This is a genomic window from Bradyrhizobium sp. WSM1253, assembly GCF_000244935.1.
Lineage (GTDB): Bacteria > Pseudomonadota > Alphaproteobacteria > Rhizobiales > Xanthobacteraceae > Bradyrhizobium > Bradyrhizobium canariense.
Genome location: NZ_JH600073.1, coordinates 2167307 through 2223931, shown reverse-complemented (window position 1 = coordinate 2223931; position 56625 = coordinate 2167307). Strand labels below are relative to the sequence as shown.

Genomic DNA, 56625 nt, shown 5'->3' with positions numbered 1-56625 from the left:
CCAAAGGTCTCGCCGATCTGCACCACCAGCTTGCGGCCGCGGCGCAGCGCTGCATCGGCGTCGGGCGCAGCCTCGGCGCCGGCCTTGAGCCAGGGTTCGCTCGGGTGGCGGCGGCCCCGTGGATCGGATCCCATGTTGGGGGCACCGCCGAATCCGGCGATGCGGCTGGTCGTGACCGTCGAGCTGTGGCCCTCAAGGTCGATCTGGAGCGTCGATCCGATGAACATGTCGCAAGCATAGAGGCCCGCGGTCTGGCAGAAGGCGCGATTGGATCGCAGCGACCCGTCAGGTCCCGTGAAGAAGATATCCGATCGCGCGGCGACATAGTCCTCCATGCCGACTTCCGATCCGAAGCAATGGATCTGCTCGACCCAGCCGGATTCGATCGCCGGAATCAGCGTTGGATGCGGATTGAGCGCGAAGTGGGTGCAGATCTTGCCCTTGAGACCGAGTTTCTCGCCATAGGTCGGGAGCAGCAGCTCGATCGCGGCGGTGTTGAAGCCGATACCGTGATTGAGTCGGCGCACGCCATAGGGGGCGTAGATGCCCTTGATGGCCAGCATCGCCGTCAGGATTTGGGTCTCGGTGATGGCGGCGGGATCGCGGGTGAAGAGCGGTTCGACATAGAAGGGGCGCCCGGCTTCGACCACGAAATGCACGAGGCCGCCGGGAATGTCGACGCGGGGCACCTGGTCGACGATCTCGGTGACCTGCGCCACGACGAGGCCGTTCTTGTAGCTCGTCGCTTCCACGACAGTCGGCGTGTCTTCGGTGTTCGGTCCGGTATAGAGGTTGCCGTCCTTGTCGGCGCTCACCGCGGCGATCAGCGCAACGTTCGGCGTGAGATCGATGAAATAGCGGGCGAACAGCTCCAGGTAGGTATGGACGGCACCGAGCTCGATCTTGCGGCCGAACAGCATCTTCGCGATGCGCGCCGCCTGCGGGCCGGAATAGGAGAAGTCGAGCCGGCGAGCGATGCCCTTCTCGAAGATGTCGAGATGCGCGGGCAGCACCACACCGGACTGGACCATGTGCAGGTCATGAACCTCGGCAGGGTCGAGGTTTGCGAGCGCCGAGGCGAGGATGTCCGCCTGCTTCTGATTGTCGCCCTCGAGGCACACCCGGTCGCCTGACCTAACCACGGTTTTGAGAAAAGCTGGCAGGCTCGAGAGAGGAACGACCTTCCCCTCGGCGTAGCGTCGGCCCGCCGCGAGGCGCTCGCCCAAAGCGGCCTTTTGCATACCCCAATCGTTCATCTCGGCTCTCCGGCATGCGCAGCTCGTTTCGAGCAGGTTCAATGTATGCATGTTGCGTTACAATGTCAATTAGTGTATGCACAATTCGATAAGCGAGTGATATTCGCATACACAGGAGGGAATTTGCGATGGGATTGCATGCATGGCGTCCATATCCGGGGGTCGGATCCTCGCTCATTGAGGGGAGGCGCCCGTGACCATTTCCGGTGTTGCACTGCTCGCAATCTGCACGCTGCTCGGCGGCCTGCTGGGGGACCTGCTTGGCGTCGCCCTCGGCGTAAAGGCCAATGTCGGCGGCGTCGGGATCGCGATGATGTTCCTGATCGCGGGCCGGCTCTGGCTGCTCCGGCATGGCCAGCTCAGTCCCGGGCTCAAGACCGGCGTCGAGTTTTGGGGCAGCTTCTACATCCCGATCGTGGTCGCCATGGCCGCGCAGCAAAACGTGGTCGCTGCGGTCAAAGGCGGACCGGTCGTCGTCGTCGCGGGAATTGGCGCGGTCGCGGTGTGTTTCGCGATGGTAGCCCTGATCGGCCGACTGAGCGGCCGTGTCGAGACCATGGACGAGATCGAAGCGCGAGAGTTGATTGAGGCCAACGTGCCCCACTTCAAGTCCGGGAGGATCGGATGAACATGATGTCTCACGTACTCGCCGCCAATGCGCTGATCACCGCTTTCGCGGCTGTGGGGATCCTGATGTGGATATCGGGAGCGATCTCGAAATACCTCACCTTCGGGCGGATCCACGCCTCCGCAATCGCGATCATGCTCGGTCTTGCGCTGGCCTTTTTCGGGGGGCTTGCCACCGGCGGCGAAAAGGGTGTGGCCGACCTGCCAGCGCTGACCGGGATCGGCTTGATGGGAGGCGCGATGCTGCGGGATTTTGCCATCGTCGCCACGGCCTTCGAGGTCGATGTCGTTCATGCGCGCAAGGCCGGCGCGATCGGAGCGATCGCGCTTGGACTGGGAACGGTCGTTCCCTTCATTCTCGGCGTGTTCGTTGCCGCCGCATTTGGCTATACCGATGCGGTGTCGATGACGACGATTGGTGCCGGCGCGGTGACCTATATCGTGGGGCCTGTCACCGGAGCCGCGATTGGAGCATCGTCACCGGTCATTGCGCTCTCGATTGCGACCGGTGTATTCAAGGCAGTGATCGTCATGATCGGTACCCCCTTCGTGGCGAAGATGATCGGTCTGGACAATCCGCGCAGCGCAATGGTCTTTGGCGGCTTGATGGGAACGGTCAGCGGCGTTTCCGGAGGGCTTGCGGCGACCGACCGGCGCCTGGTGCCTTATGGTGCGTTGACGGCGACATTTCACACCGGATTGGGTTGTCTGGTCGCGCCGTCAATCCTTTATTTCGCGGTGCGCGCGATCGTAGGAGAGTGAATGGCGGGTTTGTTTAAGGTCGCGGCCGAAGCGGAAGATGATGGCGGGCTGCTATCCGATCGCATTCGGAACGCGCTCACCGACGAGATCGCATCCGGTGCGCTCGTCGCAGGCTCCGCGCTTGAAGAGCAGCAGCTCGCCGATCGCTTCGGCGCCTCCCGCACGCCGGTCCGGGAGGCGCTTCGACAGCTTGTTGTCAGTGGCCTCGTCGAGGTGCGCGGACGTCGTGGCCTCGTCGTTGCGCGGATGACGCCGGAACGCATCATGGACATGTTCGAGACCAGCGCCGAGGTCGAGGCGATGTGCGTCAGGCTCGCGACCTATCGCATGACCCCGCTCGAGCGCAGTGACCTGATCGAGCTTCACGACGGCTCGCTGGCGATGGTCGAGGCCAACGACGTCGATGCCTATGACGCGTTCAACCGTCTGTTCCACGAAGGCATCTACAGCGCAACGCACAACGCGTTTATGGCGGAGCAGGCGCAGGAGGTCCGCGCGCGCCTCAGCGCCTTCCGCCGCACGCAATTGCGCCAGGGTGATCGCATCCGCAAGTCCCGCGACGAGCATGATGCCATCATGCAGGCGATCGCTGAGGGGGATGGCGATACGGCTTCGCGCAGAATGCGCGCCCACATGTTAAACGCTGCCGCGGCGCTTCGGCGCTACATCGATGATCGCCTCAGGCCTGTAGACGGCCCCCAACCCGACAAGGTCTGACCATCGCGGCTGTCGATGCAAACCAAGCCGGTAGGCGCGGCAAAACGTCCGCTGCACAATACAATCTTATGCAGTGAATCAGCAGGACCCATCGTGGGCAGCTAGGAGCCGAACCATTGGCCTCCGAGCACGGCAGCAACGCAGGCGTACCGCCGAATATCATGACAATGTCGACATAGTTCAGCCAGAACGGCGTCGGCTTGCGGCAAGATAACCTTGAACAGTCGTCCCTTTCTGAATTCGGCTGTGGGATGTGGGATGTTACGACGCAGCCGTAGTGAAGCCCACCCGTACACTGGAGTTTGCGTGCCGGTCGTTTGATGAAGTCTCGATGTTTCAGAATCACGGGAATTGCAAATGAATGACGTCGTTTTGCTCGTTGATAACGAACCGCGCAGTCTATCAACCCATAAGTTGCGTTCGGCGGTCTTGGGAGAGTTGCATGCTCGTCCATTCACGCCAATCTCTGTTTCCAGCCGCATCCTCCACTTCGCTTTCGATACATCAGAGGGGCGTGCACAGACTGATCGCGTGAACCTTGCAGAGCTCTGCAACAAATATGGTGTGGTGGTGCCATCGCCTGACGAAAGATACCATCGCGTGCAACTCGGCCCGATGGCTCTGCGCTGGGAGCACCATTCCGAGTTCACGACTTATACTTGGGAAATTCCATCAGACGTCGACGTAGAGCCATTCAGCCCAGAAGCCGCGTCGCTGGCAGCTGTAATGGGGCTCGTTCCCCAGCCAGGTCCATTGTTAGTTGCTCTCGATGTGCATCTGCTCCCTGAACAGCAAGATCGGCCAGCACCGCAGCTTCTGTTCGATCGCGCAAGTCTGGCAATGGCGGAGAACTCGGATGGGAGAGCCGTTTATGCTACCGATTTCCAGCCGGATTCCCGCGGATTTGTTCGCATTCTCGTTGTTGACCGAGGACTAGACCGAGAGCGCGCGGGAGCACTCGTCCAGCGAGTCATTGAGGTCGAGACCTATCGCACATTCGCCCTTCTTGGCTTGCCCGAAGCTCATCGGCTCGCGCCCACCGTAGGTCTTATCGAAAAGCGGTTAGCCGAAGTAATGGACGAAATGCGCAGGGCGAACGACATTGCCAGCAACAGGCAGTTGTTGAATGAACTAACGGAGATGGCGGCGGAGGTCGAGGCGGGCGCAGCCGCCAGCGGTTTTCGCTTTGGCGCCAGTCGTGCTTACGAAGAGATAGTTGCGCAGCGGCTGCAGACGATCGGTGAGAGGAAGCTGAGCGGGTTCCCGACTTGGTCATCCTTCCTGGCACGCCGAATGGCACCTGCTATGCGCACTTGCATTACCCTCGATGCGAGGCAAGGCAATCTTTCCGTCAAACTTTCGCGCGCTGCAGACCTCCTGCGAACGCGTGTCGATGTTGAGCTCGAGCAACAGAACCAGGAGCTCCTGCAATCAATGAACGCCCGGACTCGCCTGCAATTGCGTTTGCAGACAACGGTCGAGGGGTTATCCGTCGCGGCCATAACTTATTACGTCGTGGGGCTATTTGCATATGTTGTCAAAGCTGCTCATGACAGTGGACGGGTACCCATTGAGCCGAACTACATGATTGCGGGATTTGTTCCGGTTGCCGCAATCATGATTTGGTCAATCGTTCGGAGAATCCGCCGAAAGCACGTCAGCGACGAGCGATGATAACTCAAGAAGCGCCTCCGACTATGCAGCAGCAGGCCTCATTATACTTCGTGGGCCGTATGTAAGTCGGTGCGTACGACTATGTGTGATTGCTGCGCGTGCGGTTCGACTCGCTGCCGATCGTTTGTGGTCAGTTGCGAGACAATGACGCCGCCACCTCTAAACGTTAGCATCCAGGGCGGAGGGTTCTTCAGAAGCAGCCGCGCTTGAGTGAGGCTGTACGAGCTGGTTATCCGACGTTCAACATGATTCATCGCGGCCGTTTGTCTCATCGCAATCTGTGAAGGCCGCACTCTCCGCCTTCAGCGGCAAGCAGTGTCGGCCAGTCTTATTTAAGCACTCAAAGCCCCCTGGAATGCCCATTGAAGGTTCCGCTCCCTGCTGCTAAGAAGGTTTTCAATTAGCCAAGAAGCATTGCATGGAAACGCAGGGAACAGTCCTCATCATTGCCCGAGGCGGACCGCAATGGTCGGCGGCCGAGGTGGTTTTATCCGAAGAATATGGCTATCGCGTCCTGGTCGTCCGCTCGGCGGAAGAGGCGACGAGCGCGTTGTCGGACGCTCACGTAGATCTCGTTCTGGCAGAACACGGGTCAGGCGGAGAAGGTTTGACATTCCTCGTCGGCTTGCGTGTCAGCCATCCGGACATCGTTCGTGTCCTCGCGCTTGAGGCTAAAACGGAGCTGAGCCAACAAGCGATTTCACCGGCGGCGATCTATCAATTTGTGCGAAAACCGTTGGATGCAAAGCAAATCGGCTTGGTTGTCGAGCGCGGGCTGGAGTCGCGGGAGCTTTCACGCCGGCATCGCATGCTGTCGCGCGAGTTCAAAATTCGAGGCGATACGGTAGGAGTTCATCAACGAAATGGCGCTTCGTTGCATGTCGAGAGCCAGCGTTTCGAAAAATTGGTCTATGTGAGTGAAAAGCTCAGCGAGCTGTGCGATCTTGCGAGGAAGGCGGCGCGAACAGAATTACCTATTCTGATCCAAGGAGAGACCGGCACAGGCAAGGAATTGTTGGCTCGCGCAATTCACTACAATTCGGCCCGTAAGACCAGTCCGTTGATGGTCCAGAATTGCGGCGGCATGTCTGATGAGTTGCTTCATTCGGAGTTGTTTGGCCATAAGCGCGGTGCTTTTACGGGCGCCATCTCCGATCGCCTCGGTTTGTTTCGGGCCGGCGACGGCGGAACGGTTTTCCTGGACGAAATATCGGAAGTGTCGCCATCCTTTCAGGTGAGCCTGCTACGGTTTCTTCAGGAGGGCGAAGTCAAACCACTTGGTTCCGACAAAACGCAGACCTGCAACGTTCGCATCATCGCTGCGTCAAATCGGCCATTGCAGGCGCTCGTTGCCGCGGGAAAATATCGGCAGGACCTCTATTTTCGTCTCAAGGGTTTCGAACTCGAGGTGCCCCCGCTTCGTGAACGCCCTGTCGATATTCCGGCCCTTGCGGAATTTTTCGCAGCCAAACATGCGGATGCGATGGGGCGCAAAATTCTTGGTATTTCCGCTGGGACCCTCGAAAAGCTGGCGGCGTTCGACTTTCCGGGAAACGTTCGCGAGCTCGAAAATGAAATCCGCAGGATGGTCTCCTTGGCCGAAGATGGCGAGTATTTGACGACAAAGTATATGTCGCCGTCTATTTTCGCGGCGCCACCACGTCCGCGATCGAACACAGCGCTAGCATTTGTGCCGCAGGGAACGACATTGAAGGATAAGGTCGAAAGCCTTGAGAAGCAGGTTCTAAACGAAGCGCTGGGCCGCCATCGCTGGAACCAAAGCCGGGCTGCGAACGAACTTGGTCTGTCGCGCGTTGGCCTAGCCAACAAGATCAAGCGATATGGTCTCGACGAAGCTAAGTGAGAGTTTGCGATGCCCGACGACAAGAATGCAATCGGCAGCGATCCCTCAGCGCAGATTGTCCGCTTCCCGCAATCGCGTGTAAACCCGGCGGGAAGCTCCGAACCTTTTAGGGAGCTTGGCACTAGCCAGCTTTCGAAAGCTCTTGGCTTGCCCGAGCGTCAGGCTACCGGCCATTGGTGCAGCCGGTGTCGCGGCATCTGGTATGGATACTTGCTGGAGGTAGCTTGCCCGGCATGTGGCAACCGTCACGGATAGCCGCAAGCCGCTGTGCGCTGCGCCTTCCGGTCTGATCGAGGTTCGCTGGCGTGCAACGCGCGGAGCTCAACAGGCAATTGGCTACGCGGCACCCAAACGCAGCATTTTCGAGAACATCCGGTGCGTTGAAGCGAACCAGGCGCGCGGCAAATTCTGAAGAGGTCAAAGGTGTGCGCAGCGAGCCCTCCGCGTTGCCCGCCTGCAAGATGTTCTTCCTGGAGCGTCATTCCCTCGTGAGCGCCGGCTCGTTGACGCGCATTATCGCGTTACGTCGGTCAGCGAATTTGAAAACTAACTTTGCATAGCCAACTTTCTTTGCAGCCAAGGCGCGTGAAGAAACACCTCGGCGTCTTGGGCGACTTCACATTAAGCCTCTGTCTTTACAAGGTCTTTTCAGGGTCGCCCAATCCGGCACAGGTCTTGCTGTACTATTGTTCAAGCGCCGTATTGGTTGGCGATAGAACATAGTGGAGGAAATTGATGGCTAATCTTCTTTGGCTCCAAGGCGGCGCATGTTCGGGAAATACGATGTCGTTCCTCAATGCGGAGGAGCCGAGCGCCTGCGACTTGGTCACTGATTTTGGCATCAATGTTCTCTGGCACCCCTCGCTCGGTATGGAGCTCGGTGAGAATCTCAAAAAAATGCTGAATGCGCTTGTGTCTGGTACCATGCCACTGGATATTTTCGTGTTCGAAGGCTCTGTGGTCAACGCACCGAACGGCACAGGCGAATGGAATCGGTTTGCGGGCCGTCCGATGAAGGATTGGGTCGCCGATCTTGCGAAGGTGGCGGGCTATACCGTCGCAATCGGCGACTGCGCGACTTGGGGCGGGATTCCTGCAACGGCACCCAACCCGTCGGAGAGCGAAGGGCTACAATTCCTGAAGCGCAAGCACGGCGGATTTCTCGGGCCCGCCTATAAATCCAAGGCCGGGCTGCCCGTCATCAATGTCCCCGGCTGCCCCGCGCATCCGGATTGGATAACCCAAATCGTTGTTGCGGTCGCTACGGGACGCGGCGGCGACCTGACGCTAGACGAATTCCAGCGTCCGAAAACGTTTTTTACGAGTTTCACGCAAACGGGCTGCACCCGCAACATGCACTTCGCCTACAAGGTGTCCGCGACCGAATACGGGCAGCGCAAGGGCTGCCTGTTCTATGACCTTGGATGTCGCGGTCCGATGACACACTCGCCTTGCAATCGTATCCTGTGGAATCGCCAGTCGTCGAAGACGCGAGCCGGCATGCCCTGCATGGGGTGCACGGAGCCGGAATTTCCATTCTTCGATTTGATGCCGGGCACGGTTTTCAAGACGCAAACGATGATGGGTGTTCCAAAGGACATGCCGCTCGGCGTCGACAAGGCCGGGTACATCAAGCTCACGGCAGCAGCCAAGGCGGCGTCTCCCGCCTGGGCCGAGGAAGACATCTTCGTCGTTTGAGCTGCGAGCTCACCCAACAACCGCGCAGACATTTCACCTTGTAAAATCAGGATGCATTCCTATGCCCTCAGCCGTTCAAACACTTGATATTTCTCCCGTCGGGCGCGTCGAAGGCGACCTTGATGTCCGCGTCAACATTCAGGATGGAGTCGTCGTCGACGCCTGGACCCAGGCGGAGTTGTTCCGCGGCTTCGAGGTGATCCTACGTGACAAGGACCCCCAGGCGGGCCTTGTCGTTACGCCTCGGGCCTGTGGAATTTGCGGTGCTTCGCATCTGACGTGCGCGGCCTGGGCGCTCGATACTGCGTGGCAAACGGAAGTGCCCCGCAATGCGATTCTGGCACGGAATCTCGGTCAGCTCGTCGAGAGCCTTCAGAGCTTGCCGCGCCACCACTACGGTCTGTTCATGATCGACTACACGCACAAGAACTACTCGAAATCGAAATACTACGAGGAAGCCGTCAAACGGTGGGCTCCGTTTACCGGAAGCAACTACGAAATCGGCGTCACGATCTCTGGCAAGCCAGTGGAAATTTACGCGCTTTTGGGCGGCCAGTGGCCGCACTCGAGCTACATGGTGCCGGGCGGCGTGATGTGCGCACCGACCCTGACCGACGTCACCAGAGCGTGGTCGATCCTGGAGTATTTCCGCCGTGACTGGATGGAGAAAATCTGGCTCGGTTGTTCATTAGAGCGTTACGAAGAGATCAAATCTTATGACGACTTCATGGCCTGGCTCGACGAGAAGCCCGAGCACGCAAATTCCGATCTAGGAATGTTCTGGCGGATGAGCGTTGACTGTGGGATGGACAAGTTCGGGAAGGGCCACGAAAAGTTCGTCTCGTGGGGCTACTTGCCGCACGAAGACAAATATCAGAAGCCGACGATCGATGGGCGTAACGCGGCTTTGATCATGAAGAGCGGTGTTTATGACGGCAACGCCAACAGCTTTAAGCTGATGGATCAGAAGCACACGCGCGAAGATACGATGCGGTCCTGGTACGATGAGCCGGGTGGGGTGCATCCGTTCGATCGCAAGACGGTGCCTACGCAAAAGAACACCATCAATATGGACGGCCAATATTCCTGGTCGACGGCTGTGCGCCACGACGAATCAGGACGCCTGGAAGCTGGCCCGCTGTCTCGTCAGCTCATCGCCGGCGGCACGCATGGGGAAGCCTGGCAGCACTTCGATCCACTGGTACTCGACATGTACAGGAAGTTGGGTGGGGCAAACGTCATGTTGCGGCACTTCGCCCGCATGCATGAAGGGGTTAAGCTTTATCGCCAGGCCGAACGCGCGTTGCGTGAATTTCGGCTCAACGACCCATGGTATATCAAGCCCACCGAACGGGATGGACGCGGCTGGGGAGCTACAGAGGCCATTCGTGGCGCACTCTGCCACTGGATCGAGGTCAAGGACGGCAAGATCAAGAATTACCAGATCATTGCGCCGACGACTTGGAATGTTGGTCCAAGGTCCGCCGACGGCGTTCGGGGCCCGATGGAGCAGGCCTTGATCGGTTCTCCGATCAGGGACCCGCACGACCCGGTCGAGGTCGGTCACGTTTGCCGCTCCTACGATTCGTGCTTGGTTTGCACCGTCCACGCACATGACGCAAAGACGGGCGAGGAATTGGCGCGCTTCCGAACGGCCTGACGTTCGCTCATCGGGCACGCTGTGGGTATCGGAGCGCTGGTGCTTAAATTGCCAGTAGCAACGTCATATACTGAATCTTTAGAGCGAAAGGCGGTCGCGCATGGCGTCTGACAAAGAGGTTGTGCTCAAGGCGATCGCCGACATGCTCGAGAATGGGCTCAAAACGGAAGTCGAGCCCTTTCCCGAAACCGACAAGGAGTTTGGCGACATTTTGCTCCAGCTTCGCCGGCTCGATCCGAAGGATCTTGAAGGCAAGCTTGTGGTCGGAGGCTTTGTAAACCATCCGTACGGCCCGGATAACCAGCGATGCCTGGAGTGCATGTACTATCTGGTGCATCGAAGATGGTGCGACCTGCCTGAACTCGCGGTCCCGGTCGAGCCAGAGTGGTGGTGCCGATTGTGGCGAATCTGATGTCTTGACTGACAGCCGCGAGAGCGAACCTCAGGAGAGATGACGCCGTGTGCGACGGGAAGATCCGGGACGAGATTCGCGCTCTTCTGGCGGGTGGCCTCAAAACGGAGGTCCTGCCGCGGGCAGATTCTCATGAAGAAGTTCAGACGATCGTTTCTCGATTGAAAGCCGCGGGTAATGAGCTGAAAACGAAGCTCGTCCTCGGAGGGTTTACCCTCGAGCCGGTTGAACACGAGGGTCTCGAGCAACTGTGTGAAACGTGCATGTATTACAAGGTTCACCGCCGCTATTGCGAGCTGCCCGAGCTTGATCTGCCGGTTGAGCCGCAATGGTCCTGTCGCCTCTGGCGCATTTAGCTCTCAATGTTGCGGGCCCAGGCCACCGATACCGGATCTATGCGCCGCGTGGTTATCAGCGCATCATGTCACGATGAGGTATTGCCGCCTGGTGCGGGATCGCAGATGGTGACGCATTGCGTAGCGGGCTCCCCATGATCGTGGTCATAGGATGTGGAAATCCAAATCGGCTCGATGACGGTGCTGGTCTTGAAGTCCTGCGCCTGCTGGAGGCGCGCGGTGTTGGAGCGGGCCTACCAAACGTCCGTCTGCTGGCTGCAGGAACTGACGGCATGGCGACCATGTTTGCGGCGCGTGGGTGCCGGACGCTGATTGTTGTGGATGCGTGTCGCTCGGGCTCTCCGCCAGGGGCGGTTTTCGAAGTGCCAGGGAGCGAGCTGGAGCAGCGCTACGAGCCATCGCTTAACCTGCACGATTTCCGTTGGGATCACGCACTTTTCGCAGGCCGGAAGATCTTTCGCGACGACTTTCCCTCGGACGTCGTCGTGCTTTTGATTGAAGCGCAGACAGTCGAATTGGGGATTGGCCTATCTGATGCCGCATCAGCCGCTGTTGCGAAAGTGACCGACCGCATTGCCACGCTGATCGATGCACGCCTTGGCCGAGAGGGATCGTCGTGACCGCTGTCTTTTTTGTCAGAATAGCGCGCGGGGCACTGTATCTGAGCCGCGAAACATACGACCGCTATTTTGCAGGGTTGGAGGCGGTCATCCTGTTACGCCGCGCGGATGACCTCTGGATCATGCCAGTCCGTCACGCCGCCGCCGGGGGCTATCTCCTCAAGCTCCGCAACAGCCGAGGAGACCGAGTGGTGCATGCGCCAGATTTCCTGCGCGAGCACGCGGTCGATGAATACGTCGCCTCGCAGCTGCCGGTCGCGTGGTCGCCGGAAGCTGGTGCGCTCATCGCCGCTGGCGCTTTCCTGCAAACTAAGTTTACATAACGCATAATAGATAGACAGTTCGGATTTCGTGCTGCTAGAGTAGCTCTCGTACCAAGCGTGCAGCCAAAAATGCGCTGGTCGGAGGAAGCAGTGATTACAGGACTTCTCGGCGATGAAGTGCGTGCGGCCCTCGCGGCTGCTGATGACGCCGAGGCGAGCCCCTCCGAGCGGGCCGAGATGCTGATGGAGATTGCGATGGGTCTGCAGCGGCAGCCCAAATCGCCGGATCAGCTTCATGCTGCGGTTGCCCTCTATGACAAGGCGCTGGCGATTTGTCCTGAGGACATGCGGCTTCTGTCGGCTCGAATTCTGGCGCGTAAGGGCACTGCGCTACAGGCCATACCGGAGGAAGGCGCAGCGGCGCTTGAGCAGGCACGCGCGGCGTTCGAACAGGCAATGCCGACGATGACCGAGCTCGGCAGACCTGAGGAGCTTGCCGAAGTCGAGATGAATTTCGGCCTGGTATTGCAGAATCTTGCAGGGGTGAACAAGGCCCGCATCACAGACGCCATTTCCGCTTATCAACGTGCGCTGCGGACTTTCACGCGATCTGAGTTTCCGCAGGAGTTCGTGATCCTGCAGAACAACCTTGCCACGGCATTTCTTTCGATCCCCATGACGGACGAACGCGGAAAAATGCGTGAAGCACTTGCAGTGCAGGCTTTCGAAGAAGGTCTCAAAGTCATCACGCTGATCGACAATCCGGCCGAATATGCGATGCTGCAGAACAATCTCGGCAACGCTCTGCAATATGTGTCTTCGAGCCACACGATCGCGAACAACATACGCGCACTTGAAGCCTACGACGAAGCGCTAAAAGTGCGGACGCGCGAGACGACCCCGCTCGAATACGCCAATACCATTTGCAACAAAGCCAACTGTCTGTGGAATCTCCCAGATAATCCTAGCGATCCAGACAGTGGCAATCGATCCAACCTTCTGCAAGCGCGCGACTACTACGGCGAAGCGCGCGAGATCTTCATGGCGCATGGCGACTTGCAGAAGGGGAAGGTCGTGGCCGAAGCGATCGACCAGATTCAGCGCGAGTTGCTGGCGTCGAATCCGGTCGACGGCCAAGCCGTGCGCTCTCATCCAAGCAATCGTCAATCGAACGAAACCGGAGCTTCCGATCTATGACCCTACCGTCTTCTCCAGAAATGTTGGTTGTTTCGTTTATCCTGGGCGTCGTTGCCTCGATTGGCGGCGGGGTCATCGGAGGCGTATTCGTCGGCGGCAAGGTGTTGGGGAATGAACTGGCTGCGCTACTGGGGGGCTTCTATGGGCCCCTGGCTGGCGTGGCCGGTGTCTTTCTGGGACTCGCCATTCTTACGATTGTCGGCTGAGGAGACGATATCATGTGGGCAATGGCTCAGAATTCAATCGTTCTGTTCTTCCGCGGCAAGTTGTTTGCCGAACCGCGCAAAGCACTCCTCATGATCTTTGTAGGCGTGCTTGTGACTGCATCGTTGCTGGTCATGATCGCAAAGCTGGGTGCCCCGTTGTGGATGGCGGCGCCCGTCGCGGCCTTCGTCGGTGGTGGGTTGCAGCCCTATCTCTTTCGGAACCTCCGCTATCGGTGATGCTGCGGGAATCCGCATGTGAGAACGATATGAACGCCCACGATATGATCTCGACGACGCGCGACGATCTTGCCGGCTTGGTCGGCGACATCGAGCGACTGGAGGCCATATTTGCAACATGGGACGATACCCAGCAGGCGGCCGTCGGTGCCTACAAACTGGCCATCGAGGCGCTGGATGGAGAGGCGTTGCGCCGGTTGATCCGGGCGCTCAAGACTGATCCGGCCGCGCTTGCGGCGATGAAGAATGCGGTCGCCGATGAGGTCGTCTACGCGGTCTTGCGCCGGCATCAGATCGTCAAACCCAGTCTCAACGAACGAGTCGAAGCGGCGCTTGAGGCGGTCCGCCCCATGTTGGGCTCGCATGGCGGCAACGTGGAGCTCGTCAAGGTGAACCCGCCCAAGGTGGAGGTGCGTTTCATCGGGGCGTGCGACGGCTGTCCGGCATCCGCATTGACGTTCCACGCCGGCGTGAAAAAGGCCGTTCAGGAGGCATGTCCAGAGATTACGGAGATTGTACAGGTGAAGGGGCTGGGCAGTTCTGCCGATAACGGCGTTCGCTTCGTCAGCCCGTTCGCGCTTGACGCAAAAGGGGACTGGCTTTCGGCTGGACTATTGGCCGACATTCCCGAAGGTGCGGTTCGCGCGACCACCATTGGAGGAGAGAAGGTATTGTTGTCGCGAGCCGGCGCAAGCGTCACTTGCTTCCAGAATGCTTGTGCCCATCTCGGTTTTCCGATTCACGACGGCGAGGTGGAAAGCGGCATTATCACCTGTCCGCATCATGGCTTTCAGTATGACCTTTCAAGCGGCGAATGCCTCACCGCGCCGGAGGTGGCGCTCCAATCCCATGCTGTTCGCGTTATCGGTGCTCGGGTTGAGGTTAGGATTTCGGTGTAGCCATGCAGGTTTCCTTTGCCCCTCGCCGATTGGATAGGGCTCTTGCGCGGGCCGGAGACAATCACGTCGCGCGGCCGCTCTTGGCTCATGACGGCGCGCGCACTGTCCTTGGGGGCGAGGCGCTGCCGAATGGTCTGGCGCAATCAATCGTGCCAGGCCCGACAACCCTGTTCGGCCCGCGTGGGGCATGCCTTGCCAGCGCTCACGGACCGCTGTTTGTCTGTGACACAGGCCATCATCGGCTCATGATCTGGCGATCTTTGCCAATGGCCGATCAGACACCAGCGGATCTGATAATTGGTCAACCAGACTTTTCGCGAGAAGGACGCAACGCCAAGAGCGACGTGGGGCCGACGACGCTCAACATGCCGACTGGAATCGCAGCGTCCAATGGCGTCCTTGCTGTAGCCGATGCATGGAATCATCGCATTCTGATCTGGCATACCTATCCTGAAACATCCAACCAGCCTGCCGATGTAGTGCTTGGGCAGACAGATTTTTCCAGCGGTCTCGCCAATCGCGGCGCGAACGCGCCCCGACCGGACACATTGAATTGGTGCTACGGCGTGGCCATCGTGGACGGGAAACTGATTGTCTGCGACACCGGGAATCGTCGTGTCCTGGTCTGGGATCGTATTCCGAACTCGAACGGCACACCAGCCGATCTGGTCTTGGGGCAGCTCGACTTTGTGACCCGCGATGACAATGCTGGGCAGGCCGGCGGCGCGGTCGGCATGCGCTGGCCCCACGGCATCGTGGCCTGCAGCGGCATGCTATTCGTGTCTGACGCTGGCAATAATCGTGTCATGGCGTGGCGAACGTTTCCGCGTTCCATCGGACAAGCCTGCGATTTCGTGCTCGGCCAGTGCGATTTCACGCACCTCGATCACAACCGCGCCTCCTATCATCCGACATCTGGCGCGATGAACATGCCGTACGGGCTGACCGTGCAAGGCGGAATGCTGATCGTGACCGATACCGCAAATTCGCGATTGCTTGGATTCGAACTGGACGGCCTATCAATGGATTCTCCTGCCATAGCGCTGGCTGGGCAGCCCATGTTCTCGGCCAAAGGAGACAATCGGTGGCGTTCTGCCACGCGCGACAGCCTTTGCTGGCCCTACGCTGCTTCAGCGTGCGATGATCTGCTGGTCGTGGCAGACGCCGGCAATAACCGCGTACTCCTTTGGGAGGCGGTTTCGTGACCGATTGTAGCAGCATCGCGCAACCAGACGCTAATGTCGGAGCGGAGATTCGCGTGCGCGGCCGCGTGCAAGGGGTTGGCTTTCGGCCGGCGATCTGGCGTTTCGCGCGTGAGCTTGGTTTGTCAGGCGACGTTCGAAATGACGCGGACGGCGTGCTGATCCGCCTTTACGGCAGCGAGCGCACCATAGCTGCGCTCATCGCCCGCATCCACACTGACTCGCCACCACTGGCCCGTATCGATGCAGTCGAGACAGGGCCGGGTCGTGGCGGTCTGCCAGGGCAGTTCGTCATTGCAGGGAGCCTTACCGGCGGCGCAAATACCCAAGTTGCACCCGACGCTGCAATTTGCGCGGAATGTGCCGAGGAGATCACCAGCCCGTTCGGCCGCCGCTATCGCTATCCCTTCACAAACTGCACCAATTGCGGACCACGGCTTAGCATCGTCAACGCTATCCCCTATGACCGCGCCACTACCACAATGGCGCCATTTGTGATGTGCGCAGCTTGCCGGGCCGAGTACGAAGATCCTGCCGATCGCCGCTTCCATGCTGAAGCAATCGCCTGTCATGCCTGCGGGCCGAGGGCGAAGTTGGTTCGTTTCGACGGCCACGCGTTCACCTTCGACCAGTTCTCGATGATGGATGATGTTGATGCCGCGTGTGGCTTGATAAAGAACGGCGAGATCGTCGCGATCAAGGGTCTCGGAGGCTATCAATTGGCCTGCGACGCCACCAAGACCGACGTCGTAGCAAGGCTACGCCGAACGAAGCATCGTGATGCCAAGCCGTTCGCACTGATGGCGCGCGATCTCGATGTGATTCGTCGCTATTGCAGCGTGAGCGCCGAGGAAGAAGCACTGTTGACGGCTCCCTCGGCGCCGATCGTCCTGCTCGAGGCCAATGGCCCGGAAAGATTACCGGACACAATTGCGCCGGGCCTTGCCACGCTGGGCTTCATGCTGCCGACGACCCCGATGCATCTTCTCATGTTGCGAAGGATGGCGCGGCCGGTGGTGATGACCAGCGGAAACCTCTCGGACGAGCCGCAGGTCGTACTAGACGCGGAAGCGGGCGAACGGCTTGGCGGGATCGCCTCTTATGCGCTGATCCACGATCGTGAAATCGCGAACCGAATTGACGATTCTGTCGTGCGCGTTGTTGGCGGCCGCGTGAGGCTACTGCGCCGAGCCCGCGGCTACGCACCGGAGTGGATGGTCCTGCCCAGGGGATTCGAGGCAGCGCCAGATGTGCTGGCGATGGGCGGCGAGTTGAAGTCGACCTTCTGCCTCCTCAATAATGGTGCCGCTATCCTGTCGCAGCATCAGGGCGATCTCGAGGATGCGAGATGTTTCGATGACTACCGGAAGAATCTCGCGCTTTATGCTCGCTTGTTCGATCACGCACCGGCCGCTCTGGCCGTCGACTTGCATCCCGAATATCTGTCCTCGAAATTCGCCCATGAGCGTGCCGTCGCCGATGAGTTGCCGCTAATCGAAGTTCAGCACCACCACGCCCATGTCGCCTCCTGCCTTGCCGAGAACAATTATCCGCTGGATGCCCCCGCGGTGCTCGGTATCGTGCTCGACGGCCTGGGTTGGGGCGGCGACGGTACGTTGTGGGGCGGTGAATTCTTGCTCGCCGATTACCGGGGCTATCGACGGCTTGGCACATTCAAGCCGGTCCCGATGATCGGCGGAGCTCATGCAGTCCGCGAGCCGTGGCGTAACCTGTATGCGCATCTGATGGCCGAGATGAAGTGGCCGGAATTTTCAATGAATTTCGACCAGCTCGCACTTCATGGTTATTTGTCAGGCAAGCCGCGCAGCACCCTCGATGCCATGATCAAGAAGGGCATCAACGCGCTGCCGGCGTCGTCATGTGGCCGGTTGTTCGACGCCGTTGCCGCGGCGCTGGATGTCTGCCGCGAGCGGCAGGCTTACGAGGGCGAGGCCGCGGCGCGACTGGAAGCCCTTGTCGATCCTGATACGATGCTGAATGAGGGGGATGAGCTCGGCTACCCCCTGACAATTCCGAACCTGCCCGGGTCAGGACTGCCTTACATCGAGCCGCGAGCAATGTGGGCCGCGGTGCTCGGTGATCTCATCTTGAACACGCCAGCGCCAGTCATGGCCGCACGCTTCCACAAGGGCTTGGCGATATCGATAGTCGCCATGACGAGAAAGCTCGCCGGCGGCGAGGACGATGCGACGCAACCGCGTTTCTCGACAGTCGCCTTGTCGGGCGGCTGCTTTCAAAACAGGGTTCTATTCGAGGAAGTCAGCCGCCGCCTTGGACAGGCGAAGTTTTCGGTGCTCTCGCATGCCCAGGTTCCCGCCAATGACGGTGGGCTTGCACTGGGGCAAGCGGCCATCGCTGCCGCGCATCTGATCGATAAACAAAGGCCGTCAACAGAAGGAAGCAGGTCATGTGTCTCGGCATTCCCGGACGCATCGTGAAGATCGACGATGTGACCAAGCGCCTCGCAACAGTCGATGTTGGTGGCGTCAAGCGACAAATCAACATCGCCTGCATCGTGAACGACGACCATCCGGTCGAGTCGTGCGTAGGCGACTGGGTGCTGGTTCACGTCGGTTTCGCGATGAGCCGGATCAACGAGGAAGAAGCGGCCCAGACCTTGAAAATACTGATCGAACTCGGCGAAGCCCAGGCCGAGATCGAGGCAATGAAGCTGTCGGCGGCCCAGTAAGGAGGGTCTCACCATGTCCAACGAGAGCGATCTCACGGCACTCTACCCATTTTTGCATGGACAACCGCAGTCACCGGAGCGGTTGGATGCAGCACTCCTGCATTCCGTCAATGAGAAAGCTCGCGACTCTCGCGAGACCAACTCCCGTTTCTTCGACGAGCAGGGGCCGGTTCTGGTTGCCGCCGCCAAGGCTCTGGCCCACGTCTACCGGCGGGGCGGCCGGCTGTTCTCGATGGGCAATGGCGGGTCAAGCTGCGATGCTTCTCATGTGGCCGTGGAATTTGTTCATCCCATCACTGCAGGCCGGCCGGCGCTCGCCGCGACCAATCTCGTTGCGGACCTCGCAATGATCTCCGCCGTTGGCAACGATCTCGGATTCGAGCACGTCTTTGTCCGTCAGCTGCTGGCGCAGGGAAAAGCCGGCGACGCGCTGGTTGGCATCTCCACCAGTGGCAATTCTACCAATTTGATGGCTGCGTTCGCCAAGGCCAGGGAAATCGGCATTCTCACGATCGGCCTTGCCGGCGGCGAAGGCGGCAAGATGAAATCATCAGGCCTGGTCGACTTCTGCCTAGTAGTGCCAACGACATCCATCCACCGGGTCCAGGAATGTCACGTGGCGGCCTATCACATCTTGTGGGATCTGGTGCACACGCTGCTCGCGGACGATCGCGGATCAGCCACCACGAAGGGGGCCGCAGCATGAAATATGTCGATGAATTTCGCGATTCTGAAAAGGCTGGCTTCCTGGTCCGGGAAGTCGAAGCGCTGGTCTCAACCATGACGCTGCCGCCCGGCAGGCCGATTTATATCATGGAGGTCTGTGGCGGTCACACGCATTCAATCTTCCGCTACGGCCTCGAGGGCATGTTGCCCAAGGAGATCGAACTGATCCATGGACCGGGCTGCCCGGTTTGCGTGTTGCCTATGGGACGCGTGGATGATTGCGTGTCGATTGCAGAGAACCCTGGCGTCATCTTTGCGACTTTCGGCGACGCCATGCGGGTTCCGGGTTCGAAGAAGAGCCTGCTACAAGCGAAAGCCGATGGCGCCGACGTTCGGATGGTCTATTCGCCGATGGATGCGCTGGCGCTCGCCCGCAAGAACAGGGATCGCGAGGTCGTTTTCTTCGGGCTCGGGTTCGAGACCACGATGCCATCGACGGCGTTGACCGTCCTGCAGGCGGAAGCCGAGGAAATTACCAACTTCTCGGTCTTCTGCAATCACATCACCATTGTTCCCACAATCAAGGCGATCCTGGACAGCCCGGGCCTCCAGCTCGATGGCTTCCTTGGACCCGGTCACGTCTCCATGGTGATCGGCACAGCTCCCTACGAATTCATCGCCAGGTTCTACCGAAAGCCGATGGTGGTAGCCGGTTTTGAGCCGCTCGATATCCTTCAGTCCATCTGGATGGTGTTGAAGCAGATCAAGGATGGCCGCAGCGACGTCGAAAATCAATATGCCCGCATCGTTCCGGATGGCGGAAACGCAGCGGCGCTGCAAGCAGTCTCACGCGTCTACGAACTGCGTGAGTTCTTCGAATGGCGCGGGCTTGGCTCGATCGACCACTCCGGTGTCAAGCTACGCGAAAAGTATGCTGGCTACGACGCTGAGCAAAAGTTCGCCATCCCCAACTTAAAGATCGCCGACCCGAAATCGTGCCAGTGCGGCGAGGTGCTCAAGGGCGTTATCAAGCCGTGGCAATGCAAGGTATTCGGCTCGGCGTGTACGCCCGAGATGCCGCTCGGGTCTTTGATGGTCTCGTCCGAGGGCGCTTGTGCAGCTTATTACCAATATGGCGGCCAGAAGAGCTACAAGGAGGCAGTATGAACGTCGCGCCGTTCGTTCATGCTCGCAAGCTCGGCAAAGTCAGTGTCGATAAGGTCACGCTTGCCCACGGTGGTGGAGGCAAGGCAATGAAGGATCTGGTCGACGACGTGTTCGTCGCGGCTTTCGACAATCGTTCGCTCGCGCCCCTGGAGGACCAAGCTCGGTTCAGCCTGGCCGAACTGGCTGGCTATGGAGACCGGCTCGCTTTCACGACGGACTCCTTCGTGGTTGATCCGTTATTCTTCCCCGGCGGCGACATTGGCGAACTTGCGGTTTGCGGCACGATCAACGACCTCGCGGTTGGCGGAGCGAAGCCGCTATACTTATCGTGTGCAGTGATCATCGAGGAGGGAACGAGCATCGAGCTCCTGCGCCAAATCGCGCGCTCGATGGCAATGACCGCCCATGCAGCCGGCGTTGTCATCTGCACCGGCGACACCAAGGTGGTGCAACGTGGCGCCTGCGACAAACTGTTCATCACGACGACGGGGATCGGCGTGATCCGCGGAGGCCTTGCGCTCGAAGTCGGCAACGCCAGGCCAGGCGACGTGGTGATGGTCAACGGTCTGCTCGGTGACCACGGCGCAGCGATTTTGTGCGCGCGCGGGGACATGGCACTTGATACGACGATCGAAAGCGATTGCGCCTGCCTTCATGATCTGATCGGGGCACTTTTAGAGGCAGCGCCCGAAGTTAGATTCATGCGCGATGCGACACGCGGTGGATTGGCGACCGTACTCAACGAGATCGCCGAAGCCTCTCAGGTTGCGATTGAAATCGACGAGCGCGCCACTCCTATTCGCGAGGAGGTGAAGGCCTTTTGCGAAATACTTGGCCTTGATCCGCTTTATCTCGCAAATGAGGGGAAGATTGTGGTGATCACGCCTCCCGAACAGGCCGACGCAGCACTCTCAGCCATGCGGGCTCATCCACTGGGCGCGGGGGCCGCAGTCGTCGGCAGGGTCAATCGGGGAGAGCCAGGGCGTGTCACCATGCGCACCGTGTTTGGCGGACGACGAATCGTCGACATGCTGGTGGGCGAGCAATTGCCGCGGATTTGCTGAGGTTGCTCATGCACGAGCTAGGCATTACTCGCAACATTATCGCGATCGTTGGCGGCGCCGCCAAGGGCCGCCGCGTCCGCCGCGTCAATCTTGATGTTGGCGAATTGTCCGGCGTGATGCCGGACGCGATCGCCTTCTGCTTCGAGACCGTTGCCCGGGGGACGATGCTGGAAGGCGCAACGCTGGAGATCAGGAAGATCGAGGGACGCGCCCGCTGCGATTCTTGTGGACTGGAGTTCGTCACCCGGACTCTGTTCACCGCGTGTAGCTGCGGTTCGCGCCGGCTGACGCGATTGCAGGGCGAAGAATTGAACATCAAGAGCATGGAACTGGAAGAGGAGGTCGCTTGATGTGTGGTCATTGCGGATGCGGAGACAAGCGAGGCGCCACAGTCCTAAATCTTCAGACCGGAAAGGAAATCAATATGAGCGGCCATTCCCACCACGACGATCAAAGCCATGATCACGCGCATCACCTCAAACATGATCATTTGCTTGGCGATGGTCTCATGCATAGTCACGATCACCACCACCCCCATGACGGTCCCCACGACCATCATCATGGCCACGACCATGTTCACGCCGACGGCACACGCCACAGCCATAGTCATGCAGCCCACGATGATCACAGCGTGGAGCATCGACACGATCACGCTGCGGGCAGCTTGATCGAGCTCGAGACACGGATCCTCGCCAGGAACGATGCGCTGGCAGCCAATAACCGGGCATGGTTTGCGGGTCGCGAAATTCTCGCGCTCAATCTGGTCAGCTCGCCGGGTTCGGGTAAGACGACGCTGCTGGAGCACACCATTCGCGACCTGTCTGCCGAGCTAAAGATCTACGTGGTCGAGGGCGATCAGGCGACCGCCAACGACGGCGAGCGGATTCGGGCCGCAGGCGCGCCGGCTGTGCAAGTCAACACCGGCGCGGGGTGCCATCTCGAGGCCGACATGGTTGCCCGCGGGTTGGGCGAGCTGCAACCCGTAGCGGGATCAGTCGTGATGATCGAGAATGTCGGAAATCTGGTGTGTCCTTCGATGTTCGACCTCGGAGAGCGCGCGAAGGTTGTGATCCTCTCGGTGACCGAGGGCGAAGACAAGCCGCTGAAATATCCCCACATGTTCCGTGCTGCAGAGATCATGATTTTGAACAAGATCGATCTGCTGCCGCATGTCGATTTTGACGTCTCGCAGGCGGTGACTAATGCGCGGACTGTTAACCCGGACATCACGGTGTTTCAGCTTTCAGCGCGAACTGGCGAGGGACTTGCCGATTGGTACGGCTGGTTGCGCCGTGAATTGAGCAAAGCTGGCGAGGCGGTGTTCGCCTAGAGCATTGATGGCGCCGATTAGCGCCTCGCTTCAGTGTTCTGCTCTGACGCTTCTCTATCGCAGATGGACATGCGCGATCTGCGCGAACCTTGATTGTTGTGCGAACGGCCGGCTGTTCCCCGATGTGCAACGGGGTATGTCTGCCACAGACCGCGGGGGCGCAGATGTTCGGAATTTTGGGGCTGGGATTCCTGCTCGGCATGCAACATGCGCTGGAAGCGGATCATATCGCTGCAGTCTCCAGCATCGCAGCCCGGCGTACCAATATCGGCGATATCGTCAGGCATGGGCTGACCTGGGGACTCGGACATACGCTGGCCCTGTTCGTCTTCGCTGGTGTCGCCATCCTGCTAGGTCGCGCGATCCCCGAAAGCCTTGCGCAACCACTTGAAACTGCCGTTGGCGTGATGTTGATTGGCCTCGGGATCAATGTTCTCTGGAAGCTATGGCGTGATCGCGTTCACTTTCATCGCCACGGACATTTCGATGGAACAAAGCACACCCACGTTCATAGCCATCGGAATGAAAGAACGATAGATCAGCAAAACTCGCACACCCATGCGCACGGGTTTCGCTGGCGTTCGTTGCTGGTAGGGCTTGTCCATGGAATTGCCGGTTCGGCCGCGTTGCTGGTGCTCGCGGTATCGCAAATCAGCAATCCCGTTTACGGAATGCTGTATGTTGGGTTGTTCGGCGTCGGGTCGATGTTTGGAATGGGCTGCCTTTCGATGATCATCGCCGTGCCGCTTGCGATCTCGGCCCGGTGGCTGACGTGGACCAACCGCGCGATCCAAGGTGTTGTCGGCGCTGTCACGATCGGTCTCGGGGCTCTGACTGTCTATACCACGGCAATCGCCTACAGTTTCGCGACGAGCTAGATGGCATGCGCGTTGGCCGGGTATGATTGGAGCCGTTCGTGCTTGCGAGCTCTGCCGGTCTCGATGCATTGCTGTTCCAGAGGTGCGTCAGAGTGGCCCCGTGAGAGTTGACCGGACGAAGCAATTCCTGCGGGGATCGCTCTGCTGGGGAGCGTTCGCCGCCCTAACTGGGCCCGCGGTGCCGTCGGCTGCGCAAGAGCTTGCGGCGGCTCAGCCAATGCAGCTTCCTTCGGTCACGGTGACGTCGCCGGATGTCACGCCGCGTAGGCGGGCCGCCAGGCCAAAAGCGGCGCAAGATAGGCCGTCGCGAAGTAGCAATGTGGTGCACTCTGATCAGCCGGAAATAGCGACTGCAGGCACCGGCGGGGTCATGCCGGGTGCGTCGCGCAACGCAGTAGGGCCCATTCAGCCTACCGCCGCGAGCGCCTTGCTTGTGAGCAGCGAGCAGGTGAATGCCATTCCGTTCGCGCGGCCAGGCGAGGCGCTGGAGGTCGTTCCTGGACTGATCGTCACGCAGCATTCCGGCGAAGGCAAAGCCAACCAATATTTTCTGCGGGGCTTCAATCTGGATCACGGTACGGACCTCGCGATCAGTCTCGACGGCATGCCTGTCAACATGCCAACGCACGGACACGGGCAGGGCTACGCCGACATCAATTTCCTGATCCCCGAGCTGATCCAGTCGGTTGGTATCCGCAAAGGTCCATACTTCGCCGACGTCGGCGATTTCGCTTCCGCCGGCGCGGTCAGCATCGACTACATGAACAAACTGCCGAAAAGCATCGCGGAGATGACCATTGGCAGTTTTGGGTATCGCCGTGCGCTGGTGGCGGGTTCCACCACGGTGAGCGACGGTACACTGCTCGTCGCGGTCGAGAGTAGCAAATACGACGGTCCCTGGGACGTGCCGGACAATGTGCGGAAAATCAACAGCGTCTTGCGTTATAGTCAGGGTACCGTAACCGACGGATTCACGTTCACTGGAATGGCCTACTCCAACGGCTGGAATTCGACTGATCAGATCGCGCAGCGTGCCGTTGAGCTGGGTGTCATCGGCCGCTTCGGCTCGCTCGATCCGACCGACGGCGGCACCTCCAGCCGCTTCAGTCTCTCCGGCAGTTGGGCTGGTTCAAGCGAGTACGGTCAAAGCAATATCAGCGCCTATGTCGTCCGTTCTGAGCTACAGCTCTTCAACAATTTCACCTATGTCCTCGATGATCCGCTGAACGGCGACCAATTCAGTCAGCTCGATCGTCGCACACTCGGCGGCTTTGATGCGCGGCATGCGTTCGACTGGCGCTTTGGTGGGTTTGAAACACATACCCGTTTTGGCGTGGAGGGCCGCCACGATCATATCCAGATCGGCCTATTCGCGACCGAGCAGCGCGCGTGGCTTTCGACCGTACGCGCGGACCGTGTGGAGGAAGGAAATGTCGGCCTCTGGATGGATAGCACCACACGCTTGGCCGAGTGGTTGCGGACCACTGTTGGAATTCGCGAGGACATCTTTGCCGGACGCGTTCTCAGCGATACGCCGCAGAACTCTGGTAACGCCCAGGCGTCGATGATGAGTCCGAAAGCTGGCATCGTGTTTGGACCCTGGTTCAAGACCGAATTCTACGGCAATGCCGGCTACGGACTGCACAGCAATGATATCCGCGGCGCGACCATCAGCGTTGATCCCCGCGATAAGGTAACCCCGCTCGATCGTGTTCCGCTCCTGGTGCGCTCGCGTGGCGCCGAGCTGGGCATCCGCACCAGGGCGATCGATGGCCTTACCAGCTCGGTCGCAGTCTTCGTGCTCGACTTTGACTCTGAGCTCCTGTTCGTTGGCGATGCCGGAACGACCGAACCGAGCCGGCCGAGCCGACGTGTCGGAGTGGAGTGGACCAATAGTTACAAGCCCGCGCCCTGGCTGACCTTCGACCTTGATCTTGCCTATACCCGCGCGCGCTTCAGCGATCTCGATCCCACGGGCGGCCGCATTCCTGGTGCCCCGGCCTGGATCGCCAGCGGCAGCATCATCGTCGGCCGTGAAATAGGCTGGTTCGGCGCGCTGAAGGCGCGCTATTTCGGTCCTCGTCCATTGATTGAGGACGATAGCGTTCGTTCGGCTTCCTCGCTGATCTTCAATGCGCGCGCAGGCTACCGATTTGACAATGGCGCGCGATTGCAGCTGGACGTGCTCAACCTGTTCGACGCCCAGAGCAACCAGATCGAATATTACTATCTATCGCGTCTACCGGGTGAGCCGATCGGCGGCATCGCCGACCGTCATGTGCATCCGGCCGAACCGCGGGCCTGGCGCGTAACGCTGGCGTCGGCGTTCTAACCGACATCAAAGCTTCAATTCGTTAGCTGAAGTACTGCTTCGGAGCTCCTGTCTGAGAGCCGTGCTACATTCAATCGAGCGAACGTCAGCATCTCTGATTGCGAAGCTTGGATCTGACCTGTGCATGTCAGCGGCCCGCGCGAACTGGCGAGGCGGGCATCGCCTATGATACGACGACCTTATACAAGCCTCGGCTTGAGGGTGCTGTCGCGCTCCCTAATCTGGAATCCAACGTCTATCCTGTTTGATGGAGAAGGCTCTCCATTGATTCGTTGCAATAGAACGTTCGCAATCTTTCGCCCCATGCCGATGCGATCGACCTGCACGGTGGTTAGAGTGGGGATAACGGATGATGCGATCGGCAGATCGTCGAATCCTGCAATCGCCAATTGCTTGGGTACTGCGATGCCGCGCCGCTGACATTCGAGAAGACCTCCGACCGCCATCACATCGGTCGCAAAAAACAGTGCATCGATCGCATCGGAGGATTCCAGCGCCCAGGCGACGGCATCCGCTCCGCCTGAAAAGCTGTTCTCACATTCGATCACCAGCGCAGGCTGAGTATTCTCTCGGTCGTTGCACGCAGCACGATAACCTGTCAATCGATCTCCGATGCGATCATTTAGATCACGCTTGACGGTCACGTGCGCGATACGCTGATGGCCGCGCGATGCAAGCATCAGGGTCAGCTCCCTGGCGGCTGCAAAGTTCGAATAACCAACGACTGTGTCGATCGGATCGTCGGTCAGATTGCTCCCTTCGATGACCGGTATGCTGCTCGCGCTCAGCAACTTACGGGTTTTCTGGGAATGCCATGTGCCGGTCACGTAGAAAGCGTCGGGACGCCGCGCGAGGAACGTCGCGACGATCTTTTCCTCCATCTCCTGCGAGTAGCCCGATGAGCCAATCATGACGGTCACTCCGTGCTCATGGAGAACTTCCGTCATTCCCTGAATGACCTCGGAGTGTTGGGAATATCCAATCACCGGAATGATCGCCGCGATGACGCCAGTGCGGTTGGCGGCGAGGCCGCGGGCCACGAGATTGGGCACGTACCCGAGTTTGCTGATCGTCGCCAAGACCCGGTCGCGCGTTTCCGGGGCGACGTTTTGGGAGCCGTTGAGGACCCGGGATACGGTTCCGGCCCCGACCTTGGCGTGGCGGGCAACATCGGCGATGCGAATGGCGCCTTTGACGATCTCCTGGCTCAAACTTGACACCTTCGCTCAATCCCAGCGGAAACCGGCTTCCACCGAATCCGCATGGTAGGCCATGGAAGCGCTTCCAAAAAGGCTTGACTCCGAGAAACAAGCCAAATAGTCATTATGGAAGCGCTTCCATAGTCGAGAATAGCGCAGGAAAGGCGCCAGCTGGCGGCTTAAGGGAAGAAATGAAATCATGACGGTCACTGCCACGCGTAGGAATCTTGAGGGGCAAACCGCCATTGTCACTGGCGGTGCCCGCGGCCTTGGTCTGGCCATTGCGCAGCGACTATCGGCCGAGGGCTGCCGGATCATCCTTTGGGACTTGGATATCCCAGCCTTCGATGGATCGACAGCCGGCTTCACGCCGGTGCTCCAGCAAACGGTCAATGTCGCGGATCTGGCCGCGGTTCAGCTTGCTTTTCAGGATGCGCTGGCTGCTGCGGGCTCAGTTGAGATTTTGGTCAACAATGCAGGGATCAACGGCCCGATTGCTGCCGCCTGGGAGTACCCGATTGAGAGTTGGGATCGCGTCCTCGCAATCGATCTGACGGGCGTGTTCTATTGTTGCCGTACGGTGATTCCTCACATGCGTGAACGGGCTTACGGCCGCATCGTCAACGTCGCTTCGATTGCGGGCAAGGAAGGTAATCCCGGCGGCAGCGCCTACGCAGCTGCGAAAGGCGGCGTGATTGCCTATACGAAATCGATTTCGAAGGAGCTCGCGAAATCTGGCGTGCTGGTGAATTGCGTCGCGCCGACTATGGCGGAGACCGAGTTGCTTCGCGAGATGACCCCCGAATTTATCTCCACGATCAAGGCAAAGATTCCGATGGGGCGCTTCATAACGGCTCCCGAAGTGGCCGCGATGGTCGCGTTTGCCGTAGGCCCTGATTGCAGCTTCACCACCGGCTTTACATTCGACCTGACCGGCGGTCGCGCGACCTATTAGTCATGACTGTGGATTGCTGAGCCGCGGCTTCAGTCGGCGCGGAGCAGGCAGATCGAACTTCGCGACCCTGCAATGTGATGTTTCTCGTGAGGCCGAACACATGATGCTTTCCACCTCCACGATAGCACAGCGATCGGGTGCGAGCCGAGCCCGAAACGTCTTCGCCCCGACACCGTCGCGCGTCCTCGTGCAGAGAGGTTGGCTGACGCTGTTCTGCGTGGTTCTGGCCGTTTTCGCGCTGATGCCGCTCGTCGCCCTCGTGCTCCGTGGCTTCTTAGAGACGCAGGATGGACGCACAGTTCTCTCCTTCGAAGCGCTGCACGCCGTTCTGAAAGAGTCAGGCTACTGGATGGCGACGTGGAACACCGTCGTGATCTCTCTTGGTGCAATGATGCTCGCAACGGCGATTGGTGTCGTTCTGGCGTGGTGTCTGGTGCGAACCAATGTTCCGTTTGCGCGCACGCTCGAGCAACTGGCGACGTTGCCGATCTTCATTCCACCGTTCATTGGTGCTTTTGCCTGGGTCTTGATCGGCGCGCCGCGGGTGGGGCTGTTCAATCTGCCCGCGCGCGGTCTCGGGCTCGGTGACCCAATGGATATATACACCTACACGGGCATCATCTGGACCACAGGCATCTACATCGCCCCCTATGTCATGATGATAGTGGCGGCGGCGCTAAGAAACATGGATCCGAGCCTGGAAGAGGCTGCACAGGTGTGCGGGCTCAGTCGCGTACGCACTATGCTGAGCGTCACGCTCCCCGTGGTTGCCCCGTCGATCCTTTCTGGAGCCGTTCTCGCCTTCGTCATCAGCATCGGGTTGTTTGGCACGCCGGTGCTCCTCGGCATGACGAAAGAGATCTATCTAATCACGTCGCGGATTTACCTGGAATTACAGCATTTTCCACCGAGCTTCGGGATCGTTGCGGTGCTTGCAATTTACCTGATGTTCATGTCGACGGTCGCGAACATATTGCAAAGCATTGCACTGCGTGGGCGTTCCTTCATCACCGTAACTGGCAAGGGGTTTCGGCCCAAAATAATTGAGCTCGCTGGCGGTCGCTATGTTGTGGCTGCGATCATTTGGTTCTACCTCACGCTTACCGTCATTGGACCGATCGTTATCATCACCGCGGCAGCATTTTCGACTTTTACGTGGTCAGGCCGGTTCACATCGGCCAACGTTGCGTATTTATGGCAGTCAGAAGATGTACGGGCGACAGTCGTCAACAGCCTGTTGATCACGGTCATCGCTGCGACGGCGGCAACGATGCTGGGGCTCGCCGTTGCCTGGATCACGACGCGGACCCGCATGTGGGGGCGTCGGCTCGTTGAACACGTGGTGCTACTACCGATGTCCGTTCCAAGCCTTGCGTTCGCGCTTGGAGTCAGCTTCTTTTGGCTTTGGATGCCGTTGAGCATCTACGGGACGATGTGGATCATCATCGTAGGCCTCATCGGTCGCTATGTGAGCTATTCCGTTCGCACCATCACCAGCAGTCTCATTCAAATCCATCCCGAACTTGAGGAGAGCGCCCGCATCTCCGGATTCGGTTGGGGCAATACGATGTTCCGCGTGACATTGCCTCTGGTGATGCCGGCCATCATTTCGAGTTGGGTCATGGTCTACAGCATTTTCATCTCTGAGCTGTCGATGGTGCTTCCTCTTTATACGGCGGAAACGCGGACGTTATCCATCCTCAGCTTCGATACCTGGGCCGTCGGTGAATTCTCCATGGTTGCGGCGCTTTCAGTGCTGCAGCTCGTCATGGGCGTGGGCGTCATGTGGACCGTGACACTCATAACAAAGCAGCGGCAGGTCGCGGCGGTTTGACCGTGACGCTCCACGAGAGAGGTACGACATGAGCGTTCGAGTGGAAGGGCTGACGAAGACATTCGGTCCATTACGCGCGATCGATGATCTGAGCGTAGGATTTCAAACCGGAAAGATCTCGGTGTTGCTGGGAGCCAGCGGCTGCGGCAAGACGACGACACTCCGCTGCATCGCCGGGCTGGAGCGACCCAACGGCGGTTCAATCATCATCGACGACGATACTGTTTTCAATTCGGACCGCGGCGTTGATATCCAGCCGGAGAAGCGACGTCTTGGCATGGTGTTTCAGTCATATGCGGTCTGGCCGCACCTGACAGTCGCCGGCAACGTCGCGATGCCACTGCGAGCGCAAAAACTGGGCAAAGCCGAGATTGAACGGCGTGTGCAAGAGACGCTCAGGATTGTCGGGTTGAGCGATCAGGCCGAAAAGAGCGCTATGAAATTATCAGGCGGCCAGCAGCAACGGGTCTCGATTGCCCGGTGCCTCGTCGGCAATCCTAGGCTTATCCTGATGGATGAGCCGTTGAGCAATCTCGATGCGCGGCTTCGTGTCGAGATGCGTCATGAGATTCGACAGCTACAGCAACGGATCGGCGCCACGATCCTGTTCGTCACGCACGATCAGGAAGAGGCGATGTCACTGGGTGACGAGATCTTCCTGTTCAGCAAAGGCAAGGTGGTCCAGAAGGGACCGCCGGAGGAGCTATATTTCCGACCAACGGCTCGCTACGTCGCTGAATTCCTGGGCAAGGCGAATCTGTTTCGGGTAGCAGTACGCCCGAATAGCGAGGGGGCTAGTGTAGCCGCATTGCCCTCCGGTGAAATCATTTCACGAGGTCAGATGGCGAATGCGTCCTCGCAACGCGATGCCTTGTGCATGGTGCGGCCAGAATCCTGGCGCGTGGCCAAGGGCGCCGGTTCCGGGCTCTCGGCCAACGTTCAAGAAGTCACGTTTGTCGGCGACCGGCGCGAGCTACGCGTCGACACGCCAATAGGACCGCAATTGGTTGTGACTTACGGATACGAACGGTTCGCCATCAACGATCAGCTCTCGCTCTCTATCGCTCCCGAGCATGTCCATCTGTTCGACAGCGAGGTGTAGCTCGACGTGGCTTTGGAGTGTTCCGCGACAGGGCGCCGTCCAAGTATGAAGCGGAGCGGACAAGACAACAATTCATCATATTGAAATTTACAGGGAGAAAACCAAATGGGAATGAAAAGGGCCAGCTTCAAAGTATTTCAAAGTTTGGCAGTCGCAGGTGTCCTCAGCGCATTGGGTGGATTGTCCACTGCTCAGACGGCGTTCGCAGCAGATGCGACGCTTGTCGCGGCAGCGGAAAAGGAAGGCCAGTTGGTCGTCTACGGCGATCCATTCACCGTTCCGTTGTTGCTTAAGGCGTTTGGCGCCAAATACCCGAAGATCAAAGTAACGTCCGCCACCGGTGATGCGTGGCAGATATACAACCGCTTTGTCGCCGAGAACGCGGCTGGAAAGCCGTTGTTGGATGTGATGTATCAGGCCGAGGATACCGTCATCACAGCGAAAACTTCAGGGTACTTGGCGGACTTTACCAGCGATGAAGCCGGAAGTCTAAGCAAGCTGGGTCTTCCACCAGGCGGCGGCTATGTTCGTGGCAATGGAAACCTCATTCTGTTTGCCTACAATCACGAATCCATGGCTAACAAGCAAGTGCCGAAGGATTGGCTGGATTACATCAGCCCGCCGGCCGAATGGGATGGCCTCGGCGCCATGTCGAATCCCGGCTCGTCCTCGGCGACGTTCGCGACTGTCGCAGCTATCTATCAGACATTCGGCCCTGAAAAAGGCGGTGCCATCCTCAAAGGCTTCCGCAGTGCCAAGGGTGAATTGAACCCGTCCATGGGCGTGATGGCCACGAAGCTGCAAACCGGCGAAAGGCCGCTTGACTTCTTCAACATCACGACTGCGATCTCAGGCATCATCGCCAAGGGAGCTCCGGTCACGATGGCAGTTCCGGTGTCCGGCGGCGTCGCTCAGTTCAACGCAATCGGCCTCAGCAAAAACGCACCACATCCAAATGCGGCCCGTCTGCTGGCCGATTTCGCATTGAGTCACGAGATGCAGACGATCTTCGCCGAAGCCGGTGTTTATCCGGTGCGCAATGGCGTTACGCCGCCAAAGGGGCTCCCGATCCTGGCCGAGGTCAAGCTGCTGAACCTCGATCTTGAAAAGGCACTCAAGGACCGTGACACCATCTTGAACTGGTGGGCGGCAAGCACTGGCTTTAGCTATCGCTAAGAGCGGGCAGCAGAGCAACCGGCAACCGAAATCATCGAGCCGATGACGGAATTGAATATGAAGAACGAAGTTACACTCGATCGTGTCTCGGTCGCCAACCTTACTGCCGGTCGCGTTGATCCCGTCGAATTCATTGAAAGCGCCGCAAGCGGTGGCTTTGGCGCTGTAGGGCTATTGTTGATGAGCGCCACCGCGCACCCCCTCCAGCACGAGGTTGTCGGACGGCCGGAGGTCGTCCGCAAAGTCAAATCGGCGTTGAAGTCGCACAACATGCGCGTATTCGACGTCGAAGCGTTTATCCTCTCGCCAGCCAGCGATTTTGAAAAGTTTCGTCCTGCGCTTGAAGTTGGAGCGGAACTGGGTGCCACTCACATTTCATCTATTGGCGCAGAGGTGATTGGCAACGACGCATATCTCGAACCGACACAGCGTATCGACCTGTTCGGACGCCTCTGCGACGAGGCGGCCCGGTTCGGCCTGCATGTCGGGCTCGAGTTCATGCTTTACCGCGACATTGCCACTTGGAAGGACGCGCTTGATTTGGTCGAGGCTGCGGGCCGTTCGAATGCTGGGCTGATCATCGATACCCTGCATCTGTATCGTGCGGGTGGCACGCCGCAAGACGTCGCGGGCATTTCCGCCAATCGTATCGCCTATGCGCAGCTCTCCGATGCGGTTCAAATCTCTCCCGAGCTGAACGATCTGCCGACCGAAGCCCGCGGTTCGCGGCTGCATCTTGGAGAAGGGAGCATGCCGCTTCATGAACTAGTGGACGCGCTTCCAAAAGCGACGCAGCTCGTAATCGAGACGCCGATTGCGGCAGAAGCGAATTGGTCGACCATCCGGCGGATTCAATCCGCCGCCGATTCGTCCAGAAGGTTCTTCGAACGGCATGCCGCGAGGTAACACGCCTCAGAGCGGGCGCGCGTGCTCTTGAATTCATCACAATCCAAGACAAAAGCGCGATGAAGAGGACACCGCGATGCCAATGAGGCCAGAGGGAAGCAAACTGGATGAGTGTGATGTGCTTGTCATCGGCTCAGGCGCCGGCGGCTTGTCAGCGGCTGTCACCGCGGCATGGCACGGCCTGAAGGTGATCGTCGTCGAGAAGGAAGCTGTGTTCGGCGGCGCGACGGCGTGGTCGGGCGGCTGGATGTGGGTGCCAGGTAATCCGCTTGCCCGCCGTGCCGGTATCCACGAAGATCCAGAGGCCCCACGCACTTATCTCCGCAACGAACTTGGCAATCGATACGAACCGGCCAAGGTGGATGCGTTTCTCGATGCAGCGCCACGCATGGTCGCGTTCTTTGAGCGTCACACCCAACTCCAATTCGTAGATGGCAACGCCATCCCTGATATGCATGGAGCGACGCCGGGGGCCGCGACAGGCGGCCACCAAGTCTGCGCGGCGCCATTTAACGGACGGAAGCTCGGTGCTCTATTCGGCGAGCTCAGGCGGCCGCTGCGCGAAACGTCCTTTCTGGGATTGCCGATCATGGCGGGCGCGGATCTCGCAGCGTTCATGAGCGTCACGCGCTCGGTTCGCTCGACGCTCCATGTCGCGAGACGGGTTGGTCGCCACCTCCTCGACCTTGCACTGTTTGGCCGGGCGACCCAGCTGGTGAATGGCAATGCATTGGCGGCGCGGCTCGCCCTCTCTGCCGCGGATCTCGGCGTCGAAATCCGCGTGTCGGCGCCGGCGAGGCGCCTCATCGTCGAGGATGGTGTGGTGACAGGTGCGATTGTCGGTGGTCCGAACGCTGACTACACTATCCGTGCGCGTCGTGGGACGATTCTAGCGAGTGGCGGCTTTCCGCACGATCGGGAGCGCCGACGCGAGCTGTTCGGCTACACGCCTTCGGGTGAAGAACATTGGTCGGTCACGCCGGACTCTATCTCGGGGGACGGTCTGCGTCTCGGCGAAGAGGCAGGCGGTGAAGTAGATAGGTCGCTCGCTTCGCCCGGTGCTTGGTGCCCGGTCTCGCTGGTCCCGTATCCGGACGGGACAGTGGGGCGCTTTCCCCACATCATCGAACGGGCGAAGCCCGGCATTATTGCGGTCTTGGCAGACGGTCGCCGTTTCGTGAACGAGGCCAACGGCTACTACGATTACGTCAGCGCCATGATCCGTGAAACGCCGCCGGGTCGGGAGGTCGCATCTTGGCTGATCTGCGCCCGCAGCTTCCAGCGACGGTACGGTCTCGGCATCTCGCGGCCGGCTCCCTTGCCGGTCGCGCCCTTTATTCGATCCGGATACATCAAGGTCGGCCGAACGCCGGAAGAATTGGCGCGCGCCTGCGGCATCGATCCGGAAGGCCTGTCCCGGACGCTCGACGGATACAATCGTCACGCGCGACTGGGCCAGGATCCCGCCTTCGGTCGCGGCTCAACGCCCTTCAACCGCAAGGGGGGGAATCCGGACGTAAAACCCAATCCCTGCGTGGCGCCGATCGAAATCGGACCGTTCTACGCTGTGAAGGTGCTGCCCGGCAGCTTCGGCACGTTTGCCGGCCTAAAGACGGACGAACGTAGCCGGGTTCTCGACTGCGAAGACCGACCGATACCGGGGCTGCACGCGGTCGGCGCCGACATGGCCAGCATAATGGGCGGCTATTACCCCTCAGGCGGCATCAATCTCGGTCCGGCGATGACCTTTGGCTATATCGCCGGCCGTCACATCGCGGGTGCGACTGGTGACGATGATGCAGCGACAACTATTCGACAAGGCTAGAACGCGATCTTAATAAGGCGCAGCCATAGCCCGATCGGCGGGCGTTGAACGAGGGCAAGGTAGCTGGCGGCAAGCCGGTCGTATTGCGTCTCTGCCCGACGTCATTGTTTGATACTCTTGAACCGCCGCCCCGATTGCCAGGGCGGTACTGCTGGACGGTTTGGAAAACAGGTCGAGCGGGCGCATGAGGCGCTGGAGATGGCAATTTTCGCTTTCATCGCCGGTTGAATCGTCCGCCACGTCATTCCACGCCGCCAGTGTTGGGGGGCGTCGAGTGATCCATGCCTCTACTCGAAACCCTAGTGTCAACTTCTCGAGTTTCGATGCGCGCTACTGATCATTCGCGCTCGTTTGACCACAATTGCCTGCGATGGCTCAAGGTTGACTATGATGGACTGGACCAAGAGTTTTTGGTTATTTCAATGAGTTAGAAGGTGGCCTGTGCACGATGTGTGCACCGGGAGATCAACGAAAATCTAAAGACAACCAGTGTGAGCCGGCTCAACTGAACGAACTGCGGTGTCAGCGGCGGGCCGATGTTTCGAGAGGGCGCGATCCGAGTTTGATTTTGGTGGTGGCCTATTTTGAAATGGCTTGACAGTCAGGGACCGCCTTGCGTCGCCAACCGTCAATGCCGATCCGGGGCAGATCCGGTCGGGCGGGGAAAGGCGAAAGTGCTCTCTCGCCTCTAACCTTGGGCGACGTGAAACAACTGACCGCGCCAACCGATTCTCGTGAAGCAACATGTTGGTACGCCAGTTCGTGGCCCGGGCAGTTCACTGCAGGCACAAACACAATCATCTCCTTTCGGCGATCGGGAGCGTCTGGCAGGTAGCATCCGTATCATTGGCCCATGCGATTCCGCACCAGCCCGAAGATCCGAGCAGGGAACAGGGGTGACGGCGCATCCAGGTGAAACTTACGTCCGATATCGAAAAATGGCGTCAATAAAGTATCGAAGGCTTCGGTTGATCAAATCACCGCGCGCCCGTAGGACAATCGTTGGCGCGATGCGGACGTAGATTTGACTATCCCCAGCTGGCTGGACCTAGCTCAAACTTGCCCATGATGGATTGGAGCGAGAGTTCAAGTTTTTCAATTGCTTAGAAGGCGGCGTGTGCGCGGCGTGTGGACCGCGAGATCAAGAAAAATCTCATCACAGCCTATGTGAGCAGGCCTCCTGAAGTGGGTAAGGCCGCCCCGCTTCGTGCGACGTTCACGAGATGAATCTCGGATGGCACGGGAGTTGGTCGAGTGCCGACGAAGCAATTTCAATTGTCGGAATCGGGAACGTATTGCCGGCTGCGGACCCTAGCTCGCGCGTCGCGCGGCAAGCAATGCGACTCCCAATCCGCACATCACGGCTCCCGAGGTCTGTCTCGTCCGCGCAATGAACTTTGGTTGTCCGGCGAGCCCATCTCTCGCCTTCGCCGCCCAACGGGTCACGATCAGGTCGACGCAGGTATTCAAAGCGACGGAAATCGTACCGAGCACGACGAACTGCAAAGCCACGTGCGCGGTCGTGTCAATGAATTGCGGAATGAAGGCGAGGAAAAACGCGGCGGTCTTCGGATTCAGCGCTTCGACGACGATGCCTTCGCGCAGCGCACAGCCTGGCCCAGTCGTCCGGACGTCGGTCGGTGCGGTCACGCGCGCTTCCCTCCAGGTCTTGATGCCCAGCCAGATGAGATAGAAGGCACCGGCGATCTTCAGCGCGGTGAACGCTTCGGCGCTCGCCATCACCAGGGCCGAGATGCCGATCGCGCCCGCGAGCACATGTACGAAGCCGCCGAGACCCAGGCCGACGCTGGATGCCAATCCCTCGTTGCGGCCGCCGGCCAGCGTGCGCGCGACGATGTAGAAGATGCCGGGTCCCGGAGTGACCGCCACGACCAGTGCGGCGGCCAAAAAGAGTAGGAAGGTCTGAAGACTAAACATTTTGAGGTCCGTTTACGGCAAAGATTGCAACCGGGCGTTCGTGGCGAACTCGGGTCTGCTCGCCGCGTCCGGGGCGAGTTGCGCGATGAGGCCGTGGACGTCGCCAAGAACCCACAGATCCGTGACCCTGCCATCGTGAAACGTAAAAATCGGTGCTCCGAACCACCAGACGTGACGTCCGGTCGGCGCGTGACTGAACATCGGCCTTCGATGGATGCCGTGGAAGCGAAGCTTACCTGAAACCCGGTTGCTTTCCTCCACGAGGTTGAGGATGTCCGAAGTGTAGGACTCGAGGGAATCCGTTACCCATCTGACGTAGTCCGCAAATTGGTCGTAGCCGACGAGGACGGGGCCGAGGGAGCCTCTGAACGTGAAGCCCGGGTGAAATATCTCCGGGATCAGAGTAATATCCGCGTGGTCCCACATGTCTTTGTAGAATTTTCGAACGAGTTCCTTTTGTGGAGACAGAGCGATTTGACCGAAGTCCATGGCGGGCTCGAGTCCGGGCGGGGCGGCGATCATATTTTTCCAATCCTTGCTTTGCGGACCGCGGTCCTAGAGCCCACTCAAAGACTGCTCGAGATCGCCGAGCAAATCTGCTTCGACCTCAAGGCCGACCGAAAGACGAATCAAATCGTCTTCGACGCCTCTTTGAAGATGTGCTTCCGGACGAACCGCGAGCCGGGCGCGAACTAAGCTGGCAGGATGCATTATGAGCGTTTCGGCGTCTCCGAGGCTGACGGCCAGCGTAATGAGTTTGAGATTGTCGAGAAAGCGGCGGGCAGATTCAAAGCCTCCACGGAGACCAAAGGACAGCATGCCGGATCCCGCCGACATCTGCTTTTTCGCGATTGCGTACCGTGGATGGGACGGAAGTAATGGATAGTTCACCCATTCAACCAACGGGTGGGCATCGAGCATGCGCGCGATCGCAAGCGCATTGGATCCGTGGCGCTCCATCCGAAGAGGAAGCGTTTTGATGCCACGCAGAATCAGTGACGAAGCCACAGGTGACGGGACGGCACCCGTGATATATCGGAGGCCGCGATCTCGGATTTCTTCGATCAGTTCGGCCTGGCCCAAGAGAGCGCCTCCAAGTAGGTCTCCGTGTCCGCTGATGTACTTCGTGAGTGAGTGCAGCACGACGTCCGCCCCATGTTGCAGAGGCCTTTGCAGCGCAGGCGATGCGAACGTACCATCGACGAAGACCAAGAGGCCGGCTCGTCGCGCACGGTCCGCAACGGCAACGATGTCGAGGACGTCGCCGGTTGGGTTGATCGGGGTCTCGAAATAGACAGCTTTGCTGCGTGAAGTAACAGCAGCATCGAGATTGGCGGGGTCGCTCAGATCGACTGGAACGGTCTTGATACCGAACCTGGGTAAACCCTGCTCGGTCATACTCGTCGTATTCGAATACAGCGTTCGATGAACGACGAGTTCGTCACCCTGAGATAGCAGCGAAAGGATCAACGCTCCGAAGGCAGCCATTCCCGATGCGATTACGACTGCGTCTTCGGCGCCTTCCAGGCTTGCCAAGCGGGATTCCAGCAGCGCGGTCGTCGGATTGAACTCCCGCGCGTATAGCCTGCCTCCCAATGCAGCCGCCGCATCCAATTCAGCGACGCTGCCGAAGGCGAAGGTCGACGTCGTGTAAATGGGATGTGATACCGCGCGAGAGTGATGGGCAGGGTCGTACCCATGGTGGATCGCTCGCGTCGAGAACCCGAGCAGGGGTTCCTCGCTTGCAGTTCGTTCCGAAGCGGCCATCGTTTCGAAATCTCCCGTTTGGGTGGGCCGTAGTCGTCGTCTGGTTTCGACGCCCGGCCCGCTACAGTCGCATCGCAGTTTTTCGGGGTCGAAGTCACCTATTGACGTCGACGACCGTGCGCCCGCGCACTTGGCCACTCATGAGGCGCTCCGCGGAGGCGACGACGTCACTCAGACCGATTTCGACCGCCGATCTCTCCAGATCGGCCTCGGTGAGCAAGGCGGCAAGACGGTCCCAGGCTTCGACGCGTTCCGTCTTCGGGCGCGTCACGCTGTTGATGCCGAACAGGGCGATTCCGCGCAGGATGAAGGGGGCAACGCTTGCGGGAAAGTCCAAACCTTGCGCCATGCCACAAGCTGCGACGGCTCCGTCCGCTTTGATGCCGGCGCACACGTTGGCGAGGGTGTTGCTGCCGACCGAGTCGATCGCGGCGATCCACCGTTCCTTCTGCAGCGGCTTGCCTGGTTGCGACAATTGGGACCGGTCGATGATCTCGTTTGCGCCCAGGCTCTTGAGGTACGGCTCTTCGTCGGGTCTTCCAGTCGAAGCCACGACGCGAAATCCGAGCTTATGCAACAGCATGATCGCGATGCTGCCGACGCCCCCGCCGGCACCGGTCACCAGCACGTCGCCCGTGCCAGGGTGGATGCCAAACTTCTCGAGCGCGATGACCGATAGCATCGCCGTGTAGCCGGCGGTGCCGATGATCATTGCCCGGCGGGAAGGCATCGAAGCCGGCAGCTTGATCAACCAGTCGGCCTTGACGCTGGCTCGCTGGGCCAGGCCGCCCCAGTGTTGTTCGCCGACCCCCCAGCCGTTGAGAACGACCCGGTCTCCCGGCGAGAAGGTCGGGTCGGAACTCGACGAGACCAGACCCGCGAAGTCGATCCCCGGCACCAGCGGGAAGGATCTGACGATCGGACCCTTGCCGGTGATCGCAAGGCCGTCCTTGTAGTTCAGGGTGCTGTACTCGACGTCGACGGTCACGTCTCCTTCGGGAAGGCGAGCCTCGGGCAACTCGGCCACCCCGGCGCGGTATCCTTGTTCGTCCTTTTCGATCAAAACGGCTTTGAACAACTTGAACTCCTATTTCACGTTTCTTTTGGACCGCGGCTTCGCCCCGTCCGGGCGCGGGAGACCAGCGAGGAAGCCGGAGATGAAGGTATCGAGCGGCATGCCGTTCCTGACGAGGCGCGCCCGCATCACCGCCCCCTCCCAGCCGATCCAGAAGAACTCGGCCAAGACATCACAGTCCGCGGCATCTCCGATCTCGCCGGCGTCGCGCGCGAGTTCCAGGCAATGCGCCACCTTCCGCTGCCAGCCCTTGATGATTTCGTCCAAGGCGGACCGGTAATCGTCGGGTAGCGCCTCGACTTCCTGGCTGAGATTTCCGACGAGGCAGCCGCGCGTGTAGCTGTATTTCGCCATACCTGCCTTGGCGTCTTCGACGAAGGCTCGCATGCGTGCCAACGGCGCGAGCCTCTCGTCGTTCAGGACGCGGTCCAGTTTGTGCCGGAAAAAGGAATCGTACTCCTTCATGATTTCGCGGCCGTATTCGGCCTTGCTCTCGAAGTAATGGTAGAACGAGCCCTTCGGCACGGTGGCGCGGCGCAGCAGTGCGTCCAGGCCCGTGGCGGCAAATCCCTGTTGGGTCATCACTTCCATTCCGCAACGGATCAGAACGTCGCGTGTTGGCGCGTACCCAATGTCGTGTCGGGCCGCCTCGGCCGGCTGGCGGCGATTATCTGGAGATTTTGCCATTTGTGTCCTCAGTAGACCGATCGTCTAGAACACAAAAGCCGAATTTGAGCAAGTGTGGAACCGCAATATCCGACAACTCGAAAACGAAATTGCGTTACAAATGCCGCAAAATTCTGCAATTGGAAGCTTTTTCCGCAGTTTTTGCCGAGTCATTGTGCGGTTCAGTATCGCGTCACGTCAGTTTCATACTTGACACAAAGTGTCCTTAGTTCGAAGGTTGGCCATTCTTCGAGAGAGGTGCTGCATGTTTCGTTTATTCCGAAAAGCCGCGTCCATCATCGTCGGCGCGGCTGTTCTTTGCGTCGGACATATCGCCGATCCGGCCGAGGCTGCCGATGCTTACCCCTCCACCACGATCAAGCTGGTCGTCGGTTTCCCGCCTGGAGGCCCCACGGACATCATTGGCCGCGTGATCGGCCGCCTTCTCTCGAAGGAGTTGAACCAGACCGTCATCATCGAGAACAACGGCGGCGCCGGCGGAATGATCGCCGCGTCAAACGTTTCCCGCGCGAAGCCCGACGGGTACACGCTCCTCGTCGCGGTGGAGTCCTCGAATACGCGCGCCAAAGCGCTCTATGCGTCTGTGCGCTATGATCAGCAGAAGGGCTTCACCTACATCCGGAAGGTCGCCAAGCAGCGGAATCTGCTCGTCCTGAACCCGAGTTTTCCCGTGTCCAGCGTTCCGGAGCTCGTCGCCTATCTGAAGGCGCATCCGGGAGAAGTGAACTTCGGCGGCACGTTCGGGGCGACATCCCACATCGGTGGCACGCTGTTCGATATGGCCTACGACACGAAAATGTCGTTCATCAATTATTCGGGCGGCAATCAGCCGATAGTCGATTGCATGTCGGGGATTTTGCAGGTGGGCTTCTTTACCGAAGCCACGATCGGTCAGCAGGTCAAGGCCGGCACCCTCAAGGCGATCGCGGTCACGTCAGCCGAGCGGTCGCCGGCCTTTCCGGATCTGCCGACGATCGAACAGGCGGGCGGCAAGCCGATCGATATCTCCCCGTGGTTCGGAGTCGCGGGTCCGCCGGGCCTTCCCGCCGACGTCGTCGCCAAGCTTGGCGCTGCCCTCGACAAGGCTTCGAGTGATCCGGAGTTCCTGAAGCAACTGGAAACGATCGGCGCCACCCTGATCACCGGTTCGACGGTGGAGAGCTTCACGTCCGATGTCGGAAAGGAAGAGGCCTACTGGAATCAGTGGGCCAAGGATATCGGAGCGCCGATTCAGAAGTAGCTCGCCGAAGGATCTCCTATGGACTTCTATCACCAGTACGACGCTCAACTTTCTGCGGAAGAGCGCGAGCATGTGGCGAAGGCGCGGGCATTCTGCGCCGGCCCCTTTTCGGAGAGTGTCTTCGCAGCTCACATGACGGGCGAGGCGTTTCCCGAAAAATGGATCGCCGAATGGGCGTCACTCGGCATGTTGGGACTTCAGGCGAAGCGCGCCCACGGCGGCTTGGAAGCGTCGTACCTGTGCAAGATCCGCGTAGCGCAGGAGATGGCGCGCCACGGCTTCGCAGCGGCGTTCTGCCTGAACCATCACCAGGGCGGAGCGACGCGCCTTTCCCAGACAGGTACGCCGATCCAGATCGAGCGATTGTTGCAGCCCGCGCTGCGCGGGGAGCTTCTCCTGACGACGGCCATGACCGAGCCTGCGGGCGGGAGCGATGTCTCCGCGCTTACCACGACGGCCGTTCCGGTCGACGGTGGCTGGGCTCTGAGCGGCACCAAGGCCTGGATGACGGACGGCCTGCTGGTCGGAGGCTTGATCGTCCTGGCCCGCGTGGGCGATGCGGCGGGGGCAGGGGACATCGCCAGTTTCTACGTGCCGTTCGGCGAGGCCAATACGGTCCGGCGAAGCGAGATTGTCGTTGCGGGAGCGCGTTCCTTCCGCCTGGCCGAGGTGGCCTTCGACGCTCACTTCATTCCGGAGTGGTGTCTGATCGCCGCGCCGGGCGCCGCGCTAAAAGCATCGATGACCTCCGTCAACGCGGCTCGCGTCCACGTGGCTGCCATGTGCGTCGCGACGTTGCATGCGGCGCTGTGCGAGGCTGTCGATTACTGCGAAGGCCGGCAGGCCTTCGGAAAACCGCTGACCGGGCATCAGGGCCTGCGATGGGAACTCGCCGAGGTGTCGGTCAGGCTCGAGGCCGCCAACTCACTCGTCTTCCGAGCCGCTGAACAGATACAGACCGGAGGCAATCCGGTAGCGCTCGCGGCGCAAGCCAAGAAGTTCGCCGTCGATACCGCGCTCTGGGGCATCGATCAGTGTGTCCGGATCGTGGGCGCGACCGGCGCCAGCGCGGCCCACCGCTTGAATATGCATTTCGCCGAGGTCCGGATGGCGGCCTACGCCGACGGCACCAACGAGATGCTGCTCGATCGGGTCGGTCGCGGCCTGTCGACGACGTACCTCAAGTCAATCCCGTAGCAAACACGGCGGACGAAACGATGCGCAACGTAGTGGTTGAGAATGCGGCAGCGGCCGTGGAAGGCATCAAGGACGGCGACACTGTCATGATGGGCGGGTTCGGCGGAGCGGGTCTTCCGCTCGGAGTGGTCAAGGCGGTGCTCGACAGGGGGGTCCGCGACTTGACGCTGGTATCGAACAACGCGGGCTCCACAGAGGACGATCTGTCGTTGTGGTTCGAGGCCAAGATCGTCCGCAAGATCGTCTGCTCCTACCCGCGCAGTGCCAAGCAATTCGCTGAGCAATATCGTGCCGGCACAGTCGAACTCGAGCTCGTTCCGCAGGGCACGTTGGTGGAACGCATCCGAGCGGGTGGCGCCGGTCTTGGCGGCTTCCTTTCTCCCGTCGGCGTCGGAACGGTGTTCGCGGAGGGCAAAGAGAAGATCGTCGTCGAAGGACGAGAGTTCATTCTAGAGCTTCCGCTTCGGGCAGATTTTGCTTTCGTCAAGGGGCATCTCGCCGACACGCTCGGCAACGTCACCTACAACAAGACGGCGCGCAATCATTGCGCGGTCATGGCGACCGCCGGCCGCACGGTGGCCGTGGAGGTCAACCGCGTGGTTGAAGCCGGCGATCTGGATCCGGAAGCCATTGTCACGCCCTGCATCTTCGTCGACCGCGTTTTCGCAAGGAGCCCTCGATGACCCCGCTTTCACGCGACGCATTGGCGCGCATGGTCGCGCTTCATCTGCCGGCGGAGGGCTTCGTGAATCTCGGGATCGGCGCTCCTACGCACGTGGCCGACTACTTGCCGGCCGGTTCGGGCGTAATCTTTCACAGCGAGAACGGCATCCTCAACGTAGGCCCAAAGCCAGCGGCAGGCGAAGAGGACTGGGATCTCATCAACGCCGGGAAAATGCCGATCTCGCTTCGGACGGGTGGCTCCTACTTCGACTCCAGCCTCTCATTCGCGATGATGCGGGGCGGCCATCTCGACGTCGCCGTGCTCGGCGCGTTCCAGGTCTCCAAGGACGGCGACCTTGCCAACTGGACGACCGGAGACAATGGGTCTCCGCCCGGCATCGGTGGAGCAATCGATCTAGCCGTCGGCGCGAAGTCGATCTGGGTGATGATGGATCACACCACGAAGGATGGTCGTTCCCGCATCGTGGAGCGATGCGGGTATCCACTCACCGCGCGTAGAGTGGTGACCCGGATATTCACCAGCCTCGCCATCATCGACGTGACGGAGGGAGGGCTGGCGGTCTGGGCGCTGCTCGACGGCCTCACGATTCAGGCGCTGCGCGATCGGACGGAGGCGCCGCTGCACGTCGCCGGCGAGGTCCGGACCATCAAGCAGGACGGGAGCGTCGCATGACCTATCGCGTCGCCGAACTGGTCGCGGACAGTCTCGTCGCCCATGGGATCGACCGGGCCTTCGGCGTGCCGGGAGAAAGCTTTCTGGCGCTGCTGGATGCGCTGCGCGACCGCAGCGATTTCGATCTGGTGACCTGTCGGCACGAAGGAAGTGCAAGCCTTGCGGCCGTCGCCGACGCCAAGCTCACGGGTCGCGCTGGAGTCGTGATGGCGAGCCGTGGCCCAGGCGCCTTCAACGCCGCGCTTGGACTGCATGTCGCCGCGCAGGAAGCGATTCCGCTGGTGATGCTGGTCGGTCAAGTCGACCGTCCGAACCTTGCGCGGGACGCTGTGCAGGAGATCGACTGTGGCCGTTCGTTCGATGGCGTGCTGAAATGGTCGGTGCGTCTGAACTCGGCGGATCTCGTTCCTGAGATGATGGCCCGCGCGTTCGCGGTGGCCCATGCGGGAACGCCCGGCCCGGTCGCCGTCGAGCTGCCTGAGGATCTCCTAGAGGAAGCCGCAGAGGGGCTTGCCGTCAGGACAAACGGACTCGCGCATCCAGAGCCGGGCAACGCGGCCACCGAAAGGGCGGCGGCGGCGTTGACGGAAGCGGAGCGACCGATCCTGCTGATCGGCGGCGAATGCCGGACGGGATCGTTCCGCGAAGTCCTGGTCGCGTTCTCCGAGAAGTGGAACGTCCCAGTCATCACCATGAACAAGATGCAGGACCAATTTCCGAACGCTCACCCGCTGTGGGCCGGTCAGTTTGGGTTCTTTCCCTCTCAACCTCATGCAAAACTGCTCGAACGCGCAGACCTCGTCGTTGCCGTCGGGACACGTCTGGGCGACCTGTCCTCGCTCGGCTTTGCGTTTCCCCGGCAGGCCGAGCCGCGCCAGCCGTTGGTCCATGTCTATCCGGATTCTGATGCGATCGGAAAGCGCGTCCAGACCGACGTCGCGGTCGTTTCTGGATCGCATGCGTTCGTATCGGCCATGCTCGCCGTTTCCGCGGCAGCGCCGGACCGGACCGAGTGGCTCAGAGCAGCAGCCGCGGTGCGGACGGCCACACACGGCTGGCCTCGTTTCGGCGTACCGTCCGCAGACGTCTTCGGTCACGCCGTGGCGGCCATCGCTACACACTTCAAGCCCGACGGCATCGTCACGACGGACTCCGGCAACTTCGCGGGATGGGTCCATCGCATCTTCAGCCTCGAGCCGACTGCACGGCTGCTCGGCTCGGCTTGCGGTGCAATGGGCAGCGGGGTCCCGTCCGGGCTCGCTGCGAGCCTTCGATTTCCGGAGCGACAGGTCGTGGCCTTCTGCGGAGACGGCGGCTTCCTGATGACGGGCAACGAACTTGCGACGGCCGTCGCTAGAGGGGCGAACCTCAAGATCGTCGTATCCAACAACCGGTCCTACGGGACGATCCGTTCCCATCAGGAGCGGGCCTTCCCCGATCGTCCGTACGGCACTGATCTTTCGAACCCCGACTTCGCCGCCTTGGCACGTGCCTTCGGCGCGAAGGGATTCGTCGTCGAGGACGCGGAGAGCGCTCCGTCGACGGTCGCTGAGGCCATGACGGCCAAAGGACCGGTCGTCATCGAGGTGCGATCCGATGTGCGTCAGACACTGGACAAATCGCTCACCGTTTCACGCTGAAACCGTTCGGATCACGGCCTAGGAGAACCAAGATGGACGCCATCGCAATCGAGAAGTCCCAGGTCGCGACGTCCTGGCAGGGCGTCGTGCGCTTCCTGCACAAGACCCCGCGAGCCTTTCTGCCGATGCGCTCGTTTCCTTCGCTCGAGCTCGTCGCCGGACGCGGAATCAAGGGTGATCGATATTTCGTCGGCCACGAAACCGGATTCTACTCGCACAAGCCGGAGGAGGGACGGCAGGTCACCCTGTTCGAGGTGGAGACGCTCGAGGCGCTGCGACGCGACCACAAGATCGAGTTGCTGCCGGAGGAACATCGCCGCAACGTGACCGTCGAAGGCGTCCCGCTGAATCATCTCGTCGGCCGTCGCTTTCGGCTGGGAGAGACGATCGTCGAGGCGACCCGCCTCTCGACGCCATGCCGGCATATCGAGGAGATACTCGGCAAGTCGGTCTTCGACCCGCTGATCAACCGGTCGGGGTTGAACTGCAAGATCATCGCTGGGGGCACGTTGCGTGTCGGCGACGCAGTGAGGCCGATCTAGATGGCGAAGGCGATCAAGACGGTTTCCACAATTGTCTCGAAGGTCGAGAATCTCGGCAACGACACCAAGCGCTTCACGCTGGTCGACCAGGACGATTGGGAGCTGCCTCCGTTTCGGCCCGGGGCGCATATCGACGTCCATCTTGGGCAGGGTCTCGTCCGGACCTACTCCCTCTGCAACGAGCCGGACGACAATCGGCGCTACGTGATCGCGGTGAAGCGGGAACGCGAGGGCCGCGGCGGCTCGAATTTCCTGCACGAACGCGTGGAGGCGGGACAGCCGCTTTCCGTCTCGCTGCCGCGCGGCGGGATCGCGCTGCATCCGGAGGCAACGAACGTGTTCGTTGCGGGAGGCATCGGCGTGACCCCGTTCATCTCCGCGATCCGGCATCTCGAGCGTCGGGGGCGTTCGAATTACGTGCTGCATTGGACCAGTCGCGGGCAGCCGGTCCTGCTCGACATGATCGGGCCTGCGATCGAAGCGGGCCGCGTCCGCTTGTACGACACGACCAAGCAGGCCAAGCCCATGGTCGCTGCGATCGTCGGGGAATTCGCCGAGGCCGGTCTGGCGGCCTGCTGTGGACCCGACCCGATGCTGAAGGCCTTCGAAGCTGCCGTTTCGTCCTGGCCGGAAGAGCGGAAGCACATCGAGATGTTCGCGCCGCCAAAGGTTTCCGTCAGAAGCGACGTGCCGCCCTACGAACTCTATCTGTCGGCGAGCAAGAAGTTGGCGACCGTCACGCCGGATGTCGGTCTTCTCGGGACGCTGGATGCGCTCGGCGTCGACGTCCCCGTGTCTTGCGGCGGAGGCATCTGTGGCGCCTGCCGCACGCGCTGGACCGAGGGGCCCCCCGTCCATCGCGATCGCGTGCTTTCGCCCGCCGAACGGGAGAATGAACTCATCGTCTGCGTGGGCGACTGCGCCGGACAGAGACTGGTGCTGGATCTGTGATCGGTCGGAGAACCCGTTCTACAGTTTGAATTGTCGACGGTTTGGTGCGAGATCGATGCAGGCAACAACTTCGGAAAGATCCGAGCGCAATGGCACTCAACCTCAAATTTCTCCGCGTGCAGAGCGGCATGACGCTGGAGCAGCTTGCCGCCGATTCCGGTCTGACCCGCAGCTATCTTTCCAAGCTGGAACGCGGGCTCTCCTCTCCTTCGATAGGCTCCGCGCTGAAGATCGCCGAAGCTCTGGGGACTACCTTAGACCACTTCTACGGCCAGCCCGACGACCACGACCCGATCACGATCGTCCGCGCGAAGAACGGGAAGGCGGGCGACGTCGATACGCACCTGTCGCTTGTCGCTGGACTGGCTCCCGAACGCACGATGCGCGCGTTCATCGTGCGGCCGACCAAGACGGCGAAGCGCGGTCGCATCATGAGCCACCACGAAGGTGAGGAGATCTTGTTCATCCTCGCCGGCCGGATCGAACTCGTCATTGGAAAGCGCAAGGAGACCTTGAATCCCGGCGACTGCATCCAGTTCGATTCCACGATTCCGCACAAGCTGATCCAGGTGTCTTCCGAACCGGCGTCGGCGCTCGTCGTGATAGCGACCAAAACCACTTAGAGGGCCCAGATGCCGATCGTGCTGCGAAAGAAGGACTTTTACGCCGGGCTGCTCATGGTGCTGCTAGGCGCCGGGATCGATTTCAACTCGGCTACCTATTCGCTCGGGACCCTCGCGCACATAGGACCAGGCATGTTTCCGTTCATGCTCGGTGTCATGATGGTGATCGTCGGAGCGTTGATCTTCGTCACGGGATTGGCGACGCCTCTTGAAGAGGGAGAGCGCATCTTGCCGGCCGCGATGGAATGGCGAGGCTGGGCCTGCATCCTCGCGGGCCCGCTAATGTTCGTCCTCTTCGGCGTCTATTTTGGCATGGCCGCGGCCACCTTCATGTGCGTGTTCGTCTCCGCGCTCGGCGACAGGACCGCAACAGTGACAAGCTCGGCCGTCCTGGCTGTGGTTGTAACGGTCGCGGGCTGTCTCCTCTTTTCTTACGTGCTGAAGGTTCCTTTCCCGCTGTACCGTTGGGGGTTCTAGATGTTCGCGAGCGCGCTTTCCGATCTCTGGTACGGCTTCGGGGTCGCCTTCGAGCCACAGAATTTCATGTGGTGTTTCGTCGGTGTTCTGGTTGGCAACATGGTCGGGGTCCTGCCAGGAATGGGGCCTCTCGCCACGATATCCGTGCTGCTCCCGCTAACGTTCGGCATTCCCCCGGTCGGCGCGATCTTGATGCTGTCAGGCGTGTTTTATGGCGCGCAATACGGCGGCGCGATTTGTTCCATCCTGCTCAACCTGCCGTGCCATCCACCGCACGCGGTGACGTGCCTCGATGGGTTTCCGTTGACGAAGCAAGGCCGCGGAGGTGCGGCGCTCGGCATCACGGTACTGTCGTCGTTTGTCGGCGCCTCTTGGGGCATCCTGGAGATGATCTTTCTGGCGCCGGTGCTGGTGAAGGTCGCACTGGAGTTCGGTCCGACCGAGATTTGTTCACTGATGCTTCTGGGCCTGCTCGCCGGTTCGACGTTGGCGAAGGGCTCACCTCTCAAGGGTATTGCCATGACCTTGCTCGGCCTCTTCCTGGGAATCGTGGGAACGGATGTCGAGACTGGCACGGAGCGCTTCACGTTCGGCATTCCGAACCTCCTTGACGGCATCGAACTCGTCGGACTCGCACTCGGTCTATTTGGCATCGCCGAGTTCATGAAGAGCGTGAATCAATACTCCGAGGTGAACACGCGCTATTCGAACGTCGGCCTGCGCGATCTGCGTCCATCGCGTGATGAACTTCGCCGCTCGATCCCGGCGATGTTGCGTGGCACCATCATCGGAAGCCTTTGCTCGCTCATTCCGGGAACGGGACCGACGATAGCCTCCTTCATCTCCTACGCGGCCGAGAAGAAGGTTTCGAAGACACCTGAGAAGTTCGGAACCGGGATGATCGAAGGCGTCGCCTGTCCAGAGGCGTCTACGCATTCGTCGGTGCAGGGCGACTTCATCCCGACAATGAGCCTCGGCATTCCCGGCGACGCTGTCATGGCCCTGATCCTTGGTGCGCTGATGATCCAGGGCATCGTGCCCGGGCCCCAGTTGATCAAGGAGCATCCGGACATCTTCTGGGGCCTGATCGCAAGCTTCTGGATCGGCAACGTCATGCTGGTGCTTCTCAACGTCCCGCTAATCGGGCTGTGGGTGAAGCTCCTGATGATTCCCTACAAATATCTGTATCCGAGCGCGCTGTTCTTCGTCGCGATCGGCGTCTACTCGACCAACAACGACATGTTCCAGGTCGGCGAGACTGTCGTCGTCGGGTTGGTCGGCTATCTGCTGCTGCTGCTTGATTTCCACCCGGCCTCGATCCTGCTCGGTTTCGTCTTGGGGCCGCGCCTGGAGGAGAACTTCCGCCGTTCGCTGCTGGTCTCGCGGGGCGACGCCATGATCTTCGTCGAGCGGCCGATCAGCGCGTTCTTTTTGCTCCTGTGCGCGGTGCTTCTGGCAGCGCAGATCTACGTGCGCTTGCGGAAACCGAAGGCGTTTGCAGCGCTCGACCTCCCGGAGAGCTCTGGTGCCGCGGTCGCACGGCCCGCCGAGTAGGCTTCAATCGCTTCAAGATCCGCTTGCATCGCGGCCCGAACGCGCCACCCGCGAGATGGCGCAGCATCTCCATACCAGCGAGTGTACGGTGCAGGGCTGCCTGGCCCACGCTGCACGGATTGGAGCATGCTTGTCCAAGTCCAGCGATCGACCGGATTTAAGGCCGGCGGCCGGCTCCAAGAGGCGAGGCGGAGCCAACCGAGCGGTTCTGCCCAGATCTTTGGGACGCTTCAGATGATCGAGACAAGGTCTCGCCGATACGGCGAGCTTTCGCAGGCCACACGATCCGCGCGAACCGCGTCGATCGGCTCTCGGGCGCCAAATCCGTCGAATACGCAGATTTATCAATCCTTTAGGGGGGCGCTTTCGCGCCGCCGTCCTGACGGTGCGGCTCCGTCGATCGTTCGCTTCCAGCGGGGCGGCGTCTACGCCGAGGACATTGGGAAACCCTACTCCGGATAGGTCGCTTGGCCCATGATTTGCTTGGGAAAGGAGGTGTTGCCCATGCGTTGGCGTGATCGAGCGGGTGGAGATTTTGGCGCCATGATGGATATCGAAATTCGCCTGCTGCGGGTGTTCAAGGCGGTGGTGGAGGCCGGCGGCTTTTCGGACGCTCAGGCCACTCTGAACGTCGGAGCATCGACGATCAGCATGCAGATGTCGCAGCTTGAAGGACGCCTCGGTTACGTCGTCTGCCATCGCGGTCGGTCCGGTTTCAAGCTGACCGAGAAGGGCGAAGTCTTCTATCGCCTCGTCGTCGACTTCTTCCAATCGATGCAGTCGTTCGAACTTCAGGCGGGAGAGTTGAAGGGAGAACAGTCCGGGCAGTTGAGGTTGGGATTCCTCGACAACATCGTCGCCGATCCGTTATGTCCGCTCACCGAGGCCGTCTCCGCGTTCCGGAGCAAACAGCGCGGCAGCGCTCAGATCTCGCTCGAAGTATTCGAGCAGCAGGAGCTGAACCAGGCGCTTCTGGAGAACAAGATTGATCTCGCGATAGGCATCTTCTACAGCCGGATACCCGGAATCAGCTACGAGCCGCTTTATCTGCAACGCGACGTCATGGTCTGCAAGAAGGGCCATCCTCTCGCGAGCATCGGCGATCCGAACGAGCTTGCCAAAGCGATCCCCTTGGCCAACAAGGTCCGGCGTTCGTTCGTCGGCGTACAGGAGTTTCCGCTCTACGACGCGCGAACCCTGATCAGCACGATCGGACATATCGAGGCCGCCACCCTCCTGATCCTGTCGGGCGATTGCGTCGGGTATCTCCCTAAGCATTATGCCGCCCCCTTGGTGGCCCGCGGAGAGTTGGTGGAACTGATGCCCCACGTCCTCTTCCTCGACACTCAAGTATCGATCGCCGTTCGTGAAAATTCGGTCGTTTCCCGGTCGACCCTCCACGAATTTCTGGGCTGTCTGCGCGGTTCAGGGCCGCAACTGCTTCGGACCGGCTGAGGGCGCTCCGGATCACTTCAGTTCCATCGAAGTATCCTTCGAAGAATATAGATTTTAAGATTTCGACGCATCGGCAATCCTCGTCGTCAGCCCGATCCAAGGATCGAAACTGTAACGCGAAGGAGATCTGAAATGGTGCGACGATTTTCCGTGCTTCTGGCTCTCTCCCTGTTCCTGAGCGGGCGGGCGGTGGCCGCAAACGACAAGGCGCCTACCAAAATCAAGGTTGGACACCTGGTCGCGATCGACCTGGCGCCTCTCTTCGTCGCCAAGGAAACAAACTGCTTCAAGGACCAAGGTCTCGACGTAGACACGGTATTCTTCGCAAGTCCCGGCGACAACAACGCCGCGCTGGCGGGCAAGGTCATAGACGTCAGCATCAACCCGTTCACGCTGCCGTTCTTTGCCGCCAATAGCGGTGTGCCAATCCGCGTGATCGCATCGGCGGGCGGCTGGGGCGTCATGGAAGTCGTCGCTCAAGGAAAACTGGGCCTGCACTCGATCGGCGACGTGAAGGCGTACGTCCAGACGAAGAAGCCGAAGCTCAAGGTCGGAACGCTTCAGGGGGATACCCTGGAATTGATCCTCACGCGCGCCTTCGACAAGGAGGGCATCTCGGACAAGGACGTCGATATCGTCTACTTCAACGACCTGCTCAGCATGGTCGAGGCCTTTCGAAGCGGTCAACTCGACATTCTGAGCCACATCAAGCCGTACACGACCGACATGGTCGAGACAAAGGGCGCGACGGTCCTTACGTCGAACGCCCAGACCTGGTCCACGACGACGCCGAACAGCGTCGCGAGCGTTTTGGAGTCCACGATCGCCCAGCGCAAGGACGTCGTCGTCGCCTACCTCAAGGGGCTGCAGTGCGCGGCCGACATCATCAATAAGTCGCCGGAGAAGGCGGCCGAGCTCATGAGCAAGGGAAACTATTTCCGGGTCCCGCCCGCGGTCTTGCTCGCTTCGTTGAAGTTGGCGCCTGCTCCAGTCTCCTTCATGCCCGACGTGGCGGTGATCCAGGGCGTCGTCGATGAGCTGACGAAGCTCGGCTACATCAAAGGCAAGACGAAGGCGTCGGATATCTTCCGGCTGGATATCCTCGAGGGCATCGGAAAATAAGCGACGGCACCGCCCTGGAATTGGAGACGATCAGATGTCCTATACGCTCACCTTCGATGATCTTCCGGCTCTCGCAAAGTCCTCGGTGCCCGAGCATTCCGCGGTTTACGACCCGGCGATGTCGCTGTGGAAGGAGACGGTGCCAGGCGGCCTGCATTGGTCCGGCCTGATCCGCCGCGGCAACACCTTGCGGATGACCGCGCTCGGAGACACCGCCAACGTGTCGGCGCTGTTCTACAATTTCGACGACCGTGTCGAGCGGTACAACATGCCGGATACGCTCAAACAGCAGGGAACGTCCCACATCAGGGAGGGACTCGTCTGCTACTCTGACATGGGGCGCGTGCTCTGCTCGGTCGCCAAGTCGACCTGCGCCTGGCACGACACGATGGGAGGAATGAGCAGGGCCGAGCACGTCGCCGAGAAGTACGGCGTCCACCGGTATCAGGAGTGCCGGAATGGCATGTATCGCAACGCCTACGACGGCTTTCTGACGCAGCTGGGCAAGTGGGGCATGGGAAAGCGCGACGTCGTCGCGAACATCAACTTCTTCAGCAAGATCGCCGTCAACTGGGACGGAGAGTTCCGTTTCGTGCCGCAACACAGCAGGAAGAGAGAATTCGTCGACCTTCGTTTCGAGATGAACGCCATAGTCGTCTTGTCGACGTGCCAGCACCGCTTCGATCCGAATCCGGACTACGCGCCGGTCGCGGTCGAACTCGAATGCTGGCGTTCGGGTACCGCCGGCAAGGACGATCCATGCCGCGTCGGCCTGGCCGAAAACAGCCGCGGCTTCATCCTCACCGAGCGATACTACCTCTGAGCAATCCGAACCGGGCGAAGGAGCCGTCATGAAGATCAACGTCGTGGAGAGCCCGTTGCGTCGCGAGGATGCCGTGTACAATTTCGTTCACGCGCCGGGCGAGCCTTGGATGCACGAAATCAAGGTCGGACAGATCATCCGGATCATAGACGTCGAGGGCAATCAGGCCGTCGATGCTCTTTTCCTGAACGCGCGCAAACCGGAAGAGCGGTACGATTTGACAGAAACCATGGCCGCGCAGGGAAACGCTTATCTCGGCATGGGAACTCGCATCATGTCGAACGAGGGACGCCCGATGCTGACGATCGTCGCGGACACCTGTGGCCGGCATGACACCGTTGGAGGAGGTTGCTGCTCGCAGGAAGGCAATTCCGTGCGCTACGGACTCGAGAAGCGCTTCATGCATGCATGCCGCGACAACTTCATGCTGGCCGTCGGGAAGTGGGGCCGAGGCATCGACAAGCGGGATATCGTATCCAACATCAACTTTTTCATGAATGTGCCCGTCAGGGACACCACGCTGCACTATGAAGACGGCATTTCGGGTCCCGGCAAGTACGTCGAGCTCAGGGCGGAGATGGACCTCATCGTTCTGATCTCCAATTGTCCGCAACTCAACAATCCCGCCAACGCCTACAACCCGACGCCCCTCGAATACCTCGTCTGGGATCCGCAGGGGACGGCCCGATGACTGAAGCGCGATCTGCCAGTAAGCTTCAGCCGTACGCGTTCGGCATTGCGTCGATCGTGGGGCTTTTGGTCCTTTGGGAGATAGTGGGCGCGAGCGGAAGCTCTCTCGCCAGCGTGCTTCCTCCTCCGAGCAGGTTTCTCCACACGATCGCCGAAAGCAATTTTAAGATCGGATTGGGTTCGCAGGCGGCAAGTCTTCAAGAGTCACTCTTTGCGACATTCTTCCGGGTGTTCTTCGGGATGGCGGTGGCCTTCGTGGCGGCCATCCTCACCGGTGCGCTTCTGAGCCTGTCGGGCCACGCGACCTGGATTCTCAGCCCCATTCTCCGACTGTTCGCCCCCATCGCGCCGATAGCCTGGATACCGACGGCCATCGTTGTGTTCGGAATCAGCAACGTGACAGCGATATTCATCGTCTTCATGGGCGTCTATTTCGTCCTGACACTCGCGACACTGAACGAGATCCATCGGATCCCTCCGGAGTTCGCGACGGTAGCGGGCAATCTCGGCGCCGGCCCCCTCCAGCGTTGGATTTGGGTCACGTTGCCGGCGATTCTCCCCGGCGTTTTCATGCTTCTGCGGACGAACTTCATCGCGGCCTGGATGGCGGTACTCGTCGCTGAAATGGTCGGGCTGAGGGATGGTCTCGGAGCCATCATCATGATGGGGCGGAATCTGTTCAACAATGACTTGATCATCTTCGGAATGGTGGTGATCGGTGTCTCCGGCTTCGTGGTGGATCGCCTTCTCCAGTTCATCGGCGACCGGGTGCTGTGGTGGCGGGTATGAACGGACCCGTGGTCATCACACAGCCGAAGACCGCCTTCCAGGTCGACCGCCTGACAATCAAGTACGATGACGGTCAGGGCGCGGTCTACGCACCCCTCGAGGACTTCTCGATCAAGATCCGCGAAGGAGAGGTGACGTGCCTGCTCGGCCCATCGGGCTGCGGGAAGACCACCCTGCTCAAGGCCCTTGGCGGCTTCGTCATCGGTGAAAGCACCGGCGGCGTACTCTTCGATGGTCAATTTCAGCAAGGTCCGACACCGGAGATCGTCATGATCTTCCAGGAGAACAACCTGTTTCCTTGGTTGAACGTGCGGAGCAACGTGGCGTTCGGGTTGAAATTCATGCCCAGGGAAAAGGTGCGACCCGAGGCTCTGGATGAGATGCTGGAAGCGGTCGGCCTCCAGGAGGCCGCCAAGCGCTATCCGCATCAATTGTCGGGAGGAATGCGCCAGCGAACGGTGATCGCGCGTGCGCTCATCACAGACCCGCGGGTGCTCCTTCTCGACGAGCCGTTCAGCGCCCTCGACGTGAGCCTCCGTCGTCGGATGCAACAGCTTCTCCACGATCTATGGGAGAAGACCGGCATGACCATGGTCATGGTCACGCACAGCATCGAAGAGGCGCTGTACGTCGGCCATCGTGTCCTCGTTCTCGGCGGTCGGCCCGCCGGCGTCGTGATCGACGCAGACACACGTGATCCGGCCCTGAAGGATCGCTACTCGGACGCATACCTTCAATTGCAGCGACGTATCGAAAGCGTCATCTACTGATGCGCATGGGAAAGATCATGAAACAGGAACTGAGCGATCTCTCGGTGCGCGAGTTGGCGTTGCGAGTGAAGCAAGGCCAGATCGAACTCGCCGACGTTGTGAACGACGTGCTGGCCGCGCGGGCGGAAAACGCTTCCAATCCCATGTTCATCACCGTCGTGCCGGAGCAGGAGCTTCGCAAACGTGCCGAGGAGCTCGCATCGCTCCCGGCCGCCGTCCGCGCGAAGATGCCGCTTTACGGTGTGCCGTTCGTGGTCAAGGACAACATCGACGTCGTCGGATACGATACGACCGCGGGATGTCCGGAATATGCCTATCGGCCGGAGAGGAACGCCTTCGTCGTGGATCGGCTGCTCGAGGCGGGCGCAATACTTGTAGCGAAGGCCAATCTCGATCAATTCGCGACCGGGCTGACCGGCATGCGCTCTGTCTATGGATTTCCGCAGAACCCCTACAGCGCCGACCACATCGTCGGGGGGTCTAGTTCGGGGTCCGGCGTCGCCATCGCATGCAAGACTGCGCATTTCTCACTGGGGACCGACACTGCGGGGTCCGGACGCATCCCGGCCGGCTTCCTAGGAATTTACGGCTTCAGGCCGTCGGGTGGGGTGCTGAGTAACACGGGCGTCGTTCCGAGCGGCCGAATGCTCGATTCTTGCTCGGTGTTTTGTCGTTGGCCCGATGACCTGCGTTTGGTGATGTCGGCGGCTGGCGTGTATGACGCCGCCGATCCCTTCTCGAAGGAGGTGCTGGGCAGGCGGAAAGCTTTCAAGGATCCGGTCGTCGGTATCATCGATCCGAAGGAAGAATACTTCCTGGGAGATGCCGAAGCGAAGCGTGTCTACGCGGCCGGCATCGAGCGGCTCAGGGGTTTGGGATATTCCATCGAGCAGATTGACTACGAACCGTTCGCCGAAATCTCGGACATGACGTACAAGCCCGAACTGATGGCCGAGAGGGCTGCTGTGCTCGGGCCATTCATCGAGGCGCATCCAGAAGGGACATATTCCCCCGTCGTCAAGGCTGCCCTTGTGAATTCGACAGACTGCAGGGCCGTCGATGCCTACAAAATTCTCCATAGGAGAACCGAACTGGCGCGGGAGATCGAACTGGGCACTTGGTCCAGGGTGGACA

General features: G+C 60.1%; 55 protein-coding genes (2 of these 55 only partly in view). 48 read left to right on the top strand and 7 right to left on the bottom strand.

Features of this window, described 5'->3' with window-relative positions; all coding sequences use genetic code 11:
• On the bottom strand, nt 1–1256 hold the 5' portion of the coding sequence (gene mdcA, locus BRA1253DRAFT_RS12155) for a malonate decarboxylase subunit alpha (protein WP_007594392.1). It extends 391 nt beyond the left edge of the window; 1256 of the gene's 1647 nt are visible here — the first part of the coding sequence; the start codon lies at nt 1254–1256; the stop codon falls past the left edge of the window.
• A 193-nt stretch (nt 1257–1449) separates the two neighbouring features.
• Here mdcA and madL point away from each other — a divergent pair, with 193 nt between their 5' ends.
• The 25 genes from madL (at nt 1450) to BRA1253DRAFT_RS12030 (ending at nt 25797) form a co-directional block, all read left to right on the top strand.
• Complete coding sequence (gene madL / locus BRA1253DRAFT_RS12150) at nt 1450–1884, top strand: malonate transporter subunit MadL (protein WP_007594390.1); 435 nt, start codon at nt 1450–1452, stop codon at nt 1882–1884.
• Nucleotides 1881–2645 carry a malonate transporter subunit MadM gene (gene madM / locus BRA1253DRAFT_RS12145; protein ID WP_007594389.1) on the top strand — a complete coding sequence of 255 codons (765 nt, stop codon included), beginning with the start codon at nt 1881–1883 and terminating at the stop codon, nt 2643–2645. Before madL ends, madM begins: the two co-directional genes overlap by 4 nt.
• The gene (locus tag BRA1253DRAFT_RS12140; protein ID WP_007594388.1) at nt 2646–3362 is read left to right on the top strand and encodes a GntR family transcriptional regulator; all 717 of its coding nucleotides are present in this window, start codon (nt 2646–2648) and stop codon (nt 3360–3362) included.
• Between the two features lie 357 nt (nt 3363–3719).
• A complete protein-coding gene (locus tag BRA1253DRAFT_RS12135) occupies nt 3720–5036 on the top strand; it encodes a DUF3422 family protein (protein ID WP_007594387.1) in 1317 nt (438 codons plus the stop codon).
• A 418-nt stretch (nt 5037–5454) separates the two neighbouring features.
• Nucleotides 5455–6900, top strand: a complete 1446-nt coding sequence (locus tag BRA1253DRAFT_RS12130) for a sigma-54 dependent transcriptional regulator (RefSeq protein ID WP_007594386.1) — start codon at nt 5455–5457, stop codon at nt 6898–6900.
• A 735-nt stretch (nt 6901–7635) separates the two neighbouring features.
• A complete protein-coding gene (locus BRA1253DRAFT_RS12125) occupies nt 7636–8598 on the top strand; it encodes a hydrogenase (protein WP_007594384.1) in 963 nt (320 codons plus the stop codon).
• Between the two features lie 61 nt (nt 8599–8659).
• Nucleotides 8660–10258: a nickel-dependent hydrogenase large subunit gene (locus BRA1253DRAFT_RS12120; protein ID WP_007594382.1), complete on the top strand. Its 1599-nt coding sequence runs from the start codon at nt 8660–8662 to the stop codon at nt 10256–10258.
• 100 nt (nt 10259–10358) lie between these two features.
• Nucleotides 10359–10670 (top strand): hypothetical protein, encoded by a 312-nt coding sequence (locus BRA1253DRAFT_RS41350; RefSeq protein ID WP_007594380.1) that lies wholly within the window; start codon nt 10359–10361, stop codon nt 10668–10670.
• A 47-nt stretch (nt 10671–10717) separates the two neighbouring features.
• Nucleotides 10718–11026, top strand: coding sequence for a hypothetical protein (locus BRA1253DRAFT_RS12110; protein WP_007594378.1), 309 nt, complete (start codon nt 10718–10720; stop codon nt 11024–11026).
• A 134-nt stretch (nt 11027–11160) separates the two neighbouring features.
• Nucleotides 11161–11646: a hydrogenase maturation protease gene (locus BRA1253DRAFT_RS12105; RefSeq protein ID WP_007594376.1), complete on the top strand. Its 486-nt coding sequence runs from the start codon at nt 11161–11163 to the stop codon at nt 11644–11646.
• Entirely contained in the window at nt 11643–11969 is a 327-nt protein-coding gene (locus BRA1253DRAFT_RS12100) for a hypothetical protein (RefSeq protein ID WP_007594374.1), read from the top strand. The genes BRA1253DRAFT_RS12105 and BRA1253DRAFT_RS12100 overlap by 4 nt, the downstream gene beginning before the upstream one ends.
• A gap of 69 nt (nt 11970–12038) precedes the next feature.
• The gene (locus BRA1253DRAFT_RS12095) at nt 12039–13106 is read left to right on the top strand and encodes a hypothetical protein (protein WP_051058415.1); all 1068 of its coding nucleotides are present in this window, start codon (nt 12039–12041) and stop codon (nt 13104–13106) included.
• Nucleotides 13103–13312 carry a hypothetical protein gene (locus tag BRA1253DRAFT_RS12090; RefSeq protein WP_007594370.1) on the top strand — a complete coding sequence of 70 codons (210 nt, stop codon included), beginning with the start codon at nt 13103–13105 and terminating at the stop codon, nt 13310–13312. The genes BRA1253DRAFT_RS12095 and BRA1253DRAFT_RS12090 overlap by 4 nt, the downstream gene beginning before the upstream one ends.
• Before the next feature lie 12 nt (nt 13313–13324).
• Nucleotides 13325–13549 (top strand): hypothetical protein, encoded by a 225-nt coding sequence (locus tag BRA1253DRAFT_RS12085; protein ID WP_007594369.1) that lies wholly within the window; start codon nt 13325–13327, stop codon nt 13547–13549.
• Between the two features lie 29 nt (nt 13550–13578).
• Nucleotides 13579–14448 carry a NifU family protein gene (locus BRA1253DRAFT_RS12080; RefSeq protein ID WP_035995125.1) on the top strand — a complete coding sequence of 290 codons (870 nt, stop codon included), beginning with the start codon at nt 13579–13581 and terminating at the stop codon, nt 14446–14448.
• Nucleotides 14449–14714: 266 nt separating this feature from the next.
• Nucleotides 14715–15653 (top strand): hypothetical protein, encoded by a 939-nt coding sequence (locus BRA1253DRAFT_RS12075; RefSeq protein ID WP_245285903.1) that lies wholly within the window; start codon nt 14715–14717, stop codon nt 15651–15653.
• Nucleotides 15650–18109, top strand: a complete 2460-nt coding sequence (hypF, locus tag BRA1253DRAFT_RS12070) for a carbamoyltransferase HypF (protein WP_007594366.1) — start codon at nt 15650–15652, stop codon at nt 18107–18109. The genes BRA1253DRAFT_RS12075 and hypF overlap by 4 nt, the downstream gene beginning before the upstream one ends.
• Nucleotides 18079–18360 (top strand): HypC/HybG/HupF family hydrogenase formation chaperone, encoded by a 282-nt coding sequence (locus tag BRA1253DRAFT_RS12065; protein WP_007594357.1) that lies wholly within the window; start codon nt 18079–18081, stop codon nt 18358–18360. Before hypF ends, BRA1253DRAFT_RS12065 begins: the two co-directional genes overlap by 31 nt.
• Nucleotides 18361–18373: 13 nt before the next feature.
• The gene (locus tag BRA1253DRAFT_RS12060; RefSeq protein WP_007594355.1) at nt 18374–19066 is read left to right on the top strand and encodes an SIS domain-containing protein; all 693 of its coding nucleotides are present in this window, start codon (nt 18374–18376) and stop codon (nt 19064–19066) included.
• Nucleotides 19063–20193: a hydrogenase formation protein HypD gene (gene hypD / locus BRA1253DRAFT_RS12055; protein ID WP_007594352.1), complete on the top strand. Its 1131-nt coding sequence runs from the start codon at nt 19063–19065 to the stop codon at nt 20191–20193. The genes BRA1253DRAFT_RS12060 and hypD overlap by 4 nt, the downstream gene beginning before the upstream one ends.
• On the top strand, nt 20190–21257 hold the full coding sequence (gene hypE, locus BRA1253DRAFT_RS12050; protein WP_007594350.1) for a hydrogenase expression/formation protein HypE: 1068 nt from the start codon (nt 20190–20192) through the stop codon (nt 21255–21257). Before hypD ends, hypE begins: the two co-directional genes overlap by 4 nt.
• 8 nt (nt 21258–21265) lie before the next feature.
• Entirely contained in the window at nt 21266–21607 is a 342-nt protein-coding gene (locus BRA1253DRAFT_RS12045) for a hydrogenase maturation nickel metallochaperone HypA (protein WP_007594349.1), read from the top strand.
• Entirely contained in the window at nt 21607–22587 is a 981-nt protein-coding gene (gene hypB / locus BRA1253DRAFT_RS12040) for a hydrogenase nickel incorporation protein HypB (RefSeq protein ID WP_007594347.1), read from the top strand. The genes BRA1253DRAFT_RS12045 and hypB overlap by 1 nt, the downstream gene beginning before the upstream one ends.
• 164 nt (nt 22588–22751) lie before the next feature.
• Entirely contained in the window at nt 22752–23465 is a 714-nt protein-coding gene (locus BRA1253DRAFT_RS12035; RefSeq protein WP_007594345.1) for an ABC transporter permease, read from the top strand.
• A 217-nt stretch (nt 23466–23682) separates the two neighbouring features.
• On the top strand, nt 23683–25797 hold the full coding sequence (locus BRA1253DRAFT_RS12030; protein ID WP_088940936.1) for a TonB-dependent receptor: 2115 nt from the start codon (nt 23683–23685) through the stop codon (nt 25795–25797).
• A 179-nt stretch (nt 25798–25976) separates the two neighbouring features.
• Here the strand turns inward: BRA1253DRAFT_RS12030 and BRA1253DRAFT_RS12025 are convergent, their stop codons facing one another.
• Nucleotides 25977–27017 carry a LacI family DNA-binding transcriptional regulator gene (locus BRA1253DRAFT_RS12025; RefSeq protein WP_007594341.1) on the bottom strand — a complete coding sequence of 347 codons (1041 nt, stop codon included), beginning with the start codon at nt 27015–27017 and terminating at the stop codon, nt 25977–25979.
• A gap of 178 nt (nt 27018–27195) precedes the next feature.
• Here BRA1253DRAFT_RS12025 and BRA1253DRAFT_RS12020 point away from each other — a divergent pair, with 178 nt between their 5' ends.
• From BRA1253DRAFT_RS12020 to BRA1253DRAFT_RS11995, 6 genes are all read left to right on the top strand, one after another.
• The gene (locus tag BRA1253DRAFT_RS12020; protein ID WP_007594338.1) at nt 27196–27951 is read left to right on the top strand and encodes an SDR family NAD(P)-dependent oxidoreductase; all 756 of its coding nucleotides are present in this window, start codon (nt 27196–27198) and stop codon (nt 27949–27951) included.
• A gap of 100 nt (nt 27952–28051) precedes the next feature.
• Nucleotides 28052–29785: an iron ABC transporter permease gene (locus BRA1253DRAFT_RS12015; RefSeq protein WP_007594336.1), complete on the top strand. Its 1734-nt coding sequence runs from the start codon at nt 28052–28054 to the stop codon at nt 29783–29785.
• A 28-nt stretch (nt 29786–29813) separates the two neighbouring features.
• Nucleotides 29814–30887, top strand: a complete 1074-nt coding sequence (locus BRA1253DRAFT_RS12010; protein WP_007594335.1) for an ABC transporter ATP-binding protein — start codon at nt 29814–29816, stop codon at nt 30885–30887.
• A gap of 105 nt (nt 30888–30992) precedes the next feature.
• Nucleotides 30993–32063, top strand: a complete 1071-nt coding sequence (locus BRA1253DRAFT_RS12005; RefSeq protein ID WP_007594334.1) for an ABC transporter substrate-binding protein — start codon at nt 30993–30995, stop codon at nt 32061–32063.
• A 57-nt stretch (nt 32064–32120) separates the two neighbouring features.
• Complete coding sequence (locus tag BRA1253DRAFT_RS12000) at nt 32121–32969, top strand: sugar phosphate isomerase/epimerase (protein WP_007594333.1); 849 nt, start codon at nt 32121–32123, stop codon at nt 32967–32969.
• A 76-nt stretch (nt 32970–33045) separates the two neighbouring features.
• A complete protein-coding gene (locus tag BRA1253DRAFT_RS11995) occupies nt 33046–34794 on the top strand; it encodes an FAD-dependent oxidoreductase (protein ID WP_007594332.1) in 1749 nt (582 codons plus the stop codon).
• Nucleotides 34795–36105: 1311 nt separating this feature from the next.
• On the opposite strand, the gene BRA1253DRAFT_RS11990 is transcribed toward BRA1253DRAFT_RS11995, so the two are convergent.
• The 5 genes from BRA1253DRAFT_RS11990 to BRA1253DRAFT_RS11970 all read right to left on the bottom strand — a co-directional run bounded on the left by BRA1253DRAFT_RS11990 (nt 36106) and on the right by BRA1253DRAFT_RS11970 (nt 40261).
• Nucleotides 36106–36732 carry a LysE family translocator gene (locus BRA1253DRAFT_RS11990; protein ID WP_007594331.1) on the bottom strand — a complete coding sequence of 209 codons (627 nt, stop codon included), beginning with the start codon at nt 36730–36732 and terminating at the stop codon, nt 36106–36108.
• 12 nt (nt 36733–36744) lie between these two features.
• A complete protein-coding gene (locus tag BRA1253DRAFT_RS11985; RefSeq protein WP_007594328.1) occupies nt 36745–37254 on the bottom strand; it encodes an ester cyclase in 510 nt (169 codons plus the stop codon).
• A 33-nt stretch (nt 37255–37287) separates the two neighbouring features.
• Nucleotides 37288–38499 carry a PLP-dependent aspartate aminotransferase family protein gene (locus tag BRA1253DRAFT_RS11980; protein WP_007594327.1) on the bottom strand — a complete coding sequence of 404 codons (1212 nt, stop codon included), beginning with the start codon at nt 38497–38499 and terminating at the stop codon, nt 37288–37290.
• A gap of 94 nt (nt 38500–38593) precedes the next feature.
• Nucleotides 38594–39577 carry an MDR family oxidoreductase gene (locus BRA1253DRAFT_RS11975; RefSeq protein WP_007594325.1) on the bottom strand — a complete coding sequence of 328 codons (984 nt, stop codon included), beginning with the start codon at nt 39575–39577 and terminating at the stop codon, nt 38594–38596.
• Between the two features lie 9 nt (nt 39578–39586).
• On the bottom strand, nt 39587–40261 hold the full coding sequence (locus BRA1253DRAFT_RS11970) for a TetR/AcrR family transcriptional regulator (protein ID WP_007594323.1): 675 nt from the start codon (nt 40259–40261) through the stop codon (nt 39587–39589).
• A gap of 244 nt (nt 40262–40505) precedes the next feature.
• On the opposite strand from BRA1253DRAFT_RS11970, the gene BRA1253DRAFT_RS11965 reads away from it, so the two are divergent.
• From BRA1253DRAFT_RS11965 to BRA1253DRAFT_RS11880, 17 genes are all read left to right on the top strand, one after another.
• Nucleotides 40506–41501: a tripartite tricarboxylate transporter substrate binding protein gene (locus tag BRA1253DRAFT_RS11965; RefSeq protein ID WP_007594320.1), complete on the top strand. Its 996-nt coding sequence runs from the start codon at nt 40506–40508 to the stop codon at nt 41499–41501.
• 18 nt (nt 41502–41519) lie between these two features.
• Nucleotides 41520–42698: an acyl-CoA dehydrogenase family protein gene (locus BRA1253DRAFT_RS11960; protein ID WP_007594319.1), complete on the top strand. Its 1179-nt coding sequence runs from the start codon at nt 41520–41522 to the stop codon at nt 42696–42698.
• A 20-nt stretch (nt 42699–42718) separates the two neighbouring features.
• Entirely contained in the window at nt 42719–43381 is a 663-nt protein-coding gene (locus BRA1253DRAFT_RS11955) for a 3-oxoacid CoA-transferase subunit A (protein ID WP_007594318.1), read from the top strand.
• Complete coding sequence (locus BRA1253DRAFT_RS11950; RefSeq protein ID WP_007594317.1) at nt 43378–44055, top strand: 3-oxoacid CoA-transferase subunit B; 678 nt, start codon at nt 43378–43380, stop codon at nt 44053–44055. Before BRA1253DRAFT_RS11955 ends, BRA1253DRAFT_RS11950 begins: the two co-directional genes overlap by 4 nt.
• Nucleotides 44052–45695, top strand: a complete 1644-nt coding sequence (locus tag BRA1253DRAFT_RS11945) for a thiamine pyrophosphate-dependent enzyme (RefSeq protein WP_007594316.1) — start codon at nt 44052–44054, stop codon at nt 45693–45695. Before BRA1253DRAFT_RS11950 ends, BRA1253DRAFT_RS11945 begins: the two co-directional genes overlap by 4 nt.
• A gap of 32 nt (nt 45696–45727) precedes the next feature.
• Nucleotides 45728–46237, top strand: coding sequence for an MOSC domain-containing protein (locus BRA1253DRAFT_RS11940; RefSeq protein ID WP_007594315.1), 510 nt, complete (start codon nt 45728–45730; stop codon nt 46235–46237).
• Entirely contained in the window at nt 46238–47188 is a 951-nt protein-coding gene (locus tag BRA1253DRAFT_RS11935; RefSeq protein ID WP_007594314.1) for a PDR/VanB family oxidoreductase, read from the top strand.
• 89 nt (nt 47189–47277) lie between these two features.
• Nucleotides 47278–47811, top strand: coding sequence for a helix-turn-helix domain-containing protein (locus tag BRA1253DRAFT_RS11930; RefSeq protein ID WP_007594313.1), 534 nt, complete (start codon nt 47278–47280; stop codon nt 47809–47811).
• Nucleotides 47812–47820: 9 nt separating this feature from the next.
• Nucleotides 47821–48288, top strand: a complete 468-nt coding sequence (locus BRA1253DRAFT_RS11925) for a tripartite tricarboxylate transporter TctB family protein (RefSeq protein ID WP_007594310.1) — start codon at nt 47821–47823, stop codon at nt 48286–48288.
• On the top strand, nt 48289–49842 hold the full coding sequence (locus BRA1253DRAFT_RS11920) for a tripartite tricarboxylate transporter permease (protein ID WP_007594308.1): 1554 nt from the start codon (nt 48289–48291) through the stop codon (nt 49840–49842).
• A 543-nt stretch (nt 49843–50385) separates the two neighbouring features.
• Complete coding sequence (locus BRA1253DRAFT_RS11910) at nt 50386–51297, top strand: LysR family transcriptional regulator (RefSeq protein WP_198288237.1); 912 nt, start codon at nt 50386–50388, stop codon at nt 51295–51297.
• Between the two features lie 132 nt (nt 51298–51429).
• The gene (locus BRA1253DRAFT_RS11905) at nt 51430–52419 is read left to right on the top strand and encodes an ABC transporter substrate-binding protein (protein WP_007594305.1); all 990 of its coding nucleotides are present in this window, start codon (nt 51430–51432) and stop codon (nt 52417–52419) included.
• Nucleotides 52420–52453: 34 nt separating this feature from the next.
• Nucleotides 52454–53242, top strand: a complete 789-nt coding sequence (locus BRA1253DRAFT_RS11900; protein WP_007594303.1) for an urea amidolyase associated protein UAAP1 — start codon at nt 52454–52456, stop codon at nt 53240–53242.
• Nucleotides 53243–53270: 28 nt separating this feature from the next.
• Complete coding sequence (locus BRA1253DRAFT_RS11895) at nt 53271–53933, top strand: urea amidolyase associated protein UAAP2 (RefSeq protein WP_007594301.1); 663 nt, start codon at nt 53271–53273, stop codon at nt 53931–53933.
• Nucleotides 53930–54721, top strand: coding sequence for an ABC transporter permease (locus tag BRA1253DRAFT_RS40445; protein WP_007594300.1), 792 nt, complete (start codon nt 53930–53932; stop codon nt 54719–54721). Before BRA1253DRAFT_RS11895 ends, BRA1253DRAFT_RS40445 begins: the two co-directional genes overlap by 4 nt.
• On the top strand, nt 54718–55491 hold the full coding sequence (locus tag BRA1253DRAFT_RS11885; RefSeq protein WP_007594298.1) for an ABC transporter ATP-binding protein: 774 nt from the start codon (nt 54718–54720) through the stop codon (nt 55489–55491). The genes BRA1253DRAFT_RS40445 and BRA1253DRAFT_RS11885 overlap by 4 nt, the downstream gene beginning before the upstream one ends.
• Nucleotides 55492–55508: 17 nt before the next feature.
• A protein-coding gene (locus tag BRA1253DRAFT_RS11880; protein WP_157158575.1) for an amidase family protein crosses the window boundary here: on the top strand, nt 55509–56625 show its 5' portion. 272 nt of this gene lie beyond the right edge of the window; the window shows 1117 of its 1389 coding nt (coding positions 1–1117); its start codon is at nt 55509–55511; its stop codon lies beyond the right edge, outside the window.

Coding starts and splice junctions, on each gene's coding strand:
- madM (WP_007594389.1), top strand. CDS start 1,881: ATGAACATGATGTCTCACGTACTCGCCGCCAATGCGCTGATCACCGCT.
- BRA1253DRAFT_RS12140 (WP_007594388.1), top strand. CDS start 2,646: ATGGCGGGTTTGTTTAAGGTCGCGGCCGAAGCGGAAGATGATGGCGGG.
- BRA1253DRAFT_RS12135 (WP_007594387.1), top strand. CDS start 3,720: ATGAATGACGTCGTTTTGCTCGTTGATAACGAACCGCGCAGTCTATCA.
- BRA1253DRAFT_RS12130 (WP_007594386.1), top strand. CDS start 5,455: ATGGAAACGCAGGGAACAGTCCTCATCATTGCCCGAGGCGGACCGCAA.
- BRA1253DRAFT_RS12125 (WP_007594384.1), top strand. CDS start 7,636: ATGGCTAATCTTCTTTGGCTCCAAGGCGGCGCATGTTCGGGAAATACG.
- BRA1253DRAFT_RS12120 (WP_007594382.1), top strand. CDS start 8,660: ATGCCCTCAGCCGTTCAAACACTTGATATTTCTCCCGTCGGGCGCGTC.
- BRA1253DRAFT_RS41350 (WP_007594380.1), top strand. CDS start 10,359: ATGGCGTCTGACAAAGAGGTTGTGCTCAAGGCGATCGCCGACATGCTC.
- BRA1253DRAFT_RS12105 (WP_007594376.1), top strand. CDS start 11,161: ATGATCGTGGTCATAGGATGTGGAAATCCAAATCGGCTCGATGACGGT.
- BRA1253DRAFT_RS12095 (WP_051058415.1), top strand. CDS start 12,039: ATGCGCTGGTCGGAGGAAGCAGTGATTACAGGACTTCTCGGCGATGAA.
- BRA1253DRAFT_RS12090 (WP_007594370.1), top strand. CDS start 13,103: ATGACCCTACCGTCTTCTCCAGAAATGTTGGTTGTTTCGTTTATCCTG.
- BRA1253DRAFT_RS12085 (WP_007594369.1), top strand. CDS start 13,325: ATGTGGGCAATGGCTCAGAATTCAATCGTTCTGTTCTTCCGCGGCAAG.
- BRA1253DRAFT_RS12080 (WP_035995125.1), top strand. CDS start 13,579: ATGAACGCCCACGATATGATCTCGACGACGCGCGACGATCTTGCCGGC.
- BRA1253DRAFT_RS12075 (WP_245285903.1), top strand. CDS start 14,715: ATGGCCGATCAGACACCAGCGGATCTGATAATTGGTCAACCAGACTTT.
- BRA1253DRAFT_RS12065 (WP_007594357.1), top strand. CDS start 18,079: ATGTGTCTCGGCATTCCCGGACGCATCGTGAAGATCGACGATGTGACC.
- BRA1253DRAFT_RS12060 (WP_007594355.1), top strand. CDS start 18,374: ATGTCCAACGAGAGCGATCTCACGGCACTCTACCCATTTTTGCATGGA.
- hypD (WP_007594352.1), top strand. CDS start 19,063: ATGAAATATGTCGATGAATTTCGCGATTCTGAAAAGGCTGGCTTCCTG.
- hypE (WP_007594350.1), top strand. CDS start 20,190: ATGAACGTCGCGCCGTTCGTTCATGCTCGCAAGCTCGGCAAAGTCAGT.
- BRA1253DRAFT_RS12045 (WP_007594349.1), top strand. CDS start 21,266: ATGCACGAGCTAGGCATTACTCGCAACATTATCGCGATCGTTGGCGGC.
- hypB (WP_007594347.1), top strand. CDS start 21,607: ATGTGTGGTCATTGCGGATGCGGAGACAAGCGAGGCGCCACAGTCCTA.
- BRA1253DRAFT_RS12035 (WP_007594345.1), top strand. CDS start 22,752: ATGTTCGGAATTTTGGGGCTGGGATTCCTGCTCGGCATGCAACATGCG.
- BRA1253DRAFT_RS12030 (WP_088940936.1), top strand. CDS start 23,683: ATGCAGCTTCCTTCGGTCACGGTGACGTCGCCGGATGTCACGCCGCGT.
- BRA1253DRAFT_RS12020 (WP_007594338.1), top strand. CDS start 27,196: ATGACGGTCACTGCCACGCGTAGGAATCTTGAGGGGCAAACCGCCATT.
- BRA1253DRAFT_RS12015 (WP_007594336.1), top strand. CDS start 28,052: ATGATGCTTTCCACCTCCACGATAGCACAGCGATCGGGTGCGAGCCGA.
- BRA1253DRAFT_RS12010 (WP_007594335.1), top strand. CDS start 29,814: ATGAGCGTTCGAGTGGAAGGGCTGACGAAGACATTCGGTCCATTACGC.
- BRA1253DRAFT_RS12005 (WP_007594334.1), top strand. CDS start 30,993: ATGGGAATGAAAAGGGCCAGCTTCAAAGTATTTCAAAGTTTGGCAGTC.
- BRA1253DRAFT_RS12000 (WP_007594333.1), top strand. CDS start 32,121: ATGAAGAACGAAGTTACACTCGATCGTGTCTCGGTCGCCAACCTTACT.
- BRA1253DRAFT_RS11995 (WP_007594332.1), top strand. CDS start 33,046: ATGCCAATGAGGCCAGAGGGAAGCAAACTGGATGAGTGTGATGTGCTT.
- BRA1253DRAFT_RS11990 (WP_007594331.1), bottom strand. CDS start 36,732: ATGTTTAGTCTTCAGACCTTCCTACTCTTTTTGGCCGCCGCACTGGTC.
- BRA1253DRAFT_RS11985 (WP_007594328.1), bottom strand. CDS start 37,254: ATGATCGCCGCCCCGCCCGGACTCGAGCCCGCCATGGACTTCGGTCAA.
- BRA1253DRAFT_RS11980 (WP_007594327.1), bottom strand. CDS start 38,499: ATGGCCGCTTCGGAACGAACTGCAAGCGAGGAACCCCTGCTCGGGTTC.
- BRA1253DRAFT_RS11970 (WP_007594323.1), bottom strand. CDS start 40,261: ATGGCAAAATCTCCAGATAATCGCCGCCAGCCGGCCGAGGCGGCCCGA.
- BRA1253DRAFT_RS11965 (WP_007594320.1), top strand. CDS start 40,506: ATGTTTCGTTTATTCCGAAAAGCCGCGTCCATCATCGTCGGCGCGGCT.
- BRA1253DRAFT_RS11960 (WP_007594319.1), top strand. CDS start 41,520: ATGGACTTCTATCACCAGTACGACGCTCAACTTTCTGCGGAAGAGCGC.
- BRA1253DRAFT_RS11955 (WP_007594318.1), top strand. CDS start 42,719: ATGCGCAACGTAGTGGTTGAGAATGCGGCAGCGGCCGTGGAAGGCATC.
- BRA1253DRAFT_RS11950 (WP_007594317.1), top strand. CDS start 43,378: ATGACCCCGCTTTCACGCGACGCATTGGCGCGCATGGTCGCGCTTCAT.
- BRA1253DRAFT_RS11945 (WP_007594316.1), top strand. CDS start 44,052: ATGACCTATCGCGTCGCCGAACTGGTCGCGGACAGTCTCGTCGCCCAT.
- BRA1253DRAFT_RS11940 (WP_007594315.1), top strand. CDS start 45,728: ATGGACGCCATCGCAATCGAGAAGTCCCAGGTCGCGACGTCCTGGCAG.
- BRA1253DRAFT_RS11935 (WP_007594314.1), top strand. CDS start 46,238: ATGGCGAAGGCGATCAAGACGGTTTCCACAATTGTCTCGAAGGTCGAG.
- BRA1253DRAFT_RS11930 (WP_007594313.1), top strand. CDS start 47,278: ATGGCACTCAACCTCAAATTTCTCCGCGTGCAGAGCGGCATGACGCTG.
- BRA1253DRAFT_RS11925 (WP_007594310.1), top strand. CDS start 47,821: ATGCCGATCGTGCTGCGAAAGAAGGACTTTTACGCCGGGCTGCTCATG.
- BRA1253DRAFT_RS11920 (WP_007594308.1), top strand. CDS start 48,289: ATGTTCGCGAGCGCGCTTTCCGATCTCTGGTACGGCTTCGGGGTCGCC.
- BRA1253DRAFT_RS11910 (WP_198288237.1), top strand. CDS start 50,386: ATGATGGATATCGAAATTCGCCTGCTGCGGGTGTTCAAGGCGGTGGTG.
- BRA1253DRAFT_RS11905 (WP_007594305.1), top strand. CDS start 51,430: ATGGTGCGACGATTTTCCGTGCTTCTGGCTCTCTCCCTGTTCCTGAGC.
- BRA1253DRAFT_RS11900 (WP_007594303.1), top strand. CDS start 52,454: ATGTCCTATACGCTCACCTTCGATGATCTTCCGGCTCTCGCAAAGTCC.
- BRA1253DRAFT_RS11895 (WP_007594301.1), top strand. CDS start 53,271: ATGAAGATCAACGTCGTGGAGAGCCCGTTGCGTCGCGAGGATGCCGTG.
- BRA1253DRAFT_RS40445 (WP_007594300.1), top strand. CDS start 53,930: ATGACTGAAGCGCGATCTGCCAGTAAGCTTCAGCCGTACGCGTTCGGC.
- BRA1253DRAFT_RS11885 (WP_007594298.1), top strand. CDS start 54,718: ATGAACGGACCCGTGGTCATCACACAGCCGAAGACCGCCTTCCAGGTC.